The sequence below is a fragment of the Herbaspirillum sp. BH-1 genome (genome assembly GCF_002870055.1).
Taxonomy (GTDB): domain Bacteria; phylum Pseudomonadota; class Gammaproteobacteria; order Burkholderiales; family Burkholderiaceae_D; genus Herbaspirillum; species Herbaspirillum frisingense.
The window spans coordinates 115,344-169,763 of record NZ_PKOI01000011.1 but is presented as its reverse complement, the minus strand read 5'-3'; the positions used below and the strand labels follow the sequence as shown (position 1 = coordinate 169,763).

Here is a 54,420-nt window from a genome sequence, read left to right as displayed (position 1 = left end):
TGGCGACGATGGGGGCGTTCTGTTCCTTGGCGTAGCCGGTCAACTGGTCCAGCAACGGGTTGTTGGTGAAGCCGCTATCGGACACGTTGGCCACATACATGGCCGGCTTGGCGGTGATCAGGCACAGCGGCTTGATCAGCAGCATCTCTTCGGCATCCAGGCCCAGGGCACGCACCGGCTTGGCTTCGTCCAGCGCCGGCATGATGCGTTCCAGCAGGGCGACCAGCTTGGCGGCGTCCTTGTCGCCGGAACGGGCTTTCTTCTGCTCGCGGTGGATGGCCTTTTCGACCGTGCCCATGTCGGCCAGAGCCAGCTCGGTCTGGATCACGGCGATGTCGTCCAGCGGGCTGACGCGGCCGGCAACGTGGATCACGTTGGGGTCTTCGAAGCAGCGCACCACGTTGACGATGGCGTCGGTCTCGCGGATGTGCGAGAGGAACTGGTTGCCCAGGCCTTCACCCTTGGAGGCACCCGCCACCAGGCCTGCGATGTCGACGAATTCGACGGTCGCCGGCAGGATGCGCTCAGGCTTGACGATCTCGGCCAGCGCCTTCAGGCGCGGATCGGGCACTTCCACGATGCCGACATTGGGCTCGATGGTGCAGAACGGATAGTTCTCGGCGGCGATGCCGGCCTTGGTCAGCGCGTTGAAAAGGGTGGACTTACCGACGTTGGGCAGACCCACGATGCCGCATTTGAGGCTCATGACAGATTCTTCCGAAAGCAAAACCGACATTGTAGCAAGCCGTGCGCCGCAACCCTATGCTTTGCTTGGCTGCATTGTTCTTCCGGGCTGGACCTCCGGGCGCCGGCATCCCTGTCCGGAAACCATGAGGGCCCCTCGACATGGAGCGTTTTGGGGGCGAATTACACCTGTGTTGTCTTTTATATATGAATTCGTTGCGTATATGCCACGCAATGGGAAATATCTGAAATGCACAATATTTAACTGACTCATTCGTCAGCAAGTTGGTTGTTGGCAATAGTTATCAAGTTCCTCTAAATTGCATGCAACTTGTAAAGAAAAGGCTCGTTTCGCCGCGGCCATTTACACGCTGTATTGCCCTCTTGAAAGCGATTTGTAAAATTTGCTCTACAATGTCGGTTTTCCAAAGAACTCGAAGAATCCCTTTGCCTAATATCGTTGAAATCCGCGATCTGCACTTCCGTTATGGCGACCGGCCGATCCTGTCCGGTCTCCATATGGATTTCCCGCGCGGAAAGGTGGTGGCGGTCATGGGCGGTTCCGGTTCGGGCAAGACCACCATCCTGCGGTTGATCGGCGGACAGTTGCAGCCGCAGCAGGGCAGGGTGGAAGTGGATGGCGAAAACGTGCCCGACCTGGGGACCGGACAACTGTATTTGTTGCGTCGCAAGATGGGCATGCTGTTCCAGAACGGCGCGCTGTTTACCGACATGACGGTGTTCGACAACGTGGCCTTTCCACTGCGCGAGCATACCGACCTGGATGAAACGCTCATCCGTGACCTGGTCCTGATGAAGCTCAACGCCGTCGGCCTGCGCAATGCGGCAGCGCTGAAGCCGGCCGAAATCTCCGGCGGCATGGCGCGGCGCGTGGCGCTGGCCCGGGCGATCGCACTGGACCCGGCGCTGATCATGTATGACGAGCCCTTCGCCGGCCTCGATCCGATTTCCATGGGTGTGACCGCCAACCTGATCCGTCGTCTCAATGATGCGCTGGGGTCGACATCCATCCTGGTGTCGCACGACGTCAATGAATCCTTCGGTATCGCCGATTATGTGTATTTCCTGTCCGCCGGCAAGATCGTGGCCCAGGGTACACCGGAAGAGATGCGTCATTCCACCGATCCCTATGTGAAGCAATTTGTCCACGCCGAGGCCGATGGGCCGGTGCCTTTCCACTATCCCGGCAAGTCGCTGGCCGAGGACCTGGGTCTGGGAGGCGGCGCATGATCGTCGGTCTCGTCAGCGGCCTGGGCCGCAGTATCCGGGAGTTCGTGGTCGGGGTCGGTTTCGCCACGCGCATGTTCGTCAACATGCTGGGCGCTTCGTTGGGCTTGCTGCGTCGTCCGCGCCTCATTACCGACCAGATCCACTTCATCGGTAACTATTCGCTGGTGATCATCGCGGTGTCCGGCTTGTTCGTGGGCTTCGTACTGGGTCTGCAGGGTTATTACACGCTCAACAAATACGGTTCCGAACAGGCGCTGGGTCTGCTGGTGGCCCTGTCGCTGACGCGTGAATTGGGTCCGGTGGTGACTGCGCTGCTGTTTGCCGGGCGCGCCGGGACCTCGCTGACCGCCGAGATCGGCCTGATGAAGGCCGGCGAGCAACTGTCGGCCATGGAGATGATGGCCGTGAACCCGCTGCAACGCGTGGTCGCGCCGCGTTTCTGGGCTGGCGTGATCGCCATGCCGGTGCTGGCGGCGATCTTCAGTGCCGTGGGCGTCATGGGCGGTTATGTGGTCGGCGTGCTGCTGATCGGCGTCGATGAAGGTGCCTTCTGGTCGCAGATGCAGGGCGGGGTGGACGTCTGGAACGATATCGCCAACGGCGTGCTGAAAAGCGTCGTCTTCGGTGTGGCAGTGACCTTCGTGGCGCTGTTCCAGGGTTACCAGGCGCAGCCCACGCCGGAGGGGGTGGCCCGCGCCACCACCCGCACCGTGGTGATTGCTTCGCTGATGGTGCTGGGCCTGGACTTCCTGCTGACCGCGCTGATGTTCAGCTGATCGCGGCAAAGAATGTAGAGCGCCCGTACGCGGGCGACGATGAATATAGAGGGTTGAACTATGCAACGTAAATCACTGGATGCCTGGGTTGGAATCTTCGTGCTGCTGGGCGTGGCTGCGCTGGTGTTCCTGGCGCTCAAGGCCGGCAACATGAGCTCGATGTCCTTCGGTCAGAAGACCTATGCCCTCAAGGCCAGCTTCGACAACATCGGCGGCCTGAAGTCGCGTGCGGCGGTCAAGAGCGCCGGCGTGGTGGTGGGCCGCGTGGACTCGATCCGCTTCGACGACCAGACCTTCCGTGCCGTGGTGATGCTGAACATGGACGAAGGCTACAAATTCCCCAAGGACAGCTCCGCAAAGATTCTGACTTCGGGTCTGTTGGGTGAACAATACATCGGCATCGAACCGGGCGGCGATACTGCTAACCTGGCTTCGGGCGATACCATTAAGATGACGCAATCCGCAATCGTGCTGGAGAACCTGATCGGTCAGTTCCTCTACAGCAAGGCGGCAGAGGGAAAGGATGATTCAAAATGAATAAGAAGACCATCAACGCCGCCTACGCGAGCCGCCTGGGCGCTATCGCCCTGGCAGCCGCAGCCCTGACCGGCTGCGCCAGCACCAGCAACAATCCCAATGATCCGCTGGAAGGTTTCAACCGGACCATGTTCAGCTTCAACGACACGGTCGACAAGGTGGCCCTGAAGCCGGCAGCGCAGGCCTATGACGCGGTGGTGCCCAATCCGGTGCAGCATGGCGTGGGCAACTTCTTCGGCAACATCGGCGACCTGTGGTCGTCGATCAACCAGCTGCTGCAGGGTCGCGTCGAGCAGGGTGTATCGACCTTCATGCGCGTGGCCATCAACACCACCTTCGGTCTGGGTGGCGTGCTGGACGTGGCGACCGAAGCCCGCCTGCCGCGTGAAAAGTCCGATTTCGGCCAGACCCTGGGCAAGTGGGGCGTAGGCTCGGGTCCGTACGTGGTGCTGCCGTTCTTCGGCCCGTCGACCGTGCGTGATACCGCCGGCCTGCCGGTGGACCTGTATGGCGACCTGTGGACCTACAAGCGACCGGTGCGCTGGCGCAACGTCGGTACGGTGGTGCGCATCGTCGACCGCCGCGCCCAGTTGCTGGATGCCTCGACCCTGCTGGAAGACGCCGCGCTGGACAAGTACGATTTCGTGCGTGATGCCTACCTGCAACGTCGCCAGAGCCAGATCAATGGCGCCGGTGGTGGCAAGGATCAGCCGGAAAACACCATCGAGCCGTAAAGGCCTGATCGGCTGGCCGGGCTGAATGGCCCGGTTGCGCCGCAGCCCTTGAAAATCCGCTGAACCGCATTATCTGTAACACCCGTTGCCAGCTGTGACGGCACGGGAACCCCGTCATTTGGCGGGTTTCGAAGGAGTTGCCGGCGCTGGTCGCCGACGCTGGTTGCCGGAAGCATGCCGATGTGCATGCCTGCCCGTGCAGAATCCGGCCCCTTCCGCTGACTCGAATGGAAAACCACTTATGAAGATGCTTGCCAAACTTTTCGCCATTGCCGCCATCGCCGTTCCCGCCCTGTCCTTCTCGGGCGCCGCTTCCGCACAGGAGGCTCCGGATGCCCTGGTCAAGCGCATCAGTTCGGAGGTGCTGGACACCGCCAAGAACGACAAGGACATCCAGGCCGGCAACAACGGCCGCATCATGCAGCTGGTCGAACAGAAGATCCTGCCGTATGTGGACTTCGAGCGCATGACCCAGCTGGCCGCCGGCCGTTACTGGCGCCAGGCCACCCCGGAACAGCAGAAGCAGCTGATCACCCAGTTCCGCAGCCTGCTGGTGTTCACCTACTCCGGCGCACTGTCGCAGGTCCGTGACCAGAAGATCGAATTCAAGCCGCTGCGCGCCGCCCCTGGCGATACCGAAGTGGAAGTGAACTCGCAGGTCATCTCCTCGCGTGGCGGTGAACCCATCCAGATGAGCTATCGCCTGGAAAAGAAGGCCGACGGCTGGAAGCTGTATGACGTCAACGTGCTGGGCGCCTGGCTGGTCGAGGCCTACCGTGGCACCTTCTCCAGCGAGATCAGCAAGGGCGGCATCGACGGCCTGATCAAGGCGTTGAGCGACAAGAACCAGCAACTGGCTGCCCGCAGCAACGGCAAGAAGTAATTTTCTTCACCGATCCGAAAGAACCTGCACCATGTTCAAGCCCGGCGCCTCGCTGACCTTCACCAATGCCAGTACTGTCCTGCGCGACGGCCTCTCGGCCATCGCCGCCGGGCAGGGCCGCATCGATGTGAGCGAGGTGTCCGTGGTCGATTCCTCGGCCGTGGCCACACTGCTGGCCTGGCGGCGCGCGGCTGCCGAGCGTGGCGCAGCGCTGGAATTTGGCACCCTCCCGGCCAATCTGCAGAGCCTGGCCGACCTCTACGGTGTTTCCGCCCTGCTGCAAGGCACGGCGGCGCCTACCTCCGCGACCGATCGACATCACTGACCGGTCAGTCCTTCCGGCCGGTGCGGATGACCCGCGGCGGCCCGGAAAATCGAATTCCCCTATAATCGAATGTTTTGCAGGCGCGCTTGCGGCCTCGTGCACCGGATTTTCCTCCCTTGAACGTGGCTTCACCTGAGCCCGGCAAAACCTGAATACCAGCGATCTGCGGCCTGACCGCGATGGCATAACGACAACATGGCTGCGTCACCGCCGTACCTCCCCTACAGGACGGCAGGCGGCACGGGGCCAGGGCGAGGCGGGTGAGGGATTCCTGGTGGATTCCCGCTCCCTCATTTCTTTCTGGCAAATAACGTATCGAATGGGCGAGGCAATGGCCGCTCTCCAAATCACAGACATCAAGAAGCGTTACCAGTCGCTGCAGGCGCTGGGCGGCGTTTCGCTGGCAATCGAGGAAGGTGAGTTCTTCGGCTTGCTCGGGCCCAACGGCGCCGGCAAGACCACGCTGATCTCCATCATCGCCGGCCTGAACCGGGCTGATTCCGGTTCGGTCACCATTCACGGTCACGACGTCGTCAGCGACTATCGCGCGGCCCGCATGAAGCTGGGCGTGGTGCCGCAGGAACTGGTGTTCGATCCCTTCTTCACGGTGCGCGAGACGCTGCGCATGCAGTCCGGTTACTTCGGCCTGCGCAACAACGACAAGTGGATCGACGAGGTCATGGAAAACCTGGACCTCACCAACAAGGCCGATACCAATATGCGCGCCCTGTCGGGCGGCATGAAGCGCCGCGTGCTGGTGGCCCAGGCGCTGGTGCACAAGCCGCCGGTGATCGTGCTGGATGAACCCACGGCCGGCGTGGACGTGGAACTGCGCCAGACCCTGTGGCATTTCATCGGTCGCCTTAACCGCGAAGGCCATACCATTGTGCTGACCACGCACTACCTGGAAGAGGCGCAGGCGCTGTGCAATCGCATCGCCATGCTCAAGTTCGGGCAGGTGGTGGCGCTGGATTCGACCGAGGGCCTGATCCGCCGCATCTCGGGCTCGCAGATGGTGCTCAAGCTCAAGCGTAGCGCGCTGCCGGACGGCCTCAAGGCGCTGGTGACGCATCCGGAAGAACTGCTCGCCGGCAACACTGCCAACAAGTACACGCTGCGCGTGAATGACTACAAGGAAGTCGAACCCATCCTGGCCACGCTGCGCGCCGCCGGCGCCGAGATCGACGATCTGCAGTTGCAACAGGCCGACCTGGAAGACGTCTTCATCCAGATCATGGGAGATGAAAAATGATCGGTTTCCGTACCCTTTTCTACAAGGAAATCCTGCGTTTCTGGAAGGTTGCCACCCAGACCATCACGGCCCCGGTGGTGACGGCGCTGCTCTATCTGCTGATCTTCGGCCATGTGCTGCAGGACCGCGTGCAGGTCTATCCGGGCGTGAACTACACCGGTTTCCTGGTGCCCGGCCTGGTGATGATGAGCGTATTGCAGAATGCCTTTGCCAACAGTTCGTCCTCGCTGATCCAGTCCAAGATCACCGGTAACCTGGTGTTCGTGTTGCTCACGCCACTGTCGCACTGGGAAATGTTCGGTGGCTATGTGCTGGCGGCCGTGGTGCGTGGCCTGATGGTGGGCGCCGGCGTGTTCGTGGTGACGGTCTGGTTCGGCCATCTGGACTTCGTGGCGCCGCTGTGGATCCTGGTGTTTGCGCTGCTGGGCGCGGGCATCCTGGGGACCATGGGCCTGATAGCCGGCATCTGGGCCGAGAAGTTCGACCAGCTGGCGGCGTTCCAGAATTTCCTGATCGTGCCGCTGACCTTCCTGGCCGGCGTGTTCTATTCGATACACTCGCTGCCCCCGTTCTGGCAGGCGGTATCGCATTTCAACCCGTTTTTTTATATGATCGATGGCTTTCGCTACGGCTTCTTCGGTCAGTCCGACATTCCCCCCATGACCAGCCTCGGTATCGTCGCCGTGTTCTTCGTGGTGCTGTCCACGCTGGCCGTGCGCATGCTCAAGAGCGGTTACAAGCTGCGCGCCGGTTCGCATTGAGCCCGCCGGCATTCCCCCTATTCCTGTGAAGAGCCTCACCATGCTACCCACCCCCGAACTCGTCAAAAGCTATATCGCCGCCGGCCTGGAGTGCCAGCACCTCGAAGTGGAGGGCGACGGCCAGCACTTCACCGCCGTCATCGTCGCCGATGCCTTTACCGGCAAGCGCCTGATCCAGCGTCACCAGCTGGTCTACGCCGCCCTGGGTGACCGCATGCGCGAAGAAATCCACGCGCTGTCGATGAAGACGCTGACCCCCGAAGAATTCCAGAAATAAGGCAATACGATGGACAAGCTCCTGATCCGTGGCGGCAAGCGCCTCTCCGGCGATGTCACCATTTCCGGCGCCAAGAATGCCGCCCTGCCCATCCTGTGCGCGGGTCTGCTGACGGCCGATGATCTGCACCTGACCAATGTGCCGCACCTGCAGGACGTGGTCACGATTACCCAGCTGATGAAGCAGATGGGCCTGCGTGTGCGCGAGAACGGCGAGGAGATGGTGCTCAACGGCAACGACATCACCCGCCCCGAAGCGCCCTATGAACTGGTCAAGACCATGCGCGCCTCGATCCTGGTGCTGGGTCCGCTGCTGGCCCGCTTCGGCCAGGCCAAGGTCTCGCTGCCGGGTGGCTGCGCCATCGGCTCGCGGCCGGTGGATCAGCACATCAAGGGCCTGCAGGCCATGGGTGCGGAGATCCATATCGAGGGCGGCTACATCCACGCCAAGGCCAAGCGCCTCAAGGGTGCGCGCATCGTGACCGACATGATCACCGTCACCGGTACCGAAAACCTGCTGATGGCGGCAGTCCTGGCCGATGGCGAGACGGTGCTGGAAAACGCCGCGCGCGAACCTGAAGTGGGCGATCTGGCCCAGCTGCTGGTGAAGATGGGCGCCAAAATCGAAGGCATCGGTACCGACCGCCTGGTGATCCAGGGCGTGGACAAGCTGCACGGCGCCTCGCACCAGGTGATCGCCGACCGCATCGAAACCGGTACCTTCCTGTGTGCCGTGGCTGCCACTGGCGGGGACGTGACCCTGCAGCGCACCCGCGCCGGGCTGCTGGACGCTGCGCTGGACAAGCTGCGCGACGCCGGTGCCATCCTCACCTCGGGCGAGGACTGGATTCGTATCCAGATGGCACGTCGGCCCAAGGCAGTGAGTTTCCGCACCACCGAATACCCCGGTTTCCCGACCGACATGCAGGCGCAGTTCATGGCGCTGAACTGCATCGCCGAAGGCACCAGCCACGTCACGGAGACCATCTTCGAGAACCGTTTCATGCACGTGCAGGAATTGAACCGCCTGGGCGCGGCCATCGATGTGGAGGGCAACACCGCCATCGTCACCGGCGTGGAAAAATTCATCGGCGCGCCGGTGATGGCTACCGACCTGCGTGCCTCGGCCTCGCTGGTCATTGCCGGCCTGGCTGCACAGGGCGAGACGGTGGTGGAGCGCATCTACCACCTCGACCGTGGTTACGACCGCATGGAAGCCAAACTGTCGGCCATCGGGGCGGACATCCAGCGCATCAAATAAGTTTTCGGATTGAAAAGTACAACATCATGACCCAACAACTGACGCTGGCGCTCTCCAAGGGCCGCATCTTCGAAGAGACCCTGCCGCTGCTCAAGGCGGCCGGCATCACCGTGTCCGAGGACCCGGAGTCGTCGCGCAAGCTGATCCTGCCGACCAATGATCCTGACGTGCGGGTGATCATCGTGCGCGCTTCCGACGTGCCGACCTATGTGCAATACGGCGCGGCCGACTTCGGCGTGGCCGGCAAGGACGTGCTGCTGGAACACGGCGGCGAAGGCCTGTACCAGCCGATCGACCTGAACATCGCCAAGTGCCGCCTGTCGGTGGCGGTGCAGGAAGGTTTCGACTATGCCAGCGCGGTGCGCCAGGGTGCGCGCCTGCGGGTGGTGACCAAGTATGTCAAGACCGCACGCGAGCACTTCGCCGCCAAGGGCGTGCATGTGGACCTGATCAAGCTGTATGGCTCGATGGAACTGGGTCCGCTGGTGGGTCTGTCGGATGCCATCGTCGATCTGGTCAGCACCGGTGGCACGCTGCGTGCCAACAAGCTGGTGGAGGTCGAGCACATCATCGATATCTCCTCGCGCCTGGTGGTCAACCAGGCCGCGCTGAAGTTGAAGCGCGAGCGCTTGCAGCCCATCCTCGACGCCTTCGAGAAGGCGTCCAAGGCCAAGTAATACCCGTCATTCCAACGACCCCAGATTTCCTCGCAGAGCAGGTGAGACCATGAGCATTGCCATCCGAAAACTCGATTCCGCCGACGCCGGCTTCCGTGACAAGCTGTCGGCCGTGCTGGCCTTCGAAGCCAGCGAGGACGAGGCCATCGATCGCGCCGCGGCCGGCATCCTGGCCGACGTGAAGGCGCGTGGCGATGTCGCCGTGCTGGAATACACGCAGCGTTTCGACCGCGTGCAGGCCGCGTCCGTGGCCGCCCTGGAAATCGGCAAGCAAGCGCTGCAGACGGCACTGGCTGGCCTGCCCGAGGCGCGCCGCCATGCGCTGCAGACCGCCGCCGATCGCGTGCGTGCCTATCATGAGCGCCAGAAGAAGGAATGCGGTTCCGACGGCTTTCTCTACCGCGAAGCCGATGGCACCGAGCTGGGCCAGAAGGTCACGCCGCTGGACCGTGTGGGCATCTACGTGCCGGGCGGCAAGGCGGCCTATCCCTCGTCGGTGTTGATGAATGCGATTCCCGCCAAGGTGGCGGGTGTGCAGGAAGTGATCATGGTCGTGCCCACGCCGGATGGCGTGAAGAATGAGCTGGTACTGGCCGCCGCGGCCATTGCGGGCGTGGATCGCGTCTTCACCATCGGCGGCGCGCAAGCGGTCGGTGCGCTGGCCTACGGTACGGCGACCATTCCCCAGGTGGACAAGATCGTCGGCCCCGGCAATGCCTATGTGGCCGCTGCCAAGCGTCGGGTGTTCGGCGTGGTGGGCATCGACATGATCGCCGGTCCCTCGGAAATCCTGGTCATCTGCGACGGTGCCACCGATCCCGACTGGATCGCCATGGACCTGTTCTCGCAGGCCGAACACGATGAACTGGCGCAGTCGATCCTGCTCTGTCCGGATGCCGACTACATCGCCAAGGTCGAGGCCTCGATCAACCGCCTGCTGGACGAGATGCCGCGCAAGGAAGTGATCCGTACCTCGCTGACCGACCGTGGCGCCCTGGTCAAGGTGCGCGACATGGAAGAGGCCTGCGAGATCGCCAACATGATCGCCGCCGAGCACCTGGAGATTTCGGCACAGGAGCCGCAGCAGTGGGCCGACCTGATCCGTCATGCGGGTGCCATGTTCCTGGGACGTTTCTCGTCCGAGTCGCTGGGCGACTACTGCGCCGGACCCAACCACGTGCTGCCGACCTCGCGGACCGCGCGTTTCTCCTCGCCGCTGGGGGTGTATGACTTCCAGAAGCGTTCCAGCGTGATCCGCGTGTCGGAAGAGGGCGCGCAGACGCTGGGCAGGATCGCCGCTGAACTGGCCTATGGCGAAGGCCTGCAGGCGCACGCCCGCTCGGCTGAATTGCGGCTGAAGAAGTGACCCCATGACGGCGGCCATCGACTCCTGTGCAGGCGACGGCTGGCTGGACCGCGTGCATTGCGAGGATGCGCTGGACGCCGTGGGTGGACTGGCGCGCATCCCCGATGGCAGCATCGATCTGCTCATCGCCGATCCGCCTTATGGCTTGGGCAAGGACTACGGCAACGACTCCGACAAGCTCGATACGGCGGCCTACCTGGCCTGGACCGAGCAGTGGGTGGATGCCGCACTGCCCAAGCTGAAGGCCAACGGCAGTCTCTACATCTTCCTCACCTGGCGTAATTCGCCGGAGATTTTCGTCATGTTGAAGCAGCGCATGATGATGATCAACGAGATCATCTGGGACCGCCGCGTGCCTTCCATGGGCGGCAGTACCCGGCGCTATTCGTCGGTGCATGACACCATCGGTTTCTTCGCCCGGGCCAAGGATTATTTCTTCGACCTCGATGCGATCCGCATCCCCTACGATGCCCAGACCAAGAAGGCGCGTTCACGCTCCATCTTCGTCGGCGCCAAGTGGCTGGAGATGGGCTACAACCCCAAGGATGTGTGGAGCGTGTCGCGCCTGCATCGCGAGCACCGCGAGCGCGCCGACCATCCCACGCAAAAGCCGCTGGAAGTGGTGGAGCGCATGGTCAAGGCGTCCTGTCCGCCGGGCGGGGTGGTGCTCGATCCCTTCATGGGCAGCGGTACCACGGCGGTGGCGGCGCGACGCTGCGGGCGCCATTTCACCGGTTTCGAACTCAATCCCGATTATTGCGAACTGATCCGCCAGCGCCTGGATGCGCTGGCCCCTGCGAGCCAAGATGATGAATCCCTCCAAGCCTGATAGCGCCGAAGCCGTGGTGGCCAATGTGATTCGCCCCGTGGTGCGGGGCTGGCAGTCCTATCACGTGCCCTCGGCCGAAGGCATGGTCAAGCTCGATGCGATGGAAAACCCCTACGTGCTGCCGGCCGCATTGCGCGAGGAACTGGCGCAGCGACTGGCCGCGCTGGAGCTGAACCGTTATCCGGTGCCGTCCTATACGCGCCTGAAGGCCGCCATCTGCGATCGCCTGGGCGTGCCGGCGGGTTACGACGTGCTGCTGGGCAATGGATCGGATGAGCTGATCACCATGCTGTCGGTGGCCTGTGCCATTCCCGGTCGGACCATCGTGGCGCCGGAACCGGGTTTCGTCATGTATGGCGTCTCGGCCAGGATGGCCGGGCTGGATTACGTGGGCGTGCCGCTGCGCGCGGATCTGACGCTGGATCTGCCGGCCATGCTGGCCGCCATCGCGGAACACAAGCCGGTGGTGACCTGGCTCGGTTATCCGAACAATCCGACCGGCACGCTCTATGAGATGGCCGACGTGTTGCGCATCGTCGAGGCCGCCGCCCCCTACGGACTGGTGGTGGTGGATGAGGCCTACCAGCCGTTTGCCGCCTCCACGCTGATGCCGGCATTGCCCCAGCACAACAACCTGATCGTCATGCGCACCGTTTCCAAGCTGGGCCTGGCGGGGGTGCGCCTGGGCTACCTGGCGGCCGCGCCGGCGCTGTTGCGGGAATTGGACAAGGTCCGCCCGCCCTACAACGTCAACCTCCTTACCGAGGCGGCGGCGCTGTTCGTGCTGGATCACCTGCAGGTGCTGGAAGGGCAGGCGGCGCGCCTGCGCCAGGCGCGGGGTGCGTTGGCGGCCGAACTGGCGGCGCTGGACGGGGTGCAGGTGTTCCCGTCGGCGGCCAATTTCATCTTGATCCGCGTCCCGGATGCCGATAAAGTCTTCGCCGCTTTACTGGCGCGCAAGGTACTTGTGAAAAATGCCGGTAGAATGCATGTACTGCTGCAAAACTGTTTGCGCATTACCGTCAGCTCGGAAGAGGAAAACAGTCTCTTCCTGACGGCCCTGAAAGCGGCACTGCGCGACCTGTAGAGGACGGCGGCGCCAAGGCAATCCCCCAGGCATCACCCAACGATAGAACCCCGTCTAACCCTGACCATGTCTACACCGAGAACCGCGGAAGTCGTCCGCAACACCAACGAGACGCAGATCCGCGTTGCGATCAACCTGGATGGGACCGGCCAGCAGAAGCTGGATACCGGCGTTCCCTTCCTGGACCACATGCTGGACCAGATCGCCCGCCATGGCCTGATCGACCTGGATATCCACGCCAAGGGCGACCTGCACATCGACGCGCACCATACGGTGGAAGACGTGGGCATCACTCTGGGCATGGCCTTCGCCAAGGCCATCGGCGACAAGAAGGGCATCCGCCGCTACGGCCACGCCTATGTGCCGCTGGATGAAGCCCTGTCGCGGGTGGTCATCGATTTTTCCGGCCGTCCCGGCCTGGAATACCATATTCCCTTTACCCGTTCGATGATCGGCTCCTTCGATGTGGACCTGACCAGCGAGTTCTTCCACGGTTTCGTCAACCATGCGCAGGTGACCCTGCACGTGGACAACCTGCGTGGCTTCAATGCCCACCACCAGGCCGAGACCGTGTTCAAGGCCTTCGGTCGCGCATTGCGCATGGCCGTCGAACTCGATCCGCGGGCTGCTGGTACGATTCCGTCGACCAAGGGCAGCCTGTAAGCTGTCGTCCGCTGGGTATCGCTAAATCATCTGGGTCTACCGGTGCGTGAGCATCGATCATTTTCGCCATGAATAAAATTGTTGTAGTCGATTACGGCATGGGCAACCTGCGCTCGGTGGCGCAGGCGCTGCGCCATGTCGCGCCTGAAGCCGATGTGCGTATCTCCGGCGAGGTCGCCGATATCCGTGCCGCCGACCGCGTGGTCCTGCCTGGCCAGGGTGCCATGCCCGATTGCATGCGCAGCCTGCGTGAATCCGGTGTCCAGGACGCCGTCATCGAGGCTTCCCGCACCAAGCCGCTGTTCGGCGTGTGCGTGGGAGAGCAGATGTTGTTCGACTGGAGTGAAGAAGGCGACACCCCCGGCCTGGGGCTCTTGCCCGGCAAGGTGGTACGTTTCGAGCTGGAAGGCGTGCGCCAGGACGATGGATCGCTGTTCAAGGTCCCGCAGATGGGCTGGAACCATGTCCACCAGACCAGCGCCCACCCGCTGTGGGAAGGCATTGCCGACAACGCCTTCTTCTATTTCGTCCACAGCTACTACGCCGTACCGGCCGAGACCGCCCATGTGGTCGGCCAGACGCCGTACGGCCGCGAGTTCGCCTGTGCCGTGGCCCGCGATAATATCTTTGCAACCCAGTTCCACCCGGAAAAAAGTGCCGCGGCGGGTTTGCAGCTGTATCGGAATTTCGTACACTGGAAACCTTGATTTTTGTCTTTCAGGCAAGAACCTCGTAGCTGATCGTCGACAACCCTTCTCTTTTACTGACTAGTCATCCCCTAGCCATGCTGCTCATACCCGCCATCGACCTGAAAGACGGTCATTGCGTACGCCTCAAACAAGGTGATATGGAACAAGCCACCGTTTTCTCCGAAGATCCGGCGGAAATGGCCCTGCACTGGCTCAGGCAGGGCGCGCGTCGCCTGCACCTGGTCGACCTGAATGGCGCCTTTGCCGGCAAGCCCAAGAACGAGGCGGCGGTCAAGGCCATCCTCAAGGCGGTCGCCAGCTTCGCCGAGGAAAACGACGTCGAGGAAATCCCGGTGCAACTGGGTGGCGGTATCCGCGACCTCGATACCATCGAGCGCTATCTGGACGATGGCCTGTCCTACATCATCATCGGCACCGCCGCGGTGAAGAACCCCGGCTTCCTGCATGACGCCTGCAGCGCCTTCCCGGGCCAGATCATCGTCGGCCTGGACGCCAAGGACGGCAAGGTCGCCACCGACGGCTGGAGCAAACTGTCCGGCCACGAAGTGGTAGACCTGGCGCAGAAGTTCGAAGGCTATGGCTGCGAAGCCATCGTCTACACCGACATCGGCCGCGACGGCATGATGGGCGGCGTCAACATCGAAGCCACTGTGCGCCTGGCGCAGGCGGTGACCATCCCCATCATCGCTTCGGGCGGCGTGCACCATGTGGGCGACGTCGAAGCCCTGTGCCGCGTCGAGGATGAAGGCATCGAAGCCGTCATCTGTGGTCGTTCCATCTACGAAGGTACGCTGGATCTGCGCAGCGGCCAGGATCGCGCCGATGAACTGACGCGCGAACTGGAAGCCAACCGCCTGTCCGGCAGCAAATAACATGGCCCTTGCTAAACGCATCATCCCTTGCCTGGACGTGACCGCTGGTCGCGTGGTCAAGGGCGTCAACTTCCTGGAACTGCGCGATGCCGGCGATCCGGTCGAAATCGCCCGTCGTTATGACGACCAGGGTGCCGACGAACTGACTTTCCTCGACATCACCGCTTCTTCCGATGGCCGCGACCTGATTCTGGACATCATCGAAGCCGTGGCCTCGCAGGTCTTCATCCCCCTGACGGTTGGGGGCGGCGTGCGCGCCGTCGAAGACGTGCGCCGCCTGCTCAATGCCGGCGCCGACAAGGTCGGCATCAACACCTCGGCCGTGACCAATCCGCAACTGGTGGCCGATGCCGCCAGCAAGTACGGTTCGCAGTGCATCGTGGTGGCCATCGACGCCAAGCGCGCCGGTGACGGCAAGTGGGAGGTCTACACCCACGGCGGTCGCAAGGCGACCGGCCTGGATGCGGTCGAATGGGCGCGCAAGATGGCGCAACTGGGCGCGGGCGAAATCCTGCTGACCAGCATGGATCGCGACGGTACCAAGAGCGGCTTCGACCTGGACCTGACCCGCGCCGTCTCGGAAGCGGTCAGCATCCCCGTGATCGCCTCCGGCGGCGTGGGTGGCCTGCAGGACCTGGCCGATGGCATCACCAAGGGCAAGGCCGACGCGGTCCTGGCCGCCAGTATTTTCCACTATGGCCAGCACACCGTGCAGGAAGCCAAGCGCTTCATGGCCGATCAGAACATTTCCATGAGGCTGGCATGAGTATCAGCGCCAAATGGCTCAACAAGGTCAAATGGGACGAAGTCGGCCTGGTGCCGGTGATCGCCCAGGAAGTCGGCAGCAATGACGTACTGATGTTCGCCTGGATGAATCGCGAGGCGCTGGCGCGCACCGTCGAGATCGGCCAGGCGGTCTACTGGAGCCGCTCGCGCAAGAAGCTGTGGCACAAGGGTGAGGAATCCGGTCACTTCCAGAAGGTGCACGAGATTCGCCTGGATTGCGACGAAGACGTGGTGCTGCTCAAGGTCGAGCAGGTCGCTGGCATCGCCTGTCACACCGGTCGTCATTCCTGCTTTTTCCAGAAGTTCGAAGGCAGTGCCGACAGCGGCGAATGGGTCACGGTCGAGCCCGTCCTCAAGGACCTGGCTCCTGGCGCCGGTGGCGGTCCTGCTGCCACGGCCGCAGAGCCGGCCCCGGCCAAGCCCAAGCGCGTGCGCAAGAGCATTCCCAAGCCAGTCGACAGCGACAAGACCCCATCATGAGTGAAACCCTGAAGCGACTGGCCGAAGTCATCGAGTCGCGCAAGCTGGCCAATGGCGGCAATCCAGAGAAATCCTACGTCGCCAAGCTGTTCGCCAAGGGCGACGACGCCATCCTCAAGAAGATCGGCGAGGAGGCCACCGAAACCGTGATGGCGGCCAAGGATGCCCGTGTCTCCGGCGACAAGTCCAAGGTGCTCTACGAATGTGCGGACCTGTGGTTCCATTCCATGGTGTTGCTGGCCCAGTTCGACCTGCAGCCCCAGGATGTGCTCAATGAACTGGCGCGGCGCGAAGGCCTCTCCGGCCTGGAAGAAAAGGCAGCTCGCAAGGATTGACTTCCCCTCATACCGTGTTTCCCAGGAGTACGGCGTTGGATAATTGCATTTTCTGTAAGATCGCGGCAGGCCAGATTCCCTCGAAGAAGATCTACGAGGACGAGGACCTGATCGCCTTTCACGACATCAACCCGGCGGCGCCGGTGCATTTCCTGATCATCCCGCGCCAGCATGTGGCCACGCTGGCCGATTGCGGCGCGCAGCATGTCGAACTGCTGGGCAAGATGCTGGCCCTGGCGCCGCGCCTGGCGGCAGAGCAGGGCTGCGGCTACGGGCTGGATGCCGAGGGCCAGCCCACCGGTGGTTTCAAGACCCTGATCAACACCGGACCGGATGGTGGCCAGGAGGTGTACCATCTGCACATGCACGTCATCGGCGGCCCCCATCCGTGGCGGGTACGGTTCGTGCAACAATGAGGATTCGCCGGCCCGGGGGCCGGCAGGTTTGTTCGTACACAGGGCAGGGATGTCCGCTTAGGAGAAGAGAATGGGTTCGTTCAGTATTTGGCATTGGCTGATTGTTCTGGTGATCGTGATGCTGGTCTTCGGCACCAAGAAGCTCAGCAACATGGGTTCCGACCTGGGCAAGGCAGTCAAGGGCTTCAAGGATGGCGTCAAGGGCGGCGAAGGCGAAGAAGAGGCCAAGAAGGAAGCCGCCATCGACGTGCAGGCCAAGGAAAAAGACAAGTCCGGCAGCTGATCTGCTGGCGTCCGCCCGGCCTGGTTGGCGGGTGCTTCGGGGTGCCTGTGCTCCTGCGGTGCAGGCAACCCGGTCTTCGAGGCGCTACAGGCGCCATCGCTGTCCTCTTAATGTCCACACAGACTCATGATTGATATCGGCCTTACCAAGCTGGCCTTGATCGGCGTGGTCGCGCTGGTCGTGATCGGCCCCGAGCGTCTGCCCAAGGTGGCGCGCATGGCCGGCACCCTGTTCGGGCGCGCCCAGCGTTACATCAACGACGTCAAGTCCGAGGTCAGCCGCGAGATGGAACTCGACGAGCTGCGCAAGATGCAGAAGGACGTGCAGGATGCGGCCAGCGACGTCAGCAACAGCATTCACAAGAGCATGTCCGACACCGAATCCTCAATCAACGCGGCCTGGAATGGCGGTGATGAGAGTTCGGATGAATACGGTGACGGCAGCAGTGGCAGCAGCTGGAAGCGCAATCCCGACCCGTCGCTGCTGGCGATCAAGGCCAAGGCCTTCCGTCGCAAGAAGCTCTCGCGCACCACCGGGGTCCCGGCCTGGTACAAGCACCAGAGCGGCCACAGGACCCGCGTGATCTCTGCCTCCGCCCGCGTGGCCAAGTACCGCCGCCCGGTAGGCGTGGGCAAGTCGGCCGGTTTCTTCTAATTTGGCGCAGCGCGTCTCACTTCATCAGAATGCTCCGAATCCATGGCTGAAGAAAACACCCAGGCCGAAGATACCTTCATCTCGCACCTGATCGAACTGCGCAGTCGCATCGTCAAGGCGGCTGCGGTGGTGTTGGTGGTGTTCCTGTGCATGATGCCGTTCGCGGCCCATATCTTCGACGTGCTGGCTGCACCGATGATCCATGCGCTGCCCGCTGGCAGCAAGATGATCGCCACCGGCGTCATCACCCCTTTCCTGATCCCCATCAAGGTCACCATGCTGGTGGCCGTGCTGATTTCGCTGCCGTGGGTGCTTTACCAGTTGTGGGCCTTTGTCGCTCCCGGCCTGTATGCGCATGAAAAGCGCCTGATCGCGCCGCTGGTGATTTCGTCTTCGCTGCTGTTCGTGACCGGTGTTGCGTTCTGCTATTTCTTCGTGTTCGGCGTGGTCTTCCCGTTCATCAACAACTTCGCACCCAAGTCGGTCTCGGTAGCGCCCGATATCGACAGCTACGTCGACTTCGTGCTGACCATGTTCGTGGCCTTCGGTGTCACCTTCGAGGTGCCGGTGATCGTGATCGTGCTGGTGCGCATGGGGCTGGTGCCGCTGGCCAAGCTGAAGCAGATTCGCCCTTACGTCATCGTCGGCGCTTTCATCGTGGCCGCCGTGGTCACCCCACCCGATGTGATGAGCCAGTTGATGCTGGCCGTGCCGCTGGTGTTGCTCTATGAAGTCGGCCTGCTGGTCGCGCCCATCTTCGAGCGTGCCACGCGTGCGCCGGATGCCGAGCCCAGCAGTACCGCCTCCCCGGAGTAGGCCGGCGCGCAGACGCTGATGACAACCCAAAGACAAAGCCCGCTGATGAAGCGGGCTTTGTCTTTGGTACATGCGGTGAGGCGTTGGATTACTCCTCTGTGCTCACCAGCGGGATATCTCGCAGCCACTGCACCAGCGGATAGGCATTCTTGAAACCCTCCAGCACGTGCTTGCCCAGGTCGGCCGGGATCTTCTTGCGGATATCTTCTTCGGACCAGACGATGAAGCTCTTCAGCTTCACATATTCGATATTGGGACCGGCCGGATCGAAGCCCTTGGGTGGACGTTGCAGCTTCCCTTCCTCCTGCAGGTCACCATAGGCGGTCGTCAGCTTCTTGTTCTTGCGCATCTTCGTAAAGCCGGCCGCATCTTCCACGACGCGGTTGCGGATGGCGCGCAGGCGCGGTGTCGGCGGCATGTACTCGCCCCCGGCGATGAGCAACTGGCCGGCTTCGTTGATGTGGAAGTAGTAGGCCGGGCCGCCGCCCTGGCTGGGCTTCTTCAGTCCGCTGGCCGTGATGGCCGCCGAAAAATGTGTCTTGTAGGGACGCTTGTCGTGCGAGAAGCGCATGTCACGATTGATACGGAACAGCGCTTTCTTCGGATTGCAACCGGCGATGGCCGGATCGAACTTGCTGATCTCGGCGATCAGCTTGATGGTCAGCGCCAGGAATTCCTCACGCAGGATGTCGTAACGCGGCTTGTTCATCACGAACCAGGCGCGGTTGTTGTTCTCGGACAGTTCACCCAGGAACTGGATCAGGTCACGCACATGCATGGATGGCTTCTCCTCGCTTATTCTTCGTCGCTGTCATCGCTCTTGGGCGGCGGCGGCCGCTTGCCCACGGTGATGTTCAGCTTGGTTTCCTGCGACTTGCGCAGTACCGTCATGGCGATTTCCTGGCCCGGCGTCAGCTGGGCGATGACGTTGAGCATTTCGGTGGTATCGGCCACGACCTTGCCGTCGATGCTCACCAGGATGTCGCCCGGACGCATGCCGGCGCGATCAGCAGGGCCGCCCTTGAGTACGCCGGCGATGATGGCGCCGGTCTTCTTGCCCAGTCCGAAGCTCTCGGCCAGTTCCGGTGTGATGTCCTGCGGCTCCACGCCGATCCAGCCGCGCACCACCTGGCCATGGCTGATGATGGCTTCCATCACCGTCTTGGCGGTCGACATCGGGATGGCGAAGCCGATACCCAGATTGCCGCCGGTGCGCGAGTAGATCGCCGTATTGATGCCCAGCAGGTTGCCATTGGTATCGACCAGTGCACCGCCGGAGTTGCCGGGGTTGATGGCGGCATCGGTCTGGATGAAGTTCTCGAAGGTATTGATGCCCAGGTGGTTGCGGCCCAGCGCCGAGACGATGCCCATGGTGACCGTCTGCCCCACGCCGAAGGGATTGCCGATGGCCAGTACCACATCGCCCACCGAGCTGTTTTCCGGATGGCCCAGGGTGATGGCCGGCAGGTTGGGCAGGTCGATCTTGATGACCGCCAGGTCGGTCTCGGGATCGATACCGACCACTTTGGCGCTGGCCTTGCGACCGTCGGCCAGGGCCACTTCGATCTTGTCCGCCGCTTCCACCACGTGGTTGTTGGTGAGGATGTAGCCCTGCGGGCTCACGATCACGCCAGAACCGAGGCTGGACTGCTTGTCGTCCTGCTGCTGCTCATCGAACTGGTCGCCGAAGAACTTGCGGAAGAACGGATCATTCTGGAACGGACTCTTCTGAGGGCGTGCCTCGGTGGTGGTGAAGATGTTCACCACCGATGGCATGGCCTGGCGCGCGGCGTTGCGATAGGAGTCGAGGGCCGGTGCATTGGGCGTGGCTTCCTGCATCTGGACCGTGGACTGGGCGGGCCTTGCACGCGAACTGAAGGAACCGGACAGCCAGTCCGGCTTCAAGGTCGCTACAATGAACCACACGGCCAGACCTACTGTCACGGTCTGTGCAAACAACAGCCATAAACGTCGCATAAAGAATTCTTGGTATTGATTCGAAATCGGATGAGGAAGAGATGACCCGCCACATTAACAGAGATGAGTTCTCGGCATATCTGGGACAGACGCTTAACGCGGCGCAATACCGCGATTATTGCCCAAACGGCTTACAGGTGGAAGGGCGCACCACGATTGCCCGCGTGGTCAGTGGCGTCACCGCCAGCCTGGCCTTGATCGAAGCAGCCAGGGACTGGCAGGCTGATGCCATCCTGGTCCATCATGGCTATTTCTGGCGCGGTGAAGATATGCGCGTGATCGGTCAGAAACAGCGCCGCCTCAAGCTCTTGCTGGCGCATGACATCAATCTCTTCGGCTATCACCTGCCCTTGGATTCACATCCGGAGCTGGGCAACAACGCGCAACTGGCCAAGCGACTCGACTTTGAAGCCACCGGCCGCTTCGGCGAGAACGATATCGGCTGGATCGGACGTTGCCATGCGTCGTCGGTGAAGACGGCTGCCGATCTGGTGATGTTGATCGAAAAGCGCCTGGGCCGCATGCCACTGCTGATCGGTGATCCGCAGCAGCCGGTGGGCAAGGTGGCGTGGTGCACCGGCGCAGCGCAGGGCATGCTGGGAGACGCGATCGACGCCGGTGCTTCGGTCTACATCAGCGGGGAGATATCCGAACCGACCGTGCATCTGGCACGCGAGACCGGCACCCTCTACCTCGCCGCCGGCCACCATGCCACCGAGCGTTACGGCATCCAGGCTCTGGGTGAACATGTGGCGGCGCACTTCGGCATCGAGCACCGTTTCATCGACATCGACAATCCGGTGTAGGCTGCCTGCCCTGCGCGGCGGCTTGTCCCGGCGCGGCGCTTAGCCCTGCTTCTTGAGCGAATCGCGAATTTCGCGCAGCAGCAGCACATCTTCGGGTGTCGGTGCGGGGGCCGCCGGTGCGGCTTCCTCATGCTTGCTGGCCAAGTCGCGGGCCTTGTTGATGGCGCGGACCATCTGGAAGATGATGAACGCCAGGATCAGGAAGTTGATCAGGATGGTCAGGAAGTTGCCATAGGCAAAGACGGCGCCGGCCTTCTTGGCTTCGGCCAGCGGCATGCCGTAGGCCTGGCCGTTGAGGGGCAGGTAGTAGTTCGCGAAATCCAGGCCGCCGAAGATCTTGCCGACAAGGGGCATGATGATATCCTCCACCAGCGAACTGACGATCTTGCCGAAGGCTCCCCCGATGATGACACCGACGGCCAGGTCGACCACGTTTCCCTTGATCGCGAAGGCGCGAAAATCCTTGAGCATGCTCATCCCTGGTTTCTCCTTTGAAAGTTGCTGTTTAAACATGAGGCGGGCTTACAACGGGTTATATCCTGCCCGCCGTCAAAAGTAAATCGGACAAGCGCTGACGCCGCACTGCAAGAAAACCGATAAAAAGAGCAGATTGACAATGGGTTGCGCTGCGTCAAATGTCGATTTTTGCCAGCCTGTACCATACCGGCCGTTAGCTACAAAACCCTATTCAGCTTATATATAATCGAAAAGTTGCATGAGGGTCACTTAGAAGGTCCACGCTAACTTACATTTGGAGATTGGGGTCTTTATGACTGACGAGAATCAGGTCGACGCAAGTCGACGAGGTTTGCTTGTTGCGACTTGTGCGGCCGGCGGTGTAGCGGGTTTGGCCACCGCTGGAGCGTTTGTCTCCACCCTGCAACCTTCTGAACGTGCCAAGGCTGCGGGTGCACCGGTGGAAGTGGATATTTCTTCACTTGTTCCCGGTGAGATGCGCACCGTCGAGTGGCGCGGCAAGCCAGTCTGGATTCTCAAGCGTACACCCGAAATGATCGAGTCCCTCAAGAAGACCGATGGCGAGGTGGCCGATCCCAATTCCAAGCGCACCGATTTCTCCGAAACTCCCGACTACGCCCTCAACGAGTGGCGTTCCCTGCGCAAAGACATCCTGGTCGTGGTGGGTATCTGCCCGCACCTGGGTTGCTCGCCCAGTTCGCGCTTCCAGAGCGGCCCCCAGCCCTCGCTTCCGGACGACTGGCACGGCGGTTTCCTGTGCCCGTGCCACGGCTCGACCTTCGACCTGGCTGGACGCGTGTACAAGAACAAGCCGGCGCCGGACAACCTGCAGGTCCCGCGCTACATGTTTGAAGGCGAAAACAAGCTCGTCATCGGCAAGGACGAGAAAGGGGAGGCCTGATCATGGGAGCATTTCACGAAAAGAAGCTGCCGGATGACGCGCCGGTCGCAGCCAAGGCCCTGAACTGGGTCGATTCCCGCTTTCCACTGACCGCTACCTGGAAAGCCCATCTGTCCGAATACTACGCACCGAAGAATTTCAACTTCTGGTACATCTTCGGTTCGCTCGCCCTGCTGGTGCTGGTGATCCAGATCGTCACCGGCATCTTCCTGGTGATGCACTACAAGCCGGATGCCACCCTGGCCTTCGCCTCGGTCGAATACATCATGCGCGATGTACCCTGGGGCTGGCTGGTGCGCTACATGCACTCCACCGGCGCTTCCGCCTTCTTCATCGTGGTCTACCTGCACATGGTGCGGGGCCTGTTGTACGGCTCCTACCGCAAGCCGCGTGAACTGGTGTGGCTGTTCGGCGTGGGGATCTTCCTATGCCTGATGGGTGAAGCATTCTTCGGTTACTTGCTGCCCTGGGGACAGATGTCCTACTGGGGCGCGCAGGTGATCGTGAACCTGTTTGGTGCCATTCCCTTCATCGGCCCTGACCTGTCGCTGCTGATCCGCGGCGACTACGTCGTTTCCGACGCCACCCTGAACCGCTTCTTCTCCTTCCACGTGATCGCCATTCCGCTGGTGCTGATCGGGTTGGTGGTCGCCCACATCATCGCGCTGCACGAAGTGGGATCGAACAACCCGGACGGCGTGGAAATCAAGGAAAAGACCGATGCCAATGGCGTGCCGCTGGACGGCGTGCCGTTCCATCCCTACTACACGGTGCATGACATCTTCGGCGTGTCGATCTTCCTGATGGTGTTCTCGGCGGTGGTGTTCTTCGCACCTGAAATGGGCGGCTACTTCCTGGAATACAACAACTTCATCCCGGCAGACTCGCTCAAGACCCCGCCGCACATCGCCCCGGTGTGGTACTTCACGCCGTTCTACTCGATCCTGCGTGCGACCACGGCGGACTTCATGGGCTGGCTCATCGCTGGCGTGGCAGCCTACGTGGCACTGCTGGTCATCAAGTCGCGCCTGACCGCAAAACTGAAGATCGCTGCCATCGTCATCGGTCTGGTGATCATTGCCGGCATGCTGGTGTTCGACGCCAAGTTCTGGGGCGTGGTCCTGATGGGCCTGTCGGTGGTGATCCTGGGCGGCCTGCCGTGGCTGGACAAGTCACAGGTCAAGTCCATCCGCTACCGCCCAAGCTGGCATAAATATGTGTACCTGGTCTTTGGCATCGCCTTCGTCATCCTTGGCTATCTCGGCGTGCAACCTCCGACGGCCATCGGCACCACCGTCTCGCAGGTGTGCAGCTTCATCTACCTCGGCTTCTTCCTGCTGATGCCCTGGTGGAGTGCTGCCGGTACCTTCAAGACGGTTCCCGAGCGCGTCGTCTACCACCCGCACTAAGCCAGCCGCCAAAGGACAAGAACATGACATTGCTCAAGAAAGTGATTGCCGCGCTGGCCTTGCTGCCAGCGCTGGCCTGCGCCAACGAAGGGGGCTTTCCGCTGGATCACGCCCCGGACCGGACCAAGGACGTGTCGTCGTTGCAAAACGGTGCCAAGTTGTTCGTGAATTATTGTCTGAATTGCCATTCGGCCTCCGCGATGCGCTACAACCGCCTGCGTGATATCGGCCTGAGTGAGGACCAGATCAAGAACAACCTGATGTTTACCGGGGAAAAAGTCGGCGACCTGATGAAGATTTCGATGTCGCCGCAGGATGCCAAGGCCTGGTTTGGCGCCGCACCACCGGACCTGTCGGTGATTGCGCGTGCCAAGGCCTCGGAGGCGGGCAGCGGTCCGGACTGGATTTATACCTACCTGCGCAGTTATTATACGGACGACAGTCGTCCCACCGGCTGGAACAACATGCTCTTCCCCAACGTCGGGATGCCTCATGTGTTGTGGGAATTGCAAGGAATCCGCAAGGCCAAGTTCGTCGATGAGAAGGATCCCCACGACGCCAACAAGACCACCCACAAGTTTGCCGGCTTCGAGCAGGTCAAGCCCGGCAAGATGAGCACGGCGGAATATGACAACAACGTCGCCGATCTCGTTGCCTATTTGCAATGGATGGGTGAGCCGGCGCAGAATACGCGCAAGCGACTTGGGGTCTGGGTTCTGTTGTTCCTGGGCATCTTCTCGGTATTGGCGTGGCGTTTGAACGCGTCCTATTGGAAGAACATCAAGTAAAAACGTACAATCACGTATCCGCGCGGTTTTGCGGAATTGCGTACCGGGGTGAGCGTTATGCGTCTCGCCCCCCTTTTGTTTTTAGGGCTCTGAAAAAATGATGGTTCTCTACTCGGGCACGACCTGCCCATTTTCGCAACGTTGCCGTCTCGTCCTGTTCGAAAAGGGCATGGATTTCGAGATCCGCGACGTGGACCTGTTCAACAAGCCGGAAGACATTTCGGTCATGAACCCCTACGGCCAAGTGCCGATCCTGGTCGAACGTGACCTGGTGCTGTACGAATCGAACATCATCAACGAATACATCGATGAACGTTTCCCGCATCCGCAATTGATGCCGGCCGACCCGCTGATGCGCGCCCGTGCCCGCCTGATGCTGTTCAATTTCGAAAAGGAACTGTTCGTCCACGTGCACACGCTGGAAAACGAAAAGTCCAAGGCTGCCGAAAAGAACCAGGAGAAGGCGCGCAACGAGATTCGCGACCGCCTGACCCAACTGGCACCGCTGTTCCTGAAGAACAAGTACATGCTGGGTGACGAGTTCTCCATGCTGGACGTGGCACTGGCACCGCTGTTGTGGCGCCTGGATCATTACGGTATCGAGCTGTCCAAGACTGCTGCCCCGCTGATGAAGTATGCCGAGCGCATCTTCTCGCGTCCGGCCTACATCGAGGCGCTGACCCCGTCCGAGAAGGTGATGCGTCGTTAAGCCGCATTCCGGAGTATCCGCTGCGCGTCTGCCATTCATGGGCGCGCAGCGTGTTCCACCTGCAGTCCGATTTGCAGTTTCACCCCGGCTCAGCCGGCAGATGCGGGCATGCCGCGCATCGCACACCACATAGTCATGCAAGAAGTCTCCACCAAGCCCTACCTGCTGCGCGCCATCTACGAGTGGTGCACCGACAACGGTTATACGCCGCACATTGCCGTGGTCGTCGACAGCCGCACGCGCGTGCCGATGCAGTTCGTCAAGAATGGCGAGATCGTACTGAACATCAGCTTCGAGGCCACCAGCGGCTTGAAGATGGAGAACGACAGCATCCATTTCAGCGCCCGCTTTGGCGGTGTCTCGCGCGACATCATGATCCCGGTAGAAAACGTCATCGCCATCTATGCCCGTGAAAACGGCCAGGGCATGGCCTTTGAAGCCCCGGTTGCCGCTGGTGAGGACAATCCTCAGGACGCACCTGTGTCTGAAATCGTCGCCCCAGCCCCGGCACTGTCCTCGGTCCCCGTTTCCGAACCCGAGAAGAAGTCTGCAGATACTGGCTCAAAGGACGATGACGATCCGGAACCACCGAAAAAAGGTGGGCGACCTGTACTGACCCGGATCAAGTAGGCTATAATCGCGGGCTCAAGTTTTGCTGGCTTAGCTCATCTGGTAGAGCACCTGACTTGTAATCAGGGGGTGGCGGGTTCAAGTCCTGCAGCCAGCACCAGTATTTAAAAGGCTCTCCGACCGGAGAGCCTTTTTATTTTGCTTCGCAATTCCGATTTTGCTTCGCAATTTTTACACTTAGCGCATGTTGTCGAAAAACACTCGCGTAATCTTTTGCACGACATCCTGACATTTTCGTGCGATTATTTTTGCAAGAAAGTTGAGCGTTTGGCTCTTCATTGGTGTCAGGAAATGCAAACTGAAATTTTTGAGCTGAGCAGTTCGACGTCCCCAAATTGCTATCGCGTGACCGTCTCATGTGCGGATGATGGTAAATGGCGCACGGGAGAGATCGTAGTCCGAAGCGGTGAGCTGACAAAACTACTGGCCGAGTCGATCTCTGGCATTTTTATTTCGGCTGAAGCGGCTATTGCCCACGCGATAGCATGGGCCATTCTTCATGTTTGGAACTTGGAGAACCCTGGCAAAAGCACCTCTGCAGAGAAAAAATAAGCCGCCAATCATGGCGGCTTGTTTATTTGGTGGGCAAGACCTTGTGACCCCGTCTCTTTCTGACGTATGTTTCCGTCATCGTGATACTGGTATGCCCAAGCTGCTGCTGAGCCTTGCGAATATCTTTGGTCTTGTCAGTTTTATCGGTCGCAGCCTTTGCGCGCAGATCTCGGAATTGGAATTCGTGCCCGCTAAGTCCCGCGGCCGAGCGCGCCGCATCGAATCTGAACCTCAAAGCGTATTTGCTCAGTGGCTGGCCTTCCTCGTTTACTAAGAGTTTGGTGGATACCACCACTCCTGTTATCGCACGTTTTCGTGCTCGAATACGGTCGATCAGGGCGGAGAGTTCACCTTTGATGGCGATCCGTAACTTATGGCCGGTCTTGTTCTGCCGAATCTCGATGTCACCATCGCGCAAGTGCATTTCATCTATCTTCAATAGATCCGCAGGACGACCACCTGTCAGATAGGCTAGATCCATCGCCTCCCGAGTAGGTAGGTCCGCCTTTTCCCAAACAGCCTGGAATGCATCATCGTAGACGTATGTATCGCGCCCAACTTCACGGAATGATTTGATCCCCGCGCATGGGTTGGGGAGGTCGGTCAATCCTTCGGCACGTGCTGCATTCCAGATGTGCGAGATAAGCGATTTTTCGCGATTTGCTGCGACGCGGCCTTCATTACCTTCTACGGCTTCGCCTTTCTTGCGCAGAGATTCTTGCGTGCGCTGCACTCGCCAGGCGAGGAACTGTTTGACATGGATAGGCTTTATTTCAGCGAGAGGTGCGGGTGGATTGTCGAAGAACTCTAACAGTGTTTCAAGCTGCCGCAACTTCTCCTCGCGGGTCTTCGGTGCGTTCTCGATCAGGTACTTTTTTTGGTACACCTCACATGCATAGCGAAAAGTCACTACCTTCGTAACGATGACCGGCGGAGCTGCTTCCAGCTCCGCCCATTTGCGAACGGCTTCGACGTAATTAGAGCCCAACGAGATTTCTTTTCTCGTCTCACCCCCGATTTCGTAGTAATAGTAGATGGTGCCGCTACGTTGTACACGTGCACGCATGCCCCTTGGAAGGTTTGAGTTTTTTGACGGCTTGCGGCCCATATTACGCCCCTATTGCAGCTGGTTTCCATCCGGTTCGCGGTGCTTCGGCTGTGCGGCGGGATTCTACCGCCGACACTAGTACCACCGGTTGACCGCGAGCATTCGAGATAAATGGAATGCCAACTTCTCGTAGGAACGCGGCCTGGAGCTGGTACTTTGATTGCTTGACGCCGGCACGGGTTGTGCCGCGCCGAATACCGGTCAGACGATCCAAGCTTGCATCATCAAGAAAAAGATCACTCATGACCGCGGTTCCCCACGCCCGATTTCACGGCGCAGCCGGCTGCTGTAGTCGCTCAGGCAAAGATGACGTATGCAGCTATCATCAGTAGCGTGGCGCCGGATCGCACCAGCGTCGTCGCAGCCGATGATGTCGGCCAGTGGCACACCACGGAATTGGCCTGCCAGTTCGTTATCCAGCTCCACCCAGGCAAATCGTTCCCCATTGCCCAGGTGCTGACGGATCACCGACACGTATCCAGCCAGCACGCCGTCGTCGGGAGTGCTAAACGTGATGCGGTCCAGGGATTGCGGAGGCTGTAGCACGAAGTCGCGCGGGTGGGCGATGGTAGCGGCGATCACATCAAATTTCACGGGTGCATTCATTGCTTCTTCTCCTTGGTGGCCGTTACAGAACACACGCCAAAGCGATCGACGGCGGCGGCGATCACGTCGCAGCTATGTGCTGCGATGGCGGTGTAGGAATGGCGTGCGCTAGCAGTGCGCACGACGACACGAAACGCGGTCATGGGGCGTTCCCTTTCGTTGGGTTGGGATCTATCGATAGTTCTGTCACGTCGAGCCGGCCAGCGCGCCAGTCCGTGACCTGGCGCGGCGTCCCGTGACGCGGTGACTTGTCCGGCAGCGGCACCATGCGTGGCCATGGACATGCCTTGATGGCATCCCATGAGGCAAGGGCCTGGCGCTGTTCTTCTGCCGTCATAGCCGGTGCTGCCCACGCTGGCCTGTCATCGACCGCCGGCCGGGGCCAGGGGCATGCGCCGAGGGAAAGCCAGGCCTGATCAATCTGCGCGGCCTGGTCGGGCTTGAACATGACCGGCGCTGGCGCCGTCTTCGGTTCGAAGGAGACATCGGCCGCAAAGTCAGGTGCGGCGGGCTGCGTACAGTTATTTACACGAGTCCAAGGGAACCCCGAACCCGCCGATGTGCGGGCGTCGTGCCCTTGAACTGGCGTCCATGTATGCCGAACGGATTTAAAGACTACCCCGGCCATCTGGCGGCATTGCACGCCATAGGGCATGACACGTTCGCACTCTTCATAGCGGCCGGACACAGTCTTGGTTTCCTTCGCAAGCGTGACCATGAGATCGTCACGCTTCACCAGCGCGCCGCCCTGCGCACGTAGGTAGCTCGCCCAGCATGCACGCTTCTCACCCTCGACCTTTTGCACCGCATCCCATGCAGCGGCCATAGCCGGAGGAGCCTGTTTGACCATGTCTGCCGGCACTCGGCGCAGTTCGCGCCAGACGCTGATCGGTGCGCCACCCCATTGCTGGAACTGGCGAATACCCCAGCGAGCCGCCCAGGCTTCCACACGGGCCGAGGGCGTCAGCTCACGGTCCCCCGCCATATCGGTAGTGATGAGATAGCCTTCTTTGGTCTTGTGGTCGGCGACGCCATCGATGTTCTTGGCCACGTACTTAGCTATATAGCCCGCAGCACTGCCTTTTGACCAGTCAATACGCTTCACATCCAGGCGGCGCTTGAATGCGCCAGGCTCGCCGCGATCCACGCGCCAGGCGTATCTCTTCATGACGCGGATAGCGCGGCTGGCCACGTCCTTGACGTGCGGCGTGGTGTAATCCTGCAGTGCGCGCACGAACACCAGCATGTGCCAGTGCGGGCATCCATCGTGATGCGGTTCGGCAATACGGAAGCCGTACAGGCCGATACCGCGACGGGCCAGCGCCGAACGCGCCAGCGCAGTCATCTTGCCCAGGTATCGATTGGCCGTGCGCGGGTCCGAACCGTCATACTTCGGATTCGGCTTACCCGTATGCAGCGTCGCATGGAAGCGCGATGGGCAAGACCAAGTGAGGAACAGGCCCTGATCGTTGCACTCCTTTGCGATGGTCTCGAAACCATTGATGCGCAGCATGAGTTCGCCGCGACGGATGGTCTTATTGGCAGTCGTCTTCTCGGCCAGCTCAGCAATGCTGAATTCTTGGCCGGCCTCATTGCGCACAATCGTCGCTTCCAGAGCGGCGGCATTTCTCCGGTTCTGTGCCAGGCGCGACAGTACGGCGTCATTACTGGCATAGGGCTCGCCGTGATAGTGCACATAGCCCAAGCGAATATTGCCACCCTCAAAGGCACGGCCGACCACCTTGCGCAATTGCCTGCGCCACCAGCGCGGATCCACCACACGCGCAATGATGGCGCTCAGGTCATCATCGTCGACTTCCGGCATATCAATGCCGTAGTCGCTGCATTCTTGTTCGATGAGGTCGCGTGCGTGGGTGTCAGAAATCGCCTTCCACAAGATCTTCTTGACGTTCTCGGCGACTTTCTCGGCCGTAGCGCAAATATCGGCATCATCCTGCGACAGATCCACGCCGGCAGGCACATACTGCTCAGCGAATTCGCGGACGAACTGAACGGCGACCGGCTCAAAAATCTTGTTCCAGTGCCATACCGACATCAGTTCCAGCGCCTGGCTCACGACACGTCCGCGCCACTTCAGCGGAATACGTGCCAGCTCCCCGGCAAACTGCTGCGACTCGACGAAAGCCCGATGGCGACGTCGTGTCTTCGCATCCACTGTTCTAGACTGCATTGAGGGCTCTTTCATACGTCGTAATGGCACGCAGCACGGCATGGCGCATGGCCAGGCGTTCAGCTTCGGTGAAGGAGTGAATAGGGCATTCCCAGCGATCCGCCGAGAATCCCGCCAGAGCGAGGATGTGGCGACGCACTGGCTTGGGCATCGCTGCCCAGGAATAGGCAATCCCGGTTTGGAGATTGGGCCGCCGCCGGTTGCGCAGTAGAGAAATGGATTTCTCTAGTTCGGCCTTGGCAGCTTCATTACCCGGAGGCGTGGGCACCCATGCCGCGCGCTCGCGCAGCAGGTCTGATGCCGGACGGAATGACGCATGGTCCTTGATTCGTGCACCGCGCATCATTACCCTTTCACCAGCCCGAGAGCCGCCAGAAGTGAGGGAGCAAGCAGCAACAGCACAGCGATGCCATGAGCGATCACAGTACGCATTACCATGCTCCCATCAGGCCACCGAGGCGCTGCAAGCGCTGGACGAGGCGAGCTGAAATAACGCTCTTCCCTTGCCAGATCACATTCCACTGCAGTTCGTCCTGCAGCACGGCTTTGCGCATCAGCATGCGCTGGGCGCACTGAAATTCTTTGATGTCGTCGCCCAGGCGAAGCCGCAGCGAGGCGAGGGCAAGGACGGCCGGTTGCTGATCGAGAGCCATGGTGAGGTTTCTTTAGGGTGAGCGAATCCCGCGTGCGCCAAGCGGCGCACGACAGGTCTTAGTCAATTTGGGGTTCAGTGACCGGCTAGGCGGTCACCAGCAAGTCAGGCAGCGCCTGTTCCTTGGGGTGCAAGGTACGCACGGGGCGAGATAGGAAGGCTCACCTCGGGATTGGGCATCGCGGACATGGACACGGTACGAGAAATCTCCAGCGTGGCCACGAAGGTATGGCCGCAATCGACGTTTTGGCATCGATAGGTGATTTCCTTCATCAGCGTAGACATGGTCCGGCTTTTGGCTGCACGTACAGCGCTTTGGCAATGAGGGCACGGCAGGCTGATTACACGCATGTTGTTTTCTTTCCCTTGATGGCATAGAGTGCACGCCCCTTGCCTGTAATACGTTTGATACCTTCTCGAACAGATTGGGCCATGACGAACTCGGCTGCTTGTTCAATCGTGTCGAAGCCCTCACGATTCATGATCACTTCCAGGGCTTCGACTAACGCAGGATGGGTCAACGGTAATTCGATATCAGGCATTGCGAGGCACTGAAAAGTGGCTCGTGAGCGCCTTGGCTTGCACGTTCTGCTCGGATAAGATCGGCATCGAATAGGATTGCGCCAGGGCGATGGCCTGATGCATCAGCAGATCATGGGCCAAGGTGGCCAGGTTTTCGCCTTGGTACTGCGCCAGGGCTTTCATGATGTCGTAGTTGTCGTCGTTGACGCGCACAACGATGCGGCGGTGACGGATTTTACGGGGATCGTCGTACATGGCGGTCTCCGATGTTCAAGCCCGTCCGGCCTTGACGTCTTTGTCGTAGGCGGCCATGCCGCGCAATATCAGCAGGCGCACAAAGGACGAGCGTGTGCGCAGATCCTGGCGGGCCAGCTCAGCCAGTCGTTCTTCTTCATCAGCTTCAAGGCGGAAGGTAACGGCCACCGAAGTATCGGTGTGCGGGCGGCATACGTGCTTGGAGAGGGTAGGCATATGGGATAATCGTTGTACACGTCACTTAGCAATGACGTAAATATAGTGGGCGAACGCCTACATGTCAAACATATTTGTGGTCGTATGGAAGATTTCAAAACCCGGCTTAAAGGCGAGCGGAAGCGTTTGGGGCTAAACCAAGACAAGTTTGCACAGCTTGGCGGCGTCACTCGAGATACTCAGCTCAACTATGAGAACGGCTCAAGAAAACCTGATTCCGATTACCTGCAGCGGTTATCCGACGCAGGAATTGACGTGCTTTTTCTGTTTACTGGAAAGTTGTCCGTTGGATCACTTTCGGACGATGAGGAAGAGCTTTTAGACGGCTATCGAAAACTTGATCTTCGCGCCAAGGCGCGCGTTCTTGGCGTGGTCGAAGGAGCGAGCGACGCTGATACACCTCCTTCCGCTCCAAAAAATCGATCCAACATAACCATTCACGGTGGCGTCGGACAACAAATCCACGGTGAGACCTTTAAGAAGGTAGTGGGACCTCGGATGGTCAAAGCCCCGTCTAAGAAAAAGTCATGAAATAGAACAGTGCCTCTTCAATGTGATAGATGGCTGGGTTGAGGGTTATTTTTACGAAGTAGGGTGGTAATGGTAGGGAAAATTAATATTCGCGGAAACGTTTCTCAGCTCATCAATGGGAATGTGCATAGTATCAGTGGCCCAACGAACATTGGTACTCGGAATTCGAGTGAGGTAATAGACGCGGAAGATCCTCCAAGGATCACTGAATTCCAGCGGAAAAGAATCAACGTATTAGTTAAAGAATGGTCTGCCATTTCCGGTGAAAAGGAAGTCGAAATTTATAAGGTCTTCATGAAAGACTTTGGAATTCGATATTTCCGCGAGCTCCCGATTGAGCATTATTCGACCGTGAAAGAAACGCTAGAGGAATGGATTTCGGCTGGTTCTGCCAAAGCAAGTCCGGTTGCGGTACCAGAGGTGGTGAAAGCACACAGTGAAAGAATGCAACATCAACTTGGATGTCCGGCTTGCATTGAAAAGGGTGCATCTTTCGGACGTGCTCAAAGGGAGGTAATCTCGCTGAGAGCTTTGGCTTTTGCGCTCGCGCTGTTATGCGGATGGCTGCTCTACAAGATGCCAGCTCAAATGTAGTTTTGACTGAGTACTGGTGAGAGCCTTATCGTTTTTATAGTTACTAGCGACTTTAATTTTGGTAGCTGTTCCTGCGGTAATGTTGATGTCAGTGCATTTCGAGGTAGTGCCTGTATTGTTCTTCCGCCACCCGTCGGCTCAAGTCCAAATAACGACATGCCTTGTGCTGCGATAGCTCCCGTCATGTAAGGCCTTCTAACGCTTCGTGCCGACCGCGGTGGCCATCATTTTCGGTTTGCCCACTTCAAGCCATTAGCAGCAACTGCTCGGTTACTAAGCGTTTAAGCTTGTCGTTTTCGGATTCTAGATTTCTGAGTCACCACGCACGCGAGACATCTATACCGCAAAACTTATTTCTGCAGCGGTAAAAGGCGTGCTCCGTAATGTTGTGCCGTTTGCCACAGATCTACTGTCGGAATCCATCTGCTCTTGGCTTCCTTCAAGATGCTGATGATCTGTTCGTCCGTAAATGCATTCTTCAGTGAGTTTTCCTTGGCGTTAGCATAGATAACGCAAGTATCGGTGATTAGAAAAATCGTCTCAGGTCAGTCAAGCCTGGCTATTTTGGTCAACATAGCAGGTTGCCGTGGTGGGAACGGTCACAGCCGTCCAGAATCTACGCAGAGCGGCTTGTCGCGTACCTTTAAGCACTCCCTTTACAACCGCCTTGCTTGAACACTCGCTCAGTCGTTGCCGGACTATTCACGAGCTTTTCCACGGGCCTTCGAGGACGTGCGACCAGTTCGCCGCCGCAATTAGGGCAACTGCCTTTCAATATATCGATAGTGCAATCAGTACAGAAGGTGCACTCGAAGGAACAAATCCTTGCCTCAGTCGATTCTGGCGGGAGGTCTTTATCGCAGCATTCACAGCTGGGTCGTAATTCAAGCATTTTTTCTCCGTTGCGGAACAACTTTTTTTGGCCGAATAGAATATCTCAAGAGCGTAGACGAAGATCTGCTGAGGACTTGGATCATAGTTATCACAGACCCGATGATAAATCAGATTCAAGTTCTCGCGACAATAGCTTTCGATGGGTAACTTGCCAAAATTACTGAAGTAGTAACGGGCCCAAACTTTGCCAAGGTGTCGATAGCGGCTTCCAGCTGCGCCATCTCTTCAACCGGGATCCGAACAAGAAAGCAATCTTCTCCGGTGATGCGGTGGGCATCAATAATCTCGGGCATTGTCACGAAGGTAATCAGGCAGCGTTTGATCTCCGCGTGCGTCTTCCACAGGCCTGAGTGGCAGATTTTTGCAGCAGCGGATATTGGTTTGGTGCGGAAAATTTTATTGCACATGCCTATCATTTCAATAATAATTGAAATATTGAATTAATGAGGCAGGCCATGGAAACAAAATCCGTTATCGCCGCGCTTAGCGCGTTGGCCCAAGAGTCGCGTCTGGGCATCTTTCGCCATCTGGTTCAGGTCGGGCCGAACGGCTGTGCAGCGAGCAAGATTGGCGAGGTGCTGGACATCGCACCATCGTCGCTGTCCTTTCACATGAAGGAGCTGTCACACGCAGGCCTGGTGACGTCGCGGCAGGAGGGGCGTTTCGTCATCTATGCCGCCAATTACGACGTCATGAACGAGGTTCTCGGCTTTCTCACCGAGAACTGCTGCGGTGGCAATCCCTGCTCTCCAGTTAGTGCATGCTGTCCACCATCAGCTGCTGCTACTTGAGGCGGAGTAAGCATGCTGGTAGCGTTTTTCATTTTCCTGATTACCTTGGTGCTGGTCATTTGGCAGCCCCGGGGTCTGGGCATCGGTTGGAGCGCTTGCGGGGGCGCAGCCGTGGCGTTGCCCTTGGGCGTAATCCATTGGGCTGATATTCCAACGGTTTGGCACATCGTCTGGAATGCCACTGCGACCTTCATTTCCATCATCATCATCAGCCTGCTGCTGGACAAGGCTGGTTTTTTTGAATGGGCGGCGCTTCATGTGGCTCGCTGGGGAAAAGGTAACGGCCACTGCCTGTTCGTATTGTTGGTGCTGCTGGGTGCCACAGTATCGACGATCTTTGCCAATGACGGTGCCGCTCTGATCTTGACGCCCATCGTCATCGCTATGCTTCAGGCGCTGCGGTTCTCGCCGCAAGCGACCCTGGCATTCGTCATGGCGGCGGGCTTCGTTGCGGATACAGCCAGCTTGCCGCTGGTGGTGTCGAACCTGGTCAACATCGTTTCGGCGGACTACTTCAAGCTTAGCTTTGCTCAGTATGCCGGTGTCATGATTCCGGTCGACCTGGCCGCGGTAGCCGCTACGCTCCTGGCGCTCGCTATCTTCTTCCGCAAGGATATTCCAAAGAACTACGACCTTTCGCAGCTAGCAGCGCCGGCTGCGGCTATACGCGACAAGGCCACTTTTACGGCTGGTTGGTGGGTGCTTGTGCTGCTCCTCTTAGGCTTCTTCTTGCTAGAAGGCCTGGGTGTTCCCATCAGCGTGGTAGCAGCCGCCGGTGCGTTGATTCTTTTTACCGTGGCCGCGCGGGGGCATGTGATCGCGACGAGAGATGTGATCAAGGGCGCACCATGGCAGATCGTCTTCTTCTCATTGGGCATGTACCTGGTGATCTATGGCCTGCGTAACGCGGGCCTGACGAATCTGCTGACACAGGTACTGAATGGTCTGGCGGAGCATGGACTCTGGATCGCAACACTCGGGACTGGCTTCCTGACGGCAATTCTGTCTTCCATCATGAACAACATGCCGACCGTGCTGGTCGGTGCACTATCCATAGACGCCGCAACGGCGCATGGCACGGTACGCGAAGCCATGGTCTACGCCAACGTGATCGGCTGCGATCTCGGGCCGAAGATCACGCCAATCGGTAGCTTGGCGACCTTGCTTTGGCTCCACGTGCTGGACCAAAAGAAACTCCACATCTCGTGGGGATACTACTTCCGCGTCGGTGCTGTACTCACGATGCCAGTGCTGCTGGTCACGCTCGCAGCGCTGGCGATCCGCCTCCAATAGAACCTGACACATCACCCTGGAAACGCCATGACCACCATCTTTCACAATCCTGCTTGCGGTACATCCCGTAACACTCTGGCCATGATCCGCAATAGCGGGGAAGAGCCAACTGTCATTGAATATCTGCAGCATCCGCCAAGCCGGGAGCAACTGGCAAAGATGATCAAAGATGCCGGCCTGACCGTACGCGAGGCGATTCGCCAAAAGGGCACGCCCTACGCGGAGCTGGGCCTGGATAAGCTCAATCTCACGGACGACCAACTGCTGAATGCCATGCTGGCGCACCCCATCCTGATCAACCGGCCGTTTGTGGTGACAACCAACGGTACTCGCTTGTGCCGCCCGTCGGAGTTGGTGCTGGATATCCTCTCCAATCCGCAGCAGGGCACATTCACAAAGGAGGATGGTGAAGTCGTAGTGAACGCGGAGGGGCAACGTGTCGCACCGGCTCAGTGATCTGCCGAACATCGCGGCAGGCGAGTTTCAAGTCCCGGCGACTAGCGATTTCAAAGGACTCGGCGTATCTAGCCATCGGCCGCGCTTCCTCCTGCTTTACGGCTCCGTCAGAGAGCGCTCATATAGCCGACTGTTGACGATGGAGGCGGCCCGCCTACTGGAGGCATTTGGCAGTGAGGTCAAGGTTTTCGATCCGCGTGGTCTGCCTTTACCGGACAGCGAGCCGGATACGCACCCGAAAGTTGTAGAGTTGCGCGACCTGGCCAACTGGTCCGAGGGGATGGTCTGGTGCTCACCCGAACGCCACGGCGCCATGACCGGCATCATGAAAGCCCAGATCGACTGGATTCCGTTGTCGCAAGGGGCGATTCGCCCCACTCAGGGAAAGACTCTCGCCGTCATGGAAGTATCGGGCGGCTCGCAGTCTTTCAATGCGGTTAATCAGATGCGTGTGCTCGGCCGTTGGATGCGGATGCTGACGATTCCAAACCAGTCTTCGGTCGCCAAAGCGTACCAAGAGTTTGATGACGCAGGCAGGATGAAAGCCTCGCCCTACTACGAAAGAGTCGTCGACGTAATGGAGGAGCTGATCAAGTTCACCCTGCTGACCAGGGATATCTCACAATATCTGACCGATCGCTATAGCGAACGGAGGGAAGCTGCGGCAGAGTTGGAAAAGCGTATGAACCAAGACAAATTGTAGCTGGCGTTTCACCATTGCAGAATGCCTACTCTTGGCTGGGAGAAGATATTCCATCCTATTCGTAAGTCTTCCCCATTAACAGGATATCGGCAACCTTACGCCAGGGATTTATTGAAACTTCGTAGAAATGGGGACCATTTCTTGAATTCTCCACCCAACGAACGGAGGCATTTAGAAATGCACCGATATTGCCGTTCTTCCAGCCCAATATACCCGAAGAGTATGGTGATGGAAGTAAAGCCGCGTGTAATTCAGTTTCTGCGAACCAGTCTGCGGAGAGTACATTCAGAAAATTGATGAAACTCACTTCATCCACCACAGCATCTCGTGCGGACTCAAGTTGTTTCTCCATTTCTTGTTTGATGTATTTCGCGCTCATCTAATATCCTCGTCACATAGCCCGCTTCTGGGCGATAAGCCGTAGCCTCCAATGCAAAGCCGCTATGGGTAATCTAAGGCGGATTCCCCCATGTCCTATTTTCTAGCTGACTGGCCGTTTTTTGACTACCAAACGATGCCTGGAGGTAGATGTCGTTTGCTTAATGTTTGCCTCATTATCGGTTATTGGCAGTGTATTCGTGACTATTTTGCTTGTCGGAAATGGGTGCTGCATAGACAGTAAAGCATCTGACGCAGCCCGCCATATGAGTGCAGAAAAATGGCACATAACGATCACGACCAAGGAGCGCGTCCAGGAAAATGCAGCGGGCGAGAATGAAGAACACTCGAACAAGGGGCAATTGAGCGCGGTCACCAGATGCTAATGTGGCGGGAAAAGTTGCAGCCGATTAGGAGCTGTCTGAGCCGTCGCAATCGAGAATCGCCCAGGCTAGTGAGTCGGACATACGCCGATAGCCGAAGCCCGGGGAGCTCTTACGCTGCCGCGATGAATTACTACGTGTGGCTCCGATCCTTTTCAGGTTGTAGCAGCTGATAATCCTCTAGGCCTGAGAAAGCGCAACTACTTCTGCGCACGCATTTAACGGGACATCATTTCTAGGTTATTGCTATTTGATGCGCTCCCCACTGAGCTTCTTCCATTAATCCTACGTGTCTGTCGGAGATAGATTCTCCGCTTTAGCGAATTGCCTGATGTTCATAAGGCAGATTTTTTCTCATACTATTTGCAGCCCTCTGATATCCGACTCTGGACCCATGGCCACTATTTGGGAGGGGCATGGGCGGACTGTTTCGAGGGCGCACAATATTACTTGTCGAGGACAATGTCGATGTTCGGACCATCTTTTCAGAGGTGTTTAAAAATGAGGGTTACCGCGTTCTGGAAGCTACAAACGGTCGAGAAGCCTATGACCTAATGATGGGGTCTGATGATTCTGTGAACGTTGTTTTGACAGATTTGCGAATGCCGATCATGGATGGGTTAGAGTTGGCGACCTTACTCAAAAATAACCCGCGATTTTCTTCCATTCCGATTGTTCTCCTGAGTGCGACCCCTTTGAAAAACTCTTGGAAAGCATTGGAGGTTTTTGACGCGTTGCTTGTAAAACCCTGCCTCTTCGATGAAGTGGTCTCGACCGTTAAAGCTGTTCAGTAGAAGCGATTCCATATAGCTCACTTTTAGTTTCTGTTATCGTTGCATAGGTCCTCGGGGCCCGACGGTAAAAAATCGAAGATTGGCCCTAAAAATTACGTGAGATCACTTCGTCTTAGCTTCGTTTCTTCTCTTGCGTCTTCGACGAGCCGTCTAATAACAACCCTCCTTCGTACAATTTCTGCGTGAACCGTTGAGCTCATCGGCATAGTTGTTGTTAGCTCTTTGAGGCTGGCAGTGCTTTCGTTAAATCGCTTCTTCATTAGATCTCCTATTGAGAGGTGCCATTTGAACACGCTTTCTGCGCCCTTTACTGCGTCGGGAAAATAATTGGACAGGACGCGTGTCTCGACGCTATCACCATGACTCCACCGATAGAAAAATAAATGAGGTGCATTTCCGTTTTAGAGAAGTAATGGGAGTAAGGTCTGTGCATCCCTTTGCGAATCAAGGCCAGGTAAAAAGCAACTCGCTTGATTCGTTTCCCCCATCCCGACTCTGCCGCCTCTTCAGTTCATTGAGTCCCTCCGTTGAGATGCTTTGCTATCTTTCCCATTGGAGAATCATATGAACAAGATGAATCGCCTTCGAATGGCGGAGCCGGTTCCCGATCACCAAAATTTTCTGGTTGCGGGAAGTGCTCTCTATGTAGACTATTCGGGGCAGCTTGCGGATATCGAATGCATTCAGCAAGTTCTTGAGGACCTCGCGCGTAGTCGTGGAAAGACAAACGACCTTTGTAACCCAAGGCCTCCCATTTCGTCTGAGGACTAGAGCGCGAAAGTGCGCATATACATCGTCCGCAAACCGGTTTTAGTATTCCGAATTTGGTGTCGCCACCTTGCTTGGGGCCAGAAGTTTGGCGCTCGCCAAAACTTTCTTGAAGTTGAGCGAAGGCATCGATCGTCTTATTTCATTCACCTCTTCCTGCCTGGAGGCAGAAATGCGAAATTACTCTAATGGCCGCTTTAACAGTGACGAAATTGTGGCAGCAATAGATAAGCATCGACGAGAACACGGCGACTGTTATTTTGAAAATAGCGAGATCAAAGATTCCACAACTCTTAGTGCAAAGGCGCTGAGCTTTCGTGAAAAGAAGTTAGGGTGGCCAATGAGTCCGAATAGCTTTCGACGGGTCACGTCAGTAAAGATTAAAAAATAGCTGAGAAATTGAAATGAAATATCGGGTTTTGACACCTATTTTTTGGGAGCCATCGAACTGATGGGCGGCCCATGCGGAGGATCTTCCCAGACCTGAAAATCTTATACATAGACAATACACAAAGGACGAATATGTCAGATACCAAACTACCCATGGATCAAAGAAACGAAGACCGGGAACATTTGTCGCCACGCGGACATCCGCAGCAGCATCAAGGGCATAAACCGAATCAAGAGCAAGTAGGTGGGGGCGAGGATCGCATTCGTAAACCGGCTAATGATGTCGGAAGTAATGGTTCCCAACCTCAGCAGCATGAAGTCTCTAAAGGGCTATATGAAAAGCCTAATAAAGACCACCTTACATTGGTGAAAAAAGCAGGTTCCCGCGACTGATCTTGCAAAAGTTGGCTGTAAAGAATCCGTGGACTAAGTAAGGGTTAGGCATGGAAAAAAATTGATCGATGCCGAATATCGGCTTGCGAACTTTCAGGGTAATTCGAATAAAAATACTATCCCAGGTCGCCGAAAAGATCGCCAGAAATGCCACCCTAACTCAGGATTCCTATGTCCATTTTTCAAACTGTAGACGGCTCCGGAAACTTTTCCTACGAGCTCAGATATTCGCACCACTCAGATGGGTGGCAAATGAATAGCATTTCGATTCAACGACGCGATCATCAGATTTTTTCAAAGAAGAATCTCGCAGGAGTTTACCGCGCGGAAGCGGTATTGCTTGAGCAGGGCGTCAACATGTGCGAAGCGGTAATTACCCGTTTTAATCTGAAGCCGCTTTTGCATGCATAGTAGTTGTACGCGCCTTTGAAACCTTTGATGGTATCGCCTGAGTCCAGTGCGATATCCCTGTTAGTAGGAGAAGTTATGAGCAAGGTAAACCGGTGGCGTGAGTTTTCTTTCATAAAGACTGTTTCCTCACCAGAAAAAGGTGTTGAGGCGGACTTGTCGACGAGAAATGATGAGAAATTGGCTGCCAGCCAAATCTTCGGAGCGGACGCTGTTCGAGATCAACAAGCAATCTTAGCAGCTGAGTCGGAAGGACTAGCGATTCAAGAGGACTAGATCTCGTACGTTATCCGTCGGACAGAGAGCCTCAATTGTTGCCCTTGTCTTTCACGTCATTTTTCATTCATTAATATGGACGGACAGCATTTTAATTGAATGATTTTCGCGATCAAATATCGCGACAACGGACATCGCGGCCTGTTCCATTGAATCCTTAACCTGACCGCGATACGAAGGAATGATCGTGTCAAACTTCAATAAGACCCAAGGCTCTCATCGACTGGAGCAGCAAGGATTTACTCCCCACAAGGAGAAGACGTCGAAATCTAACGATGGTCGCTATTCTTCACGCGATGGCGAGAAGGCAAAGCAAGAGCAAGCTGATCAGCAAAGTGACGCTGGCCCACGCCGCTATGAAGGGGGTGACATCTATCGCAGGAACTACACGAGAGAGACTGAGAAGGCTGATCGCTCGCGGTAATGTTGTGTGTGGGCAGGCAGTCCAATTTATTAAAGGGGCCGCAGTTGCGGCCTTTTTAAATGAGGAGTTTGACATGCGATTTCATTTCGAAGATAGAGGCCATGAGGCTGGCTTCGTATGGCTGCGGATTGGGAAGATCGAGGTTATTGAAGTAACTAGTGGTTTAGGAAGCAGCCGTACACGAACAGAGTTTCAAATTCGAAACGCACCTATCAATCTAGAAAGTCAGATTATCGTCTGTCGAAAAGCAATAGCTCAATTTATTCGTGAATCTACTGGCGCAAAGGAAATGTCGATTTCAATTTTCGATGATTCGATTGAACCGTGGAAAGGACAATTGTTTGCGATAACCCCGCTGGATGATCATCTCGATGTGTAAGTGAATCGCTGATCCAGGCCCTTTCCTGATGCACACGCCAGCCATTTGTGTTGAATGGTTGTGCACCTTGCCCGTGATAGCGGGCCGATATCCCAATAGTAGGAGTTTCCCATGGCAGAAAAAGAGCAAAAGCGCGGCAACCGAGAACCGAAAAAACCTAAGAAAAAACCAGTGCCAGCAGTCCCGGTGCAGCGCGCTCATCAAGGACTGTAGTGAAAACGATTCTTAATCATAAAAATCCTGACAACCGCTGGGCCACATCGCCTAGCCTTTGCCTCTGGGGCTATACGGCCTTGCTTCTTCACAGCGGGTTTATCGCGGGGCGTCTCTCCCTGCGGTGCCCTGAAAGGCCAACATGCGCCGATTTTTTCAATTTACGTCCCAACGCTCCGCCCCAGATCCGTGGGCCGATACCGCACCTGTGCGCGAGGAACTGTTCGGCATCGAGCGCCTAGAGCAGCACGCGCGCAGCCTCGCGACGGCTCAGTTAGTTAGCATCCATCCACCTCGGGTTCGGTCGTTGCACAATCGGTTGCGCGAAAACGCCGTTGATCTGCTGCTGGCCTATCGCGCAGGTGCCGCAGAAGTGGCTGCTGGACGCCGTGTAGTCCCGGCCGCTGAATGGCTGCTGGATAACTATCACGTTGTTGAAGCGCAGGTGCGCGAGATTCGCACTGACCTACCGCCCGGCTACTATAAGCAGTTGCCCAAGCTGGCAGATGGTCCGTTGGCGGGCTATCCACGCGTCTTCGGAATTGCGTGGGCATTCGTCGCCCACACCGACAGCCACTTCGATCCTGCCGTCCTCCGCCGCTTTATTGCAGCCTACCAGGAGGTCCAACCACTGGACATCAGCGAACTATGGGCTGTGGCGATCACCCTACGTATCGTGCTGGTGGAGAACTTGCGCCGATTGGCCGATCAGATCACTGTCGGACGCGCGGCGCGCGCCGATGCCCAAAGGCTCGCCGACCGCTTGCTGGAACCGGGCGCAGCCTATGCCGCGTTGAACCAAGATATCGCCACGCGCGCGAGCAACCCTGTGTCCGAACTTTTCGCGGCACAGCTCGCCAAGCGTCTGCGCGACCAGGACCCGCGCGTCACGCCTGCCCTACAGTGGCTGGATGAGCGGCTGCGTGACCAGGGCACGGATGCTGACCAGGCTATCCTGCATGCACAGCAGCGTCAGGGTGCCTCCAACGTCTCGGTGCGCAACGTCATCACCAGCATGCGCCTGATGTCTGACATCGACTGGGCAGATATGTTCGAGAGCACTAGCTTAGTGGACACGCGTCTGCGCGCTAGCAGCACCTTCGCGGAGATGGATTTCCCCACACGCAATCGCTACCGTACGGCGATCGAGCAACTGGCTCGGGGATCACCGTTATCCGAACTCGCTATTGTTGAGCGAGCGTTGGCGTTGGCGCAGGCGGCTTCGCCGAAGTCGCCCGAGCTTCTCGTCCAGAACTCCAGCAGGATAGATCCCGGTCATTACCTGATCGCCGAGGGACGCAGCGAATTAGAGCATGCCATCGGATTCCGGCCGCCACTGGTTCTTCGCATCGACCGTTTTAGTGTCCGCGTCGGGCTTAGCGGATACGTGACCGCCATCCTCGCGCTTGCGGCCATGCTGCTGGGTCTCGCGTTCTGGGCCATGTTTGGCATCGGCAGCTTGGCGATAGCTCCCACAGGGCTGCTGGTGGTGCTCGCGATGGCCGCATTCATTCCCGCGACCGAGGTAGCCACAGCGCTGGTCCAGCGCGCAATTGCGTCCCGCGCTGGCGCAGTGACGCTCCCGGCTTTGGCGCTGGCCGACGGGGTTCCAACCCATTTGCGCACACTAGTTGTCGTGCCCACGCTGCTCTCCGGTGAGGCGGAACTGCGCCGGCATATCGAGAGCCTTGAAGTTCACCATCTGTCTGGTGCCGGTGGTGACCTATCTTTTGCTCTGCTATCGGACGGCCTTGATGCAGATTCGGAAGTGCTAGACGGTGACGCCTACCTGATTGGCATTGCGCAGGACGCCATCGACGCACTTAACCAACGGTATGGACCAGCCCCAGGTGGTAAGCGCTTTTACCTGTTGCACCGGCAGCGCCGATTCAACGCAAGTGAAAACCGATGGATGGGATGGGAGCGAAAGCGTGGAAAGCTCCATGAACTCAATCGATTATTGCGCGGCGCAACTGACACCAGTTTTATGTCGCTGGGTGGTGCTGCCGACAAAGCTCATCAACCCGAGATCCTTGCCAGAGTGCGCTACGTCATCACGTTGGACGCCGATACCCGACTGCCCCGTGACGCAGCGCTGCGCCTGATCGGCAAGATGGCTCACCCCTTGAACTGTGTGCGCTGGAACAATGCCGAACAGCGTGTGGTGGGCGGTTACGCCATCTTGCAGCCACGCGTGACACCAACACTGCCATTGGGCCGCGAGGGATCGCTCTATCAGTGCATTTCGGCCGGTTCGGGTGGCATGGACCCCTACGCATCCGCCGTGTCTGACGTTTACCAGGACCTTTTCGGTGAGGGATCCTACACCGGTAAAGGCATCTACGACGTCGATGCCTTCGAGGCAGCGCTTGCTGGGCGTATTCCTGAGAACACGATGCTTAGCCACGACCTGTTCGAAGGCGTGTTCGCTCGCGCGGGGCTTGCCTCGGACGTCGAAGTGGTCGAAGAATTCCCTGCCCGCTACGACGTCGCTGCCAGGCGCCAACACCGCTGGACGCGCGGCGACTGGCAACTCCTGCCCTGGATACTCGGGCGACGCCATTCAGGTGCGACCCTACCGCCAGTGGGCCGCTGGAAAATGATCGACAACTTGCGGCGCTCCCTGCTGGCGCCCACGAGCCTACTGGCTCTAGCGCTGTGCGCTTGGTTGCCCTGGCCTCAATCATTACAAGCCATGGGGATGCTGGTACTGGCACTGGCGGTGCCGTTCTTTCTGCCCCACATCTCCGGACTAGCGCCAACGCGCGCGGGCATCGGGCTGGGTAGCCAACTACGCCGGTTGGCCAGCGATCTTCGGTTAGCCGTAATGCAGACACTCTGGACGCTAGCTCTGCTTCCGGATCAGACCTGGCGCACGATGGATGCTATCACGCGTACCCTGATCAGACTCTACGCGACGCATCGGCATCTGCTGGAATGGACAACCGCAGCCCAGTCCGCCGCTCGCCCGCGCCCCGGTATAGCTGGCTTCTATGGCCAGATGGCCGGTGGCGTGCTGTTAGCCCTAGTATTCGCCGTGGGCGTTAGCGTGTTCTTTCCTGCAGCATGCGCAATTGTGTTGCCGCTGTCGGCGCTCTGGGTCGCAGCGCCGGTCTTGGCCTGGCGCGTCAGCCGCCGCCCGCCGATCGTGACATCCGGTGCGCCCGAATTCACAGATACCTTGGCTCTGCGCCTTACAGCACGTCGCACTTGGCGTTTTTTCGAAACCTTCGTGACGCCGGCTGAGCACATGCTTCCACCGGACAATTTTCAGGAAGATCCGAAGCCAGTGATCGCTCACCGCACCTCGCCCACCAACATAGGCTTGTACTTGCTGTCGACGGTGGCGGCCCGCGATTTTGGCTGGGCTGGTGCCCTGCAGACTTGCGAGCGTCTGGAAGCGGCTTTCGTCAGCTTGCAGACATTGGAAAGGTTCCGAGGCCATTTCTACAACTGGTATGACACGCGCACGAACCAGGTGCTTGCACCGGCGTATGTGTCGTCTGTGGACAGCGGTAACCTCGCCGGCCACTTGATCGTACTAGCTAATGCCTGCGAAGAATGGATGGGTGCGTCGCTGTCGACGGATTGGACGGAGGGTGCGAGCGACGCACTCGCGCTAGCCCGGGAGTCGGCGTCTGCTAAACCGTCGACCCAAGGGGCACAGGGACAGCGGCTGCTGAGCGTCTTTGCCGAGATCGAGGCAGGGTTCCACGATCCTGCCAGCATGTCACTTCCGGTATTTCAGCGCCTGGCCGATAAGGCGGCAGAAGAAGCGCAGGCACTGGTCCCGGCAATACAAGCGGAAGGTGACGATCTTCTATTCTGGACCAATGCGCTGCAAGGGCGGATCGAGCAACAGGCACGCGACGCCAAGTCATTCGGCGTCGCGGCGAATGCTATCGATGCCCGCTGGCAGGCGTTGGCGCAACAGGCGCGTGCGCTAGCGCTAGGGATGGACTTCGCCTTCTTGCTGGATCCTGAACGCAAACTGCTTTCCATAGGTTATGCCGCAGTGGAGAACGTGCTCGATCCCAACTGCTACGACCTACTAGCCTCTGAGGCGCGACTAGCCAGCCTCTTCTCAATCGCCAAGGGCGACGTATCCACGCGCCACTGGTTCCGCTTGGATCGGACAGCCATCCCCGTAGGACGTGGATCGGCCCTGGTATCTTGGTCAGGGTCGATGTTCGAGTATCTGATGCCCTCGCTGGTGATGCGCGCACCGGCAGGTAGCCTACTGGAGCAGACCAATCGCCTGATCGTGCAGCACCAGATGGCCTACGGTCGGCGGATGAGCGTGCCGTGGGGCATCTCCGAGTCGGCGTACAACGCTCGCGACCTGGAATTTACTTACCAGTACTCCAACTTTGGCGTGCCAGGCCTGGGCCTAAAACGCGGGCTGGCTCAGGATCTGGTGATCGCGCCTTACGCGACCGGTCTCGCTACCATGGTCGATGCACCGCTCGCACAACGCAACTTTGAGTACCTGCAGACGCTTGGTGCGCTCGGGCGCTATGGCTTTTACGAGGCGCTCGACTTCACCCGTGCCCGCCTGCCCGGCGGGTCGCAGGTCGCCATCGTACGCAGCTTTATGGCGCATCACCAGGGCATGACACTTGTCGCAATCGCCAATACGCTCCAGGGCGCTCGCATGCGGGAACGCTTCCATCGTGAACCGATGATCCAGGCCTGCGAATTGCTGCTGCACGAGCGTATGCCGCGCCTCGTCTCTGTGGCGCGTGCGCGCGCTGAAGAGGTGCTGTCTGGCGCAACCAATCCACATGGTGACTTACACGCGGTACGGCACATAGACCCGTCTGTTACGCCGGCCCCTGCTACGCACCTGCTGTCCAACGGGCGTTATGCCGTTATGCTCACCGCAGCGGGTGCTGGCTACAGCCGCTGGCGTGAGTTGGCTGTGACGCGCTGGCGCGAAGACGCGACCCGCGACGACTGGGGCGCCTACATCTATCTACGTGACACGGATACCGGTCAGATATGGTCCGCTGCGGCGCAGCCGCTGGCCGTGTCACCCGATAGCTACGAGGTAGTCTTCGCCGAGGACCACGCCGCCTTTACGCGGCACGACGGCAGCCTGACGACCACAATGGAGGTGCTGGTGTCCGCCGAAGTTGACGGCGAGGTACGCCGCGTCACAGTCGTCAATACAGGCCGCAAGACTCGTGAAATCGAACTCACCTCCTACTCTGAGGTGGTGTTGGCGTCGCCCGCGAGTGATGACGCCCATCCGGCCTTCTCCAAGATGTTCGTGCAGACTGAATATCTCCCAGAGTTCGGTGCCCTGATCGCTACGCGACGCCCTCGCGGGCCGCACGAGCAGCGGATCTGGGCCGCACACTTCGCCGTGGTCGAAGGCATCGTCACGGCACCCGTGCAGTACGAATCCGACCGGGCACGGTTCCTGGGCCGAGGTCGTACATCCGCCACGGCGCAAGCCATGGCGGACGGAGCCATGCTGTCTGGTACGGCCGGTACGGTACTCGATCCGGTTTTCTCGGTGCGACACCGCGTGCGTATCGCGCCCGGTCGTATGGCGCGCCTGGCCTTCTGGACGCTGGTGGCGCCTACTCGCGAAGCGCTACTGGAATTGGTGGACCAGCACCATGACCGTAGCGCCTTCGAGCGTGCTCGGACCTTGGCCTGGACTCAGGCCCAGGTACAGTTGCGACACATCGGCGTCGAAGCCGACGAAGCCGCAGACTTCCAGCGGCTGGCGGCACCTATCCTCTATGCGGATACACGCTTCCGCCCACCGGCCGAGGAGATCGCTCGTGGTGCAGGCCCGCAGTGGGGTTTGTGGCGGCACTCGATCTCCGGCGACTTGCCAATCGTGGTGTTGCGAATCGATGACATCGAGGATATTGCTCAGGTGCGCCAACTACTTCGTGCGCATGAGTACTGGCGAATGAAGGGGCTGAGCGTCGATCTGGTGATCGTTAATGAGCGAGCTTCCTCTTATGTGCAGGATCTGCAGTCCGCTATCGAAACGGCCGTGCGCCGGAGCCAGTCGCCCCTTCGACCACACGGCGAGACGATAGCCCAGGGGGTGGTCCATACATTGCGCGCAGATCTGATGGATGTGTCAGCCCGGGCCTTGCTGCATTCAGCAGCCCGCGTGCTGCTGCTAGCGCGTCGGGGCGACATCGCTCGGCAAATCGGTCTCCTGCCGGAGACGGTGCACTACGCAAGTGCAGGACTCGAATTAGCTACCTATACCCAATCTTCCAACCTGACGAGGCAGGGGCAGAGCACAGAAACGGTGCGGCTGGAGTTCTTCAACGGACTCGGTGGCTTCGATCAGGGCGGTCGCGAATACGTCACCGTACTCACCGACGGACAGACCACCCCCGCCCCCTGGATCAACGTCATCGCCAACCCTGCCTTCGGATTCCAGGTCTCGGCCGATGGCAGCGCAAGTACTTGGGCCGGTAACAGCCGTGAGAATCAACTTACCCCATGGTCCAACGATCCAGTGATCGATCCGACCGGCGAGGCGTTTTTCGTACGAGACGAGTCGAGCGGCGAGCTCTGGAGCCCTACAGCGCAGCCAATCCGCGACGGCGGTACCTACGTTGCACGCCACGGTCATGGCTATAGCCGCTTCACGCACGAGGCGCACGGTATCGCGCTTGGACTGCTGCAGTTCGTGCCACTGGACGACCCAATTAAGGTGTCGCGCCTCACCTTACACAATCTCAGCCCACAGACGCGGCGCCTATCCGTCACGGCCTATGCAGAATGGGTGTTGGGCGCCTCGCGTGCGGTTTGCGCACCCTTCATCCTTACCGAGATCGATGCAGCCAGCGGCGTGCTGCTGGCGCGCAATCCCTGGAGCACAGCCTTTCCGGGTAGAGTCGCTTTCGCCGATCTCGCGGGTCTGCAGACCACTTGGACCGCTGACCGTACAGAATTCCTTGGCCACCGCGGCAGTCTGGCGGCACCCGCTGCATTGCAGAGCCACGCGTCCCTGTCCGGTACGGTGGGTGCGGGCCTGGATCCCTGTGCTGCGCTGCAGTGTAGCCTGGTGCTGCGGCCCGGTGAGTCGGTAGACATCATCGCTCTACTCGGGCAATGCGGCAGCGCGCAGGAAAGTTTAGAACTAGCGGCGCGCTGGCGTGAGACTGATCTGGAAGCCGAACTGCAGCGGGTGCGTGACCATTGGGAAGGGCTGCTCGGTGCCGTGCAAGTGCGCACGCCAGACCGTGCGATGGACATCCTGCTCAACGGTTGGCTTCTCTACCAGACGCTGGCCTGCCGCATCTGGGCCCGCTCGGCGTTCTATCAGGCCAGCGGTGCTTACGGCTTTCGAGACCAACTGCAGGATGGCATGGCGCTCACATTCGCGCGGCCTGAAGAAACGCGTCAACACTTGCTGCGCGCTGCAGGCCGTCAGTTCCTCGAAGGCGACGTGCAACATTGGTGGCTGCCGCATTCGGGCCAAGGCGTGCGCACGCGAATCTCGGACGACCGCATCTGGCTGGCTTTCGCCGCGGCCAGCTATGTGGTCGTCTCGGGCGATACAGCGGTACTTGACGAATCCATCGCCTTCCTAGAAGGCCCCGCGTTGCAGGTAGGCGAACATGATGCCTTTTTCCAACCGATGCTCGCAGGCACGTCTACAACGCTGTTTGAGCACTGCGCGCGCGCATTGGACCAGAGTATCGACCTCACTGGCGAATTAGGGCTGCCGCTGATGGGGACCGGCGATTGGAACGATGGCATGAATCGTGTGGGCCAGGAAGGCCGGGGTCAGAGCGTTTGGCTCGGCTGGCTGCAGGTACGCACGCTGATCCTCTTCGCTCCTCTGGCCGAGGCACGCGACCCCACCCGCGCCGCGCGCTGGCGGGGCCATGTCCAGTCTGTGACGGCCTCGTTGGAACGCGAGGCCTGGGACGGCGCCTGGTATCGGCGCGCCATATTCGATGATGGCACGTGGCTGGGCAGCCGCCATAGCGAGGAATGCTGCATCGATTCGATCGCCCAATCCTGGGCCGTACTGTCAGGAGTCGCCGATCCTGACCACGCACAGATGGCGATGGACTCGCTGCGCTCGCACCTGGTGCTGCCAGAGGCGGGGCTGGCGTTGCTCTTTACCCCACCTTTTGACCACACACAGAGCGATCCTGGCTACATCTTGGGTTACCCGCCGGGCTTACGTGAGAATGGAGGTCAATACAGCCACGCGGCCATGTGGGCCATCCTAGCGTTCACGCAGTTACGCGGCGACCCGCAGGCGGGAGCGCACGCCCATGCCCTGTTCGCTCTGGTCAATCCTATCAACCATGCTCGGACACCTGCTCAGACGGCGCGCTACCGCGTGGAACCGTACGTGGTGGCTGCCGATGTGTATTCGGTATCGCCGCACGAGGGCCGGGGCGGCTGGACCTGGTACACCGGTGCCGCTGGCTGGATGCACCGTGCGGGTATGGAGGGGATTCTAGGCATTCGCCGCGAAGGCGAGGTGCTAATCCTCGATCCGTGTATTCCAGCCGGTTGGCCTGGCTTTGAAGCAAAAATCGTCTTGGGTGCGGCACGCTACATCATCCAGGTCGAATCGCCGGGGATGCGCTGCGCCGGTATCTCGGCAGCTGAACTGGACGGCATGCCACTCACCTGCAATGGTGGCGCATTGCGAGTGCCCGTCACACCGGGTGAGCACCGGCTGGTGGCTACGTTGTGAAGGTATGCTTGTCCCACTGACCCGGCAATGAAAGCCAGCAGAAAACGGCTTCGACTTATTCTTCACCGCCTTCGGGTGTCCATGTATTTTTTCTCTGACTAGTAACGGACCATCCTCCCAAATGCGACAAACTCGTCGATGCTGGCCCAGGCCAGATCTGTGGCTCACCAGGTCATCGCAGCCCGTACTCGCGGGAAAGTTATTTAAAAAACAACTTTAAAACGTATGGGAGGCGGCGCGCGCAGTTGCCCCCACCCCGCGCCTGCCCTCTACATGGGTCGATTTTGACTCACGTTTGCGTCAACCGCTGGGGCCCATCCGGCCAGCGCGGTGACCCCGTTCACTCTCGCTTTCATTTGACGCAAATTGACGCAGCCACAGGGCGTATCGCGTTAGCGGGGGCCTGTCAATCAGGAAAATAGAAGTCACTTTAATGCGAAATACAGCCAGCTCATCCGTGTTTCCGGTTGAAAAAACAATAAAACCAAATACACTGAATTAAATGATTAAAAGTTGATTAAATCAATTTAATCATTAATTCTCCAGCAACGAAAGGATGAGCCATGAAGGCGTTCGCAAATATGAAGATCGGAGCAAAACTGGGGACCGGTTTCGGCTCATTGCTAGTCCTAATGGTGGCCCTTTCGGTCATTGCGTGGATGAGTTTGAGCTCGGTCACAAACGCAATGGAGCACGGCAACGATCTCCAAGTGGATAAGTTGGGGCCTATCTATGTAATGCGAGAGGCGCTTGGTCAGACCGGCCTTGCAGCTCGTAACGCATACATCTTCAAATCCGAGAGCGACGCTCAAAAAGAACTCAATATTGTCGATGAGCAAAAGAACATCTACTTGGCGGCTCTCAAAAAACTGCAACCTGCACTGGGAAGCACGAAGGAGTTTAGCGCCGTCAGTGCCGGTCTGCTCAAAATGGCTGACGAACTTCGTCGGCCGCGGGCATATCGTGAAGCCGGGAAAATGCAGGAATACGGGGACTTCTTGGTTCACGAATGCAGCCCACTACGCCGGCAAATTGTCGCGGATATCGACCTGCTTCTGGCCTCAGTCAAACGAGATGCTGATGCCGCCAGAGCCGAGGCCGGTAAAACGTCCGACACGTCTCGTGTAGTAATCATGTCATTGGCCGCTATAGCAATCATTGCGAGCACTATTATCGCCTTTGTCATCACTCGAGGCCTGCTTAGGCAGCTTGGTGGAGAGCCTAGTTATGCAGCAGCGATCGCGTCCAAAATTGCCAGTGGAGATCTTTCAATCCAGGTAGAGACAAAGCAAGGGGATAGCACGAGCTTGTTATTCGCTATCCGAACGATGCGAGAAAGTCTAGCTTCCATCGTTACGCGAGTGCGCGCTGGCACGAACAATATTGAAACGGCTTCAACCGAGATCGCTGCTGGCAATCTTGACCTTTCGAGTCGCACCGAAGAGCAAGCTGGATCTTTAGAGGAAACAGCATCGGCAATGGAAGAGTTGACGTCGACGGTGAAACAAAACGCCGAGAATGCGCGCCAAGCGAGCGAATTGGCAGTTTCGGCATCGGGCGTCGCGGGAGAAGGAGGGATAGTCGTAAGCCAAGTAATTGAAACAATGAGTCAAATCAATGACTCGTCCAAGAAGATTGTGGACATTATCAGTGTCATCGACGGGATAGCATTTCAAACAAATATCCTGGCCCTTAATGCCGCAGTGGAGGCCGCTCGAGCTGGCGAGCAGGGACGAGGGTTCGCAGTAGTGGCCACGGAGGTTCGCAGTTTGGCGCAGCGTAGCGCTGCGGCGGCAAAGGAAATTAAGGTTTTGATTAGTGACTCTGTTGAGAAGGTAGAGACAGGCAGTCAATTAGTCGCTCAAGCTGGGAAAACAATCGGCGATGTGGTCGAGAGTGTGAAACGTGTCAGCGCCGTGGTGTCCGAGATATCGGCCGCTAGCCGAGAGCAAAGCGAAGGTATTACACAGGTGAACCTCGCTATTACCCAGATGGATAACGTCACTCAGCAAAATGCAGCATTGGTCGAAGAAGCAGCTGCAGCAGCCAAATCACTACAAGGGGAATCAGCGGAGCTTTCCAAGATCGTTTCAACCTTCACGGTCTGATTCAGAAGTGCAATATTTTGGCGGGACGTGGTGTCCCGCCTAATTGAAAAATGGTGATGAGAATGGATAAGAAGACTGCACAACACCTAACCAAAGAGCAAGCGGAAGCACTACTTGAGGTGATGGAGAAGCTGAGCACTGATCTACTCGAGCTATCAGAAAATCTGGAGCAAGCTGCATCTGAAATCGAAGACGAGGAAGCGAAAAAATTTCAGCAGGAAGCTTGTAAAGTGATTGAGAAAATAAAATCCAGAGCGAAGGCCTAAGGTTAGCGACATATGAATGCTCAGATCTTTTCCATGGCCACTTCAGAGATGTGCTTCTGAAGTAGTTTTTCGTCCGCCACCGATATCATGTCCTCCCTTTGATCAGCATCATTATTTTTTCGTGGCGGTGGCCTGAAATATGTCGTCGCATTGACAGTCAACTGTTCCGATAGAAGGGACTATAGTGGATCTACACAGTGGTGATAAGTAGTTCCCAGAGCGATTTGCAAACAAAAGAGCTAGATGCATTCGCGCAGTGAATAAATGCTCCCACCAGATGGAAGAATGTCCATCGTGAAAGCCCTGAAAATCTGCTGATTTGACAGGAATCAAATTTGGTGTGGATCTTGGTCCCATAATCCTAGATGAGCATAGCTAGCATTCAGAATCTCGCGTTCCAGCTGAGCGAATGCCACAACAAAAAATTCAAAATCTCCAACTTATGCAAACTCGTCTGGATAAATGGCTGGAATTCCTTTCAATCGATGAATCGACCGCAGACTGCCTTATTGGAGTCGCCCCTCTGCTCGAAAAGCATATTGATTCGTTGCTGGATACGGTCTATGAAAAGATTTTGAGCAATAGCGCCACTCAAGAAATGTTTGCGGATTTGTCTTCAATCGAAAGAGCAAAACAAGCTCAACGTCACCACTGGATCTACTTTGTTCTCAGAGCAAATTTTGGTCCCGAGTATTTGGTGGCAGCCCGTCGTATCGGGGAAACTCATTATCGTTTGGGTGTGGACCTGCGGTTTTATCTTG

The 54,420-nt window shown here is 58.5% G+C and carries 63 protein-coding genes, 1 tRNA gene and 1 pseudogene (2 of these 65 running past the window's edge); 47 read left to right on the top strand and 18 right to left on the bottom strand.

What is annotated here, in order from left to right:
- On the bottom strand, window positions 1-706 hold the 5' portion of the coding sequence (gene ychF / locus HBH1_RS15970) for a redox-regulated ATPase YchF (protein ID WP_102663539.1). 386 nt of this gene lie to the left of the window's left edge; 706 of the gene's 1,092 nt are visible here — the first part of the coding sequence; it begins with the start codon at window positions 704-706; the stop codon falls past the left edge of the window.
- A 425-nt stretch (window positions 707-1,131) separates the two neighbouring features.
- Here ychF and HBH1_RS15965 point away from each other — a divergent pair, with 425 nt between their 5' ends.
- From HBH1_RS15965 to tatC, 24 genes are all read left to right on the top strand, one after another.
- The gene (locus HBH1_RS15965; RefSeq protein WP_006461560.1) at window positions 1,132-1,935 is read left to right on the top strand and encodes an ABC transporter ATP-binding protein; all 804 of its coding nucleotides are present in this window, start codon (window positions 1,132-1,134) and stop codon (window positions 1,933-1,935) included.
- Window positions 1,932-2,711: a lipid asymmetry maintenance ABC transporter permease subunit MlaE gene (gene mlaE / locus HBH1_RS15960; RefSeq protein ID WP_102663538.1), complete on the top strand. Its 780-nt coding sequence runs from the start codon at window positions 1,932-1,934 to the stop codon at window positions 2,709-2,711. Before HBH1_RS15965 ends, mlaE begins: the two co-directional genes overlap by 4 nt.
- Before the next feature lie 60 nt (window positions 2,712-2,771).
- Complete coding sequence (mlaD, locus tag HBH1_RS15955) at window positions 2,772-3,248, top strand: outer membrane lipid asymmetry maintenance protein MlaD (RefSeq protein ID WP_006461562.1); 477 nt, start codon at window positions 2,772-2,774, stop codon at window positions 3,246-3,248.
- Entirely contained in the window at window positions 3,245-3,982 is a 738-nt protein-coding gene (locus HBH1_RS15950) for an MlaA family lipoprotein (protein ID WP_102663537.1), read from the top strand. Before mlaD ends, HBH1_RS15950 begins: the two co-directional genes overlap by 4 nt.
- Before the next feature lie 241 nt (window positions 3,983-4,223).
- On the top strand, window positions 4,224-4,865 hold the full coding sequence (locus HBH1_RS15945) for an MlaC/ttg2D family ABC transporter substrate-binding protein (RefSeq protein WP_102663536.1): 642 nt from the start codon (window positions 4,224-4,226) through the stop codon (window positions 4,863-4,865).
- A gap of 31 nt (window positions 4,866-4,896) precedes the next feature.
- Complete coding sequence (locus HBH1_RS15940; RefSeq protein ID WP_102663535.1) at window positions 4,897-5,190, top strand: STAS domain-containing protein; 294 nt, start codon at window positions 4,897-4,899, stop codon at window positions 5,188-5,190.
- Window positions 5,191-5,521: 331 nt separating this feature from the next.
- Window positions 5,522-6,442, top strand: coding sequence for an ABC transporter ATP-binding protein (locus tag HBH1_RS15935; protein ID WP_077236287.1), 921 nt, complete (start codon window positions 5,522-5,524; stop codon window positions 6,440-6,442).
- Window positions 6,439-7,203, top strand: coding sequence for an ABC transporter permease (locus HBH1_RS15930; protein WP_102663534.1), 765 nt, complete (start codon window positions 6,439-6,441; stop codon window positions 7,201-7,203). The genes HBH1_RS15935 and HBH1_RS15930 overlap by 4 nt, the downstream gene beginning before the upstream one ends.
- A gap of 40 nt (window positions 7,204-7,243) precedes the next feature.
- Window positions 7,244-7,480 carry a BolA family protein gene (locus HBH1_RS15925; RefSeq protein ID WP_006461568.1) on the top strand — a complete coding sequence of 79 codons (237 nt, stop codon included), beginning with the start codon at window positions 7,244-7,246 and terminating at the stop codon, window positions 7,478-7,480.
- A 9-nt stretch (window positions 7,481-7,489) separates the two neighbouring features.
- On the top strand, window positions 7,490-8,740 hold the full coding sequence (murA, locus tag HBH1_RS15920) for a UDP-N-acetylglucosamine 1-carboxyvinyltransferase (RefSeq protein WP_102663533.1): 1,251 nt from the start codon (window positions 7,490-7,492) through the stop codon (window positions 8,738-8,740).
- A gap of 26 nt (window positions 8,741-8,766) precedes the next feature.
- Complete coding sequence (gene hisG, locus HBH1_RS15915) at window positions 8,767-9,417, top strand: ATP phosphoribosyltransferase (RefSeq protein WP_006461570.1); 651 nt, start codon at window positions 8,767-8,769, stop codon at window positions 9,415-9,417.
- Between the two features lie 49 nt (window positions 9,418-9,466).
- Window positions 9,467-10,783 (top strand): histidinol dehydrogenase, encoded by a 1,317-nt coding sequence (gene hisD, locus HBH1_RS15910; protein WP_102663532.1) that lies wholly within the window; start codon window positions 9,467-9,469, stop codon window positions 10,781-10,783.
- Between the two features lie 4 nt (window positions 10,784-10,787).
- Window positions 10,788-11,612, top strand: coding sequence for a DNA-methyltransferase (locus HBH1_RS15905; RefSeq protein ID WP_006461572.1), 825 nt, complete (start codon window positions 10,788-10,790; stop codon window positions 11,610-11,612).
- The gene (gene hisC, locus HBH1_RS15900) at window positions 11,593-12,699 is read left to right on the top strand and encodes a histidinol-phosphate transaminase (RefSeq protein ID WP_102663531.1); all 1,107 of its coding nucleotides are present in this window, start codon (window positions 11,593-11,595) and stop codon (window positions 12,697-12,699) included. Before HBH1_RS15905 ends, hisC begins: the two co-directional genes overlap by 20 nt.
- Window positions 12,700-12,765: 66 nt before the next feature.
- Entirely contained in the window at window positions 12,766-13,362 is a 597-nt protein-coding gene (gene hisB / locus HBH1_RS15895; protein ID WP_102663530.1) for an imidazoleglycerol-phosphate dehydratase HisB, read from the top strand.
- Between the two features lie 68 nt (window positions 13,363-13,430).
- Window positions 13,431-14,069 carry an imidazole glycerol phosphate synthase subunit HisH gene (gene hisH / locus HBH1_RS15890; RefSeq protein ID WP_077236049.1) on the top strand — a complete coding sequence of 213 codons (639 nt, stop codon included), beginning with the start codon at window positions 13,431-13,433 and terminating at the stop codon, window positions 14,067-14,069.
- 77 nt (window positions 14,070-14,146) lie between these two features.
- On the top strand, window positions 14,147-14,944 hold the full coding sequence (hisA, locus tag HBH1_RS15885; RefSeq protein WP_039874008.1) for a 1-(5-phosphoribosyl)-5-[(5-phosphoribosylamino)methylideneamino]imidazole-4-carboxamide isomerase: 798 nt from the start codon (window positions 14,147-14,149) through the stop codon (window positions 14,942-14,944).
- A gap of 1 nt (window position 14,945) precedes the next feature.
- Window positions 14,946-15,710 carry an imidazole glycerol phosphate synthase subunit HisF gene (hisF, locus tag HBH1_RS15880; protein WP_006461577.1) on the top strand — a complete coding sequence of 255 codons (765 nt, stop codon included), beginning with the start codon at window positions 14,946-14,948 and terminating at the stop codon, window positions 15,708-15,710.
- Window positions 15,707-16,210: a phosphoribosyl-AMP cyclohydrolase gene (gene hisI / locus HBH1_RS15875; protein ID WP_102663529.1), complete on the top strand. Its 504-nt coding sequence runs from the start codon at window positions 15,707-15,709 to the stop codon at window positions 16,208-16,210. The genes hisF and hisI overlap by 4 nt, the downstream gene beginning before the upstream one ends.
- Entirely contained in the window at window positions 16,207-16,545 is a 339-nt protein-coding gene (locus HBH1_RS15870; protein ID WP_006461579.1) for a phosphoribosyl-ATP diphosphatase, read from the top strand. Before hisI ends, HBH1_RS15870 begins: the two co-directional genes overlap by 4 nt.
- Window positions 16,546-16,580: 35 nt before the next feature.
- On the top strand, window positions 16,581-16,961 hold the full coding sequence (locus HBH1_RS15865) for a histidine triad nucleotide-binding protein (RefSeq protein ID WP_006461580.1): 381 nt from the start codon (window positions 16,581-16,583) through the stop codon (window positions 16,959-16,961).
- Between the two features lie 70 nt (window positions 16,962-17,031).
- Window positions 17,032-17,244, top strand: coding sequence for a Sec-independent protein translocase subunit TatA (tatA, locus tag HBH1_RS15860; protein WP_006461581.1), 213 nt, complete (start codon window positions 17,032-17,034; stop codon window positions 17,242-17,244).
- A gap of 126 nt (window positions 17,245-17,370) precedes the next feature.
- Window positions 17,371-17,898, top strand: coding sequence for a Sec-independent protein translocase protein TatB (gene tatB, locus HBH1_RS15855; RefSeq protein WP_102663528.1), 528 nt, complete (start codon window positions 17,371-17,373; stop codon window positions 17,896-17,898).
- A 42-nt stretch (window positions 17,899-17,940) separates the two neighbouring features.
- On the top strand, window positions 17,941-18,714 hold the full coding sequence (gene tatC, locus HBH1_RS15850) for a twin-arginine translocase subunit TatC (protein ID WP_006461583.1): 774 nt from the start codon (window positions 17,941-17,943) through the stop codon (window positions 18,712-18,714).
- A gap of 88 nt (window positions 18,715-18,802) precedes the next feature.
- On the opposite strand, the gene HBH1_RS15845 is transcribed toward tatC, so the two are convergent.
- Both HBH1_RS15845 and HBH1_RS15840 read right to left on the bottom strand, forming a co-directional pair.
- Window positions 18,803-19,492 carry a DUF2461 domain-containing protein gene (locus tag HBH1_RS15845; protein ID WP_102663527.1) on the bottom strand — a complete coding sequence of 230 codons (690 nt, stop codon included), beginning with the start codon at window positions 19,490-19,492 and terminating at the stop codon, window positions 18,803-18,805.
- 17 nt (window positions 19,493-19,509) lie between these two features.
- Window positions 19,510-20,691, bottom strand: coding sequence for a Do family serine endopeptidase (locus HBH1_RS15840; RefSeq protein ID WP_006461585.1), 1,182 nt, complete (start codon window positions 20,689-20,691; stop codon window positions 19,510-19,512).
- A 41-nt stretch (window positions 20,692-20,732) separates the two neighbouring features.
- On the opposite strand from HBH1_RS15840, the gene HBH1_RS15835 reads away from it, so the two are divergent.
- The gene (locus HBH1_RS15835) at window positions 20,733-21,497 is read left to right on the top strand and encodes a Nif3-like dinuclear metal center hexameric protein (RefSeq protein WP_102663526.1); all 765 of its coding nucleotides are present in this window, start codon (window positions 20,733-20,735) and stop codon (window positions 21,495-21,497) included.
- A 39-nt stretch (window positions 21,498-21,536) separates the two neighbouring features.
- On the opposite strand, the gene mscL is transcribed toward HBH1_RS15835, so the two are convergent.
- On the bottom strand, window positions 21,537-21,974 hold the full coding sequence (mscL, locus tag HBH1_RS15830) for a large conductance mechanosensitive channel protein MscL (protein WP_077236045.1): 438 nt from the start codon (window positions 21,972-21,974) through the stop codon (window positions 21,537-21,539).
- A gap of 292 nt (window positions 21,975-22,266) precedes the next feature.
- Between mscL and petA the strand changes: the two genes are divergently transcribed.
- The 7 genes from petA (at window position 22,267) to HBH1_RS24955 (ending at window position 26,963) form a co-directional block, all read left to right on the top strand.
- On the top strand, window positions 22,267-22,875 hold the full coding sequence (gene petA, locus HBH1_RS15825) for a ubiquinol-cytochrome c reductase iron-sulfur subunit (RefSeq protein WP_006461588.1): 609 nt from the start codon (window positions 22,267-22,269) through the stop codon (window positions 22,873-22,875).
- A gap of 2 nt (window positions 22,876-22,877) precedes the next feature.
- The gene (locus HBH1_RS15820) at window positions 22,878-24,284 is read left to right on the top strand and encodes a cytochrome b (protein WP_102663525.1); all 1,407 of its coding nucleotides are present in this window, start codon (window positions 22,878-22,880) and stop codon (window positions 24,282-24,284) included.
- 23 nt (window positions 24,285-24,307) lie between these two features.
- On the top strand, window positions 24,308-25,072 hold the full coding sequence (locus HBH1_RS15815) for a cytochrome c1 (RefSeq protein WP_102663524.1): 765 nt from the start codon (window positions 24,308-24,310) through the stop codon (window positions 25,070-25,072).
- A 97-nt stretch (window positions 25,073-25,169) separates the two neighbouring features.
- On the top strand, window positions 25,170-25,781 hold the full coding sequence (locus tag HBH1_RS15810; RefSeq protein WP_006461591.1) for a glutathione S-transferase N-terminal domain-containing protein: 612 nt from the start codon (window positions 25,170-25,172) through the stop codon (window positions 25,779-25,781).
- Between the two features lie 135 nt (window positions 25,782-25,916).
- The gene (locus HBH1_RS15805) at window positions 25,917-26,411 is read left to right on the top strand and encodes a ClpXP protease specificity-enhancing factor (RefSeq protein WP_102663542.1); all 495 of its coding nucleotides are present in this window, start codon (window positions 25,917-25,919) and stop codon (window positions 26,409-26,411) included.
- Between the two features lie 24 nt (window positions 26,412-26,435).
- A tRNA-Thr gene (locus HBH1_RS15800) sits at window positions 26,436-26,511 on the top strand.
- Between the two features lie 38 nt (window positions 26,512-26,549).
- On the top strand, window positions 26,550-26,963 hold the full coding sequence (locus HBH1_RS24955) for a hypothetical protein (RefSeq protein WP_146012867.1): 414 nt from the start codon (window positions 26,550-26,552) through the stop codon (window positions 26,961-26,963).
- Between the two features lie 22 nt (window positions 26,964-26,985).
- On the opposite strand, the gene HBH1_RS15795 is transcribed toward HBH1_RS24955, so the two are convergent.
- The 10 genes from HBH1_RS15795 to HBH1_RS15750 form a co-directional block, all read right to left on the bottom strand.
- Window positions 26,986-28,071: a tyrosine-type recombinase/integrase gene (locus tag HBH1_RS15795; protein ID WP_166758059.1), complete on the bottom strand. Its 1,086-nt coding sequence runs from the start codon at window positions 28,069-28,071 to the stop codon at window positions 26,986-26,988.
- A 240-nt stretch (window positions 28,072-28,311) separates the two neighbouring features.
- Complete coding sequence (locus HBH1_RS15785) at window positions 28,312-28,677, bottom strand: hypothetical protein (RefSeq protein ID WP_102663522.1); 366 nt, start codon at window positions 28,675-28,677, stop codon at window positions 28,312-28,314.
- The gene (locus tag HBH1_RS25225) at window positions 28,674-28,820 is read right to left on the bottom strand and encodes a hypothetical protein (RefSeq protein WP_008330650.1); all 147 of its coding nucleotides are present in this window, start codon (window positions 28,818-28,820) and stop codon (window positions 28,674-28,676) included. Before HBH1_RS25225 ends, HBH1_RS15785 begins: the two co-directional genes overlap by 4 nt.
- Entirely contained in the window at window positions 28,817-30,868 is a 2,052-nt protein-coding gene (locus tag HBH1_RS15780) for a replication endonuclease (protein ID WP_102663521.1), read from the bottom strand. The genes HBH1_RS25225 and HBH1_RS15780 overlap by 4 nt, the downstream gene beginning before the upstream one ends.
- On the bottom strand, window positions 30,858-31,214 hold the full coding sequence (locus HBH1_RS25220) for a hypothetical protein (RefSeq protein ID WP_233207622.1): 357 nt from the start codon (window positions 31,212-31,214) through the stop codon (window positions 30,858-30,860). Before HBH1_RS25220 ends, HBH1_RS15780 begins: the two co-directional genes overlap by 11 nt.
- 85 nt (window positions 31,215-31,299) lie before the next feature.
- Entirely contained in the window at window positions 31,300-31,521 is a 222-nt protein-coding gene (locus tag HBH1_RS15770; RefSeq protein WP_102663520.1) for a hypothetical protein, read from the bottom strand.
- Between the two features lie 104 nt (window positions 31,522-31,625).
- Window positions 31,626-31,871 carry an Ogr/Delta-like zinc finger protein gene (locus HBH1_RS15765; protein ID WP_006461598.1) on the bottom strand — a complete coding sequence of 82 codons (246 nt, stop codon included), beginning with the start codon at window positions 31,869-31,871 and terminating at the stop codon, window positions 31,626-31,628.
- Window positions 31,862-32,062: a hypothetical protein gene (locus HBH1_RS15760; protein WP_102663519.1), complete on the bottom strand. Its 201-nt coding sequence runs from the start codon at window positions 32,060-32,062 to the stop codon at window positions 31,862-31,864. Before HBH1_RS15760 ends, HBH1_RS15765 begins: the two co-directional genes overlap by 10 nt.
- A complete protein-coding gene (locus tag HBH1_RS15755; protein ID WP_006461600.1) occupies window positions 32,055-32,297 on the bottom strand; it encodes a hypothetical protein in 243 nt (80 codons plus the stop codon). The genes HBH1_RS15760 and HBH1_RS15755 overlap by 8 nt, the downstream gene beginning before the upstream one ends.
- Window positions 32,298-32,312: 15 nt before the next feature.
- A complete protein-coding gene (locus tag HBH1_RS15750) occupies window positions 32,313-32,513 on the bottom strand; it encodes a hypothetical protein (RefSeq protein WP_102663518.1) in 201 nt (66 codons plus the stop codon).
- An 84-nt stretch (window positions 32,514-32,597) separates the two neighbouring features.
- Between HBH1_RS15750 and HBH1_RS15745 the strand changes: the two genes are divergently transcribed.
- Window positions 32,598-33,044, top strand: a complete 447-nt coding sequence (locus tag HBH1_RS15745) for a helix-turn-helix domain-containing protein (RefSeq protein ID WP_102663517.1) — start codon at window positions 32,598-32,600, stop codon at window positions 33,042-33,044.
- Between the two features lie 69 nt (window positions 33,045-33,113).
- A complete protein-coding gene (locus HBH1_RS24950) occupies window positions 33,114-33,638 on the top strand; it encodes a hypothetical protein (protein ID WP_146012866.1) in 525 nt (174 codons plus the stop codon).
- A gap of 184 nt (window positions 33,639-33,822) precedes the next feature.
- Here HBH1_RS24950 and HBH1_RS25450 read toward each other — a convergent pair.
- From HBH1_RS25450 to HBH1_RS15735, 3 genes and pseudogenes are all read right to left on the bottom strand, one after another.
- Window positions 33,823-34,120, bottom strand: a pseudogene (locus HBH1_RS25450) (transposase); the annotation flags it as partial.
- Window positions 34,121-34,281: 161 nt separating this feature from the next.
- Window positions 34,282-34,530, bottom strand: coding sequence for a DUF1272 domain-containing protein (locus HBH1_RS15740; RefSeq protein WP_006461603.1), 249 nt, complete (start codon window positions 34,528-34,530; stop codon window positions 34,282-34,284).
- A gap of 115 nt (window positions 34,531-34,645) precedes the next feature.
- The gene (locus tag HBH1_RS15735) at window positions 34,646-34,939 is read right to left on the bottom strand and encodes an Lrp/AsnC ligand binding domain-containing protein (RefSeq protein WP_102663516.1); all 294 of its coding nucleotides are present in this window, start codon (window positions 34,937-34,939) and stop codon (window positions 34,646-34,648) included.
- A gap of 48 nt (window positions 34,940-34,987) precedes the next feature.
- Here HBH1_RS15735 and HBH1_RS15730 point away from each other — a divergent pair, with 48 nt between their 5' ends.
- Genes HBH1_RS15730 through arsH form a run of 4 tightly spaced genes read left to right on the top strand, consistent with a single transcriptional unit; the run spans window position 34,988 to window position 37,775 of the window.
- Entirely contained in the window at window positions 34,988-35,323 is a 336-nt protein-coding gene (locus tag HBH1_RS15730; RefSeq protein ID WP_199181600.1) for an ArsR/SmtB family transcription factor, read from the top strand.
- Window positions 35,324-35,335: 12 nt separating this feature from the next.
- Entirely contained in the window at window positions 35,336-36,616 is a 1,281-nt protein-coding gene (locus HBH1_RS15725) for an arsenic transporter (protein WP_102663514.1), read from the top strand.
- A 27-nt stretch (window positions 36,617-36,643) separates the two neighbouring features.
- Complete coding sequence (arsC, locus tag HBH1_RS15720; RefSeq protein ID WP_102663513.1) at window positions 36,644-37,072, top strand: arsenate reductase (glutaredoxin); 429 nt, start codon at window positions 36,644-36,646, stop codon at window positions 37,070-37,072.
- Window positions 37,053-37,775 (top strand): arsenical resistance protein ArsH, encoded by a 723-nt coding sequence (gene arsH / locus HBH1_RS15715; protein ID WP_102663512.1) that lies wholly within the window; start codon window positions 37,053-37,055, stop codon window positions 37,773-37,775. The genes arsC and arsH overlap by 20 nt, the downstream gene beginning before the upstream one ends.
- A gap of 55 nt (window positions 37,776-37,830) precedes the next feature.
- Here arsH and HBH1_RS15710 read toward each other — a convergent pair whose 3' ends face one another.
- The gene (locus tag HBH1_RS15710) at window positions 37,831-38,154 is read right to left on the bottom strand and encodes a hypothetical protein (protein ID WP_102663511.1); all 324 of its coding nucleotides are present in this window, start codon (window positions 38,152-38,154) and stop codon (window positions 37,831-37,833) included.
- A gap of 798 nt (window positions 38,155-38,952) precedes the next feature.
- Between HBH1_RS15710 and HBH1_RS15705 the strand changes: the two genes are divergently transcribed.
- From HBH1_RS15705 to HBH1_RS15670, 9 genes are all read left to right on the top strand, one after another.
- Window positions 38,953-39,330 (top strand): response regulator, encoded by a 378-nt coding sequence (locus HBH1_RS15705; protein WP_006461608.1) that lies wholly within the window; start codon window positions 38,953-38,955, stop codon window positions 39,328-39,330.
- 1,290 nt (window positions 39,331-40,620) lie between these two features.
- Window positions 40,621-40,881: a hypothetical protein gene (locus tag HBH1_RS24945; protein ID WP_146012865.1), complete on the top strand. Its 261-nt coding sequence runs from the start codon at window positions 40,621-40,623 to the stop codon at window positions 40,879-40,881.
- Between the two features lie 171 nt (window positions 40,882-41,052).
- Complete coding sequence (locus HBH1_RS24940) at window positions 41,053-41,292, top strand: hypothetical protein (protein WP_146012864.1); 240 nt, start codon at window positions 41,053-41,055, stop codon at window positions 41,290-41,292.
- A 75-nt stretch (window positions 41,293-41,367) separates the two neighbouring features.
- Complete coding sequence (locus HBH1_RS15695) at window positions 41,368-41,565, top strand: hypothetical protein (protein ID WP_039874028.1); 198 nt, start codon at window positions 41,368-41,370, stop codon at window positions 41,563-41,565.
- Between the two features lie 275 nt (window positions 41,566-41,840).
- Window positions 41,841-42,368 carry a hypothetical protein gene (locus tag HBH1_RS15690; protein ID WP_102663509.1) on the top strand — a complete coding sequence of 176 codons (528 nt, stop codon included), beginning with the start codon at window positions 41,841-41,843 and terminating at the stop codon, window positions 42,366-42,368.
- Between the two features lie 355 nt (window positions 42,369-42,723).
- Complete coding sequence (locus tag HBH1_RS15685; RefSeq protein ID WP_102663508.1) at window positions 42,724-51,285, top strand: glycoside hydrolase family 94 protein; 8,562 nt, start codon at window positions 42,724-42,726, stop codon at window positions 51,283-51,285.
- A gap of 563 nt (window positions 51,286-51,848) precedes the next feature.
- Window positions 51,849-53,393 (top strand): methyl-accepting chemotaxis protein, encoded by a 1,545-nt coding sequence (locus HBH1_RS15680; RefSeq protein WP_102663507.1) that lies wholly within the window; start codon window positions 51,849-51,851, stop codon window positions 53,391-53,393.
- Between the two features lie 62 nt (window positions 53,394-53,455).
- A complete protein-coding gene (locus HBH1_RS15675) occupies window positions 53,456-53,659 on the top strand; it encodes a hypothetical protein (protein ID WP_146012863.1) in 204 nt (67 codons plus the stop codon).
- Between the two features lie 409 nt (window positions 53,660-54,068).
- A protein-coding gene (locus tag HBH1_RS15670; protein ID WP_102663505.1) for an HD domain-containing phosphohydrolase crosses the window boundary here: on the top strand, window positions 54,069-54,420 show its beginning. The gene runs 761 nt beyond the window's last position; the window shows 352 of its 1,113 coding nt (coding positions 1-352); it begins with the start codon at window positions 54,069-54,071; its stop codon lies off the right edge, out of view.

What these genes read in the sequence shown, in the direction of transcription:
- mlaE (WP_102663538.1), top strand. Translation starts at nt 1,932, where the DNA reads ATGATCGTCGGTCTCGTCAGCGGCCTGGGCCGCAGTATCCGGGAGTTC.
- mlaD (WP_006461562.1), top strand. Translation starts at nt 2,772, where the DNA reads ATGCAACGTAAATCACTGGATGCCTGGGTTGGAATCTTCGTGCTGCTG.
- HBH1_RS15950 (WP_102663537.1), top strand. Translation starts at nt 3,245, where the DNA reads ATGAATAAGAAGACCATCAACGCCGCCTACGCGAGCCGCCTGGGCGCT.
- HBH1_RS15945 (WP_102663536.1), top strand. Translation starts at nt 4,224, where the DNA reads ATGAAGATGCTTGCCAAACTTTTCGCCATTGCCGCCATCGCCGTTCCC.
- HBH1_RS15940 (WP_102663535.1), top strand. Translation starts at nt 4,897, where the DNA reads ATGTTCAAGCCCGGCGCCTCGCTGACCTTCACCAATGCCAGTACTGTC.
- HBH1_RS15935 (WP_077236287.1), top strand. Translation starts at nt 5,522, where the DNA reads ATGGCCGCTCTCCAAATCACAGACATCAAGAAGCGTTACCAGTCGCTG.
- HBH1_RS15930 (WP_102663534.1), top strand. Translation starts at nt 6,439, where the DNA reads ATGATCGGTTTCCGTACCCTTTTCTACAAGGAAATCCTGCGTTTCTGG.
- HBH1_RS15925 (WP_006461568.1), top strand. Translation starts at nt 7,244, where the DNA reads ATGCTACCCACCCCCGAACTCGTCAAAAGCTATATCGCCGCCGGCCTG.
- murA (WP_102663533.1), top strand. Translation starts at nt 7,490, where the DNA reads ATGGACAAGCTCCTGATCCGTGGCGGCAAGCGCCTCTCCGGCGATGTC.
- hisG (WP_006461570.1), top strand. Translation starts at nt 8,767, where the DNA reads ATGACCCAACAACTGACGCTGGCGCTCTCCAAGGGCCGCATCTTCGAA.
- hisD (WP_102663532.1), top strand. Translation starts at nt 9,467, where the DNA reads ATGAGCATTGCCATCCGAAAACTCGATTCCGCCGACGCCGGCTTCCGT.
- HBH1_RS15905 (WP_006461572.1), top strand. Translation starts at nt 10,788, where the DNA reads ATGACGGCGGCCATCGACTCCTGTGCAGGCGACGGCTGGCTGGACCGC.
- hisC (WP_102663531.1), top strand. Translation starts at nt 11,593, where the DNA reads ATGAATCCCTCCAAGCCTGATAGCGCCGAAGCCGTGGTGGCCAATGTG.
- hisB (WP_102663530.1), top strand. Translation starts at nt 12,766, where the DNA reads ATGTCTACACCGAGAACCGCGGAAGTCGTCCGCAACACCAACGAGACG.
- hisH (WP_077236049.1), top strand. Translation starts at nt 13,431, where the DNA reads ATGAATAAAATTGTTGTAGTCGATTACGGCATGGGCAACCTGCGCTCG.
- hisA (WP_039874008.1), top strand. Translation starts at nt 14,147, where the DNA reads ATGCTGCTCATACCCGCCATCGACCTGAAAGACGGTCATTGCGTACGC.
- hisF (WP_006461577.1), top strand. Translation starts at nt 14,946, where the DNA reads ATGGCCCTTGCTAAACGCATCATCCCTTGCCTGGACGTGACCGCTGGT.
- hisI (WP_102663529.1), top strand. Translation starts at nt 15,707, where the DNA reads ATGAGTATCAGCGCCAAATGGCTCAACAAGGTCAAATGGGACGAAGTC.
- HBH1_RS15870 (WP_006461579.1), top strand. Translation starts at nt 16,207, where the DNA reads ATGAGTGAAACCCTGAAGCGACTGGCCGAAGTCATCGAGTCGCGCAAG.
- tatA (WP_006461581.1), top strand. Translation starts at nt 17,032, where the DNA reads ATGGGTTCGTTCAGTATTTGGCATTGGCTGATTGTTCTGGTGATCGTG.
- tatB (WP_102663528.1), top strand. Translation starts at nt 17,371, where the DNA reads ATGATTGATATCGGCCTTACCAAGCTGGCCTTGATCGGCGTGGTCGCG.
- tatC (WP_006461583.1), top strand. Translation starts at nt 17,941, where the DNA reads ATGGCTGAAGAAAACACCCAGGCCGAAGATACCTTCATCTCGCACCTG.
- HBH1_RS15845 (WP_102663527.1), bottom strand. Translation starts at nt 19,492, where the DNA reads ATGCATGTGCGTGACCTGATCCAGTTCCTGGGTGAACTGTCCGAGAAC.
- HBH1_RS15840 (WP_006461585.1), bottom strand. Translation starts at nt 20,691, where the DNA reads ATGCGACGTTTATGGCTGTTGTTTGCACAGACCGTGACAGTAGGTCTG.
- HBH1_RS15835 (WP_102663526.1), top strand. Translation starts at nt 20,733, where the DNA reads ATGACCCGCCACATTAACAGAGATGAGTTCTCGGCATATCTGGGACAG.
- mscL (WP_077236045.1), bottom strand. Translation starts at nt 21,974, where the DNA reads ATGAGCATGCTCAAGGATTTTCGCGCCTTCGCGATCAAGGGAAACGTG.
- petA (WP_006461588.1), top strand. Translation starts at nt 22,267, where the DNA reads ATGACTGACGAGAATCAGGTCGACGCAAGTCGACGAGGTTTGCTTGTT.
- HBH1_RS15820 (WP_102663525.1), top strand. Translation starts at nt 22,878, where the DNA reads ATGGGAGCATTTCACGAAAAGAAGCTGCCGGATGACGCGCCGGTCGCA.
- HBH1_RS15815 (WP_102663524.1), top strand. Translation starts at nt 24,308, where the DNA reads ATGACATTGCTCAAGAAAGTGATTGCCGCGCTGGCCTTGCTGCCAGCG.
- HBH1_RS15810 (WP_006461591.1), top strand. Translation starts at nt 25,170, where the DNA reads ATGATGGTTCTCTACTCGGGCACGACCTGCCCATTTTCGCAACGTTGC.
- HBH1_RS15805 (WP_102663542.1), top strand. Translation starts at nt 25,917, where the DNA reads ATGCAAGAAGTCTCCACCAAGCCCTACCTGCTGCGCGCCATCTACGAG.
- HBH1_RS15795 (WP_166758059.1), bottom strand. Translation starts at nt 28,071, where the DNA reads ATGGGCCGCAAGCCGTCAAAAAACTCAAACCTTCCAAGGGGCATGCGT.
- HBH1_RS15785 (WP_102663522.1), bottom strand. Translation starts at nt 28,677, where the DNA reads ATGAATGCACCCGTGAAATTTGATGTGATCGCCGCTACCATCGCCCAC.
- HBH1_RS25225 (WP_008330650.1), bottom strand. Translation starts at nt 28,820, where the DNA reads ATGACCGCGTTTCGTGTCGTCGTGCGCACTGCTAGCGCACGCCATTCC.
- HBH1_RS15780 (WP_102663521.1), bottom strand. Translation starts at nt 30,868, where the DNA reads ATGCAGTCTAGAACAGTGGATGCGAAGACACGACGTCGCCATCGGGCT.
- HBH1_RS25220 (WP_233207622.1), bottom strand. Translation starts at nt 31,214, where the DNA reads ATGATGCGCGGTGCACGAATCAAGGACCATGCGTCATTCCGTCCGGCA.
- HBH1_RS15770 (WP_102663520.1), bottom strand. Translation starts at nt 31,521, where the DNA reads ATGGCTCTCGATCAGCAACCGGCCGTCCTTGCCCTCGCCTCGCTGCGG.
- HBH1_RS15765 (WP_006461598.1), bottom strand. Translation starts at nt 31,871, where the DNA reads ATGCGTGTAATCAGCCTGCCGTGCCCTCATTGCCAAAGCGCTGTACGT.
- HBH1_RS15760 (WP_102663519.1), bottom strand. Translation starts at nt 32,062, where the DNA reads ATGCCTGATATCGAATTACCGTTGACCCATCCTGCGTTAGTCGAAGCC.
- HBH1_RS15755 (WP_006461600.1), bottom strand. Translation starts at nt 32,297, where the DNA reads ATGTACGACGATCCCCGTAAAATCCGTCACCGCCGCATCGTTGTGCGC.
- HBH1_RS15750 (WP_102663518.1), bottom strand. Translation starts at nt 32,513, where the DNA reads ATGCCTACCCTCTCCAAGCACGTATGCCGCCCGCACACCGATACTTCG.
- HBH1_RS15745 (WP_102663517.1), top strand. Translation starts at nt 32,598, where the DNA reads ATGGAAGATTTCAAAACCCGGCTTAAAGGCGAGCGGAAGCGTTTGGGG.
- HBH1_RS24950 (WP_146012866.1), top strand. Translation starts at nt 33,114, where the DNA reads ATGGTAGGGAAAATTAATATTCGCGGAAACGTTTCTCAGCTCATCAAT.
- HBH1_RS15740 (WP_006461603.1), bottom strand. Translation starts at nt 34,530, where the DNA reads ATGCTTGAATTACGACCCAGCTGTGAATGCTGCGATAAAGACCTCCCG.
- HBH1_RS15735 (WP_102663516.1), bottom strand. Translation starts at nt 34,939, where the DNA reads ATGTGCAATAAAATTTTCCGCACCAAACCAATATCCGCTGCTGCAAAA.
- HBH1_RS15730 (WP_199181600.1), top strand. Translation starts at nt 34,988, where the DNA reads ATGGAAACAAAATCCGTTATCGCCGCGCTTAGCGCGTTGGCCCAAGAG.
- HBH1_RS15725 (WP_102663514.1), top strand. Translation starts at nt 35,336, where the DNA reads ATGCTGGTAGCGTTTTTCATTTTCCTGATTACCTTGGTGCTGGTCATT.
- arsC (WP_102663513.1), top strand. Translation starts at nt 36,644, where the DNA reads ATGACCACCATCTTTCACAATCCTGCTTGCGGTACATCCCGTAACACT.
- HBH1_RS15710 (WP_102663511.1), bottom strand. Translation starts at nt 38,154, where the DNA reads ATGAGCGCGAAATACATCAAACAAGAAATGGAGAAACAACTTGAGTCC.
- HBH1_RS15705 (WP_006461608.1), top strand. Translation starts at nt 38,953, where the DNA reads ATGGGCGGACTGTTTCGAGGGCGCACAATATTACTTGTCGAGGACAAT.
- HBH1_RS24945 (WP_146012865.1), top strand. Translation starts at nt 40,621, where the DNA reads ATGTCAGATACCAAACTACCCATGGATCAAAGAAACGAAGACCGGGAA.
- HBH1_RS24940 (WP_146012864.1), top strand. Translation starts at nt 41,053, where the DNA reads ATGTCCATTTTTCAAACTGTAGACGGCTCCGGAAACTTTTCCTACGAG.
- HBH1_RS15695 (WP_039874028.1), top strand. Translation starts at nt 41,368, where the DNA reads ATGAGCAAGGTAAACCGGTGGCGTGAGTTTTCTTTCATAAAGACTGTT.
- HBH1_RS15690 (WP_102663509.1), top strand. Translation starts at nt 41,841, where the DNA reads ATGGTCGCTATTCTTCACGCGATGGCGAGAAGGCAAAGCAAGAGCAAG.
- HBH1_RS15685 (WP_102663508.1), top strand. Translation starts at nt 42,724, where the DNA reads ATGCGCCGATTTTTTCAATTTACGTCCCAACGCTCCGCCCCAGATCCG.
- HBH1_RS15680 (WP_102663507.1), top strand. Translation starts at nt 51,849, where the DNA reads ATGAAGGCGTTCGCAAATATGAAGATCGGAGCAAAACTGGGGACCGGT.
- HBH1_RS15675 (WP_146012863.1), top strand. Translation starts at nt 53,456, where the DNA reads ATGGATAAGAAGACTGCACAACACCTAACCAAAGAGCAAGCGGAAGCA.